Source organism: Pseudomonas sp. GW460-12-10-14-TSB1, from assembly GCF_017349775.1.
GTDB classification, from domain to species: domain Bacteria; phylum Pseudomonadota; class Gammaproteobacteria; order Pseudomonadales; family Pseudomonadaceae; genus Aquipseudomonas; species Aquipseudomonas piscium.
The window spans coordinates 1-57,671 of the sequence record NZ_JACNAC010000031.1; the positions used below are offsets into that span (position 1 = coordinate 1).

At 65.4% G+C, this 57,671-nt stretch carries 37 protein-coding genes, 1 pseudogene and 2 riboswitches (1 of these 40 running past the window's edge); of the genes and pseudogenes, 20 read left to right on the plus strand and 18 right to left on the minus strand.

Features of this window, described 5'->3' with window-relative positions:
* From J4D52_RS18225 to J4D52_RS18235, 3 genes are all read left to right on the plus strand, one after another.
* Positions 1-1,048, plus strand: a 1,048-nt coding sequence (locus tag J4D52_RS18225) for a GGDEF domain-containing protein (RefSeq protein ID WP_207272145.1), incomplete at its 5' end; no start/stop codon positions are given.
* A 90-nt stretch (positions 1,049-1,138) separates the two neighbouring features.
* On the plus strand, positions 1,139-2,113 hold the full coding sequence (locus J4D52_RS18230; protein WP_102676926.1) for a two-component system response regulator: 975 nt from the start codon (positions 1,139-1,141) through the stop codon (positions 2,111-2,113).
* 20 nt (positions 2,114-2,133) lie between these two features.
* Positions 2,134-3,051: a LysR family transcriptional regulator gene (locus J4D52_RS18235; protein ID WP_063431784.1), complete on the plus strand. Its 918-nt coding sequence runs from the start codon at positions 2,134-2,136 to the stop codon at positions 3,049-3,051.
* On the opposite strand, the gene J4D52_RS18240 is transcribed toward J4D52_RS18235, so the two are convergent.
* From J4D52_RS18240 to rpiB, 10 genes are all read right to left on the minus strand, one after another.
* A complete protein-coding gene (locus J4D52_RS18240) occupies positions 3,048-6,617 on the minus strand; it encodes a PAS domain-containing protein (protein WP_102676928.1) in 3,570 nt (1,189 codons plus the stop codon). The two genes, J4D52_RS18235 and J4D52_RS18240, sit on opposite strands and share 4 nt — an antisense overlap.
* Before the next feature lie 112 nt (positions 6,618-6,729).
* Entirely contained in the window at positions 6,730-8,187 is a 1,458-nt protein-coding gene (locus J4D52_RS18245; protein WP_081251666.1) for a TolC family outer membrane protein, read from the minus strand.
* 81 nt (positions 8,188-8,268) lie between these two features.
* Positions 8,269-14,436: a TcdA/TcdB pore-forming domain-containing protein gene (locus tag J4D52_RS30555; RefSeq protein ID WP_256581525.1), complete on the minus strand. Its 6,168-nt coding sequence runs from the start codon at positions 14,434-14,436 to the stop codon at positions 8,269-8,271.
* The gene (locus J4D52_RS30560) at positions 14,409-17,258 is read right to left on the minus strand and encodes a hypothetical protein (protein ID WP_256581524.1); all 2,850 of its coding nucleotides are present in this window, start codon (positions 17,256-17,258) and stop codon (positions 14,409-14,411) included. The genes J4D52_RS30555 and J4D52_RS30560 overlap by 28 nt, the downstream gene beginning before the upstream one ends.
* Positions 17,259-17,387: 129 nt before the next feature.
* Complete coding sequence (locus tag J4D52_RS18255) at positions 17,388-19,529, minus strand: type I secretion system permease/ATPase (RefSeq protein ID WP_102676925.1); 2,142 nt, start codon at positions 19,527-19,529, stop codon at positions 17,388-17,390.
* A 2-nt stretch (positions 19,530-19,531) separates the two neighbouring features.
* Positions 19,532-20,920, minus strand: a complete 1,389-nt coding sequence (locus tag J4D52_RS18260; protein WP_102676924.1) for an HlyD family type I secretion periplasmic adaptor subunit — start codon at positions 20,918-20,920, stop codon at positions 19,532-19,534.
* Complete coding sequence (locus J4D52_RS18265) at positions 20,917-23,028, minus strand: type I secretion system permease/ATPase (protein WP_102676923.1); 2,112 nt, start codon at positions 23,026-23,028, stop codon at positions 20,917-20,919. Before J4D52_RS18265 ends, J4D52_RS18260 begins: the two co-directional genes overlap by 4 nt.
* Before the next feature lie 263 nt (positions 23,029-23,291).
* Positions 23,292-24,854: a TerC family protein gene (locus J4D52_RS18270; protein ID WP_102676922.1), complete on the minus strand. Its 1,563-nt coding sequence runs from the start codon at positions 24,852-24,854 to the stop codon at positions 23,292-23,294.
* Between the two features lie 432 nt (positions 24,855-25,286).
* The gene (locus J4D52_RS18275; RefSeq protein ID WP_016705332.1) at positions 25,287-26,267 is read right to left on the minus strand and encodes a sugar-binding transcriptional regulator; all 981 of its coding nucleotides are present in this window, start codon (positions 26,265-26,267) and stop codon (positions 25,287-25,289) included.
* Positions 26,268-26,340: 73 nt separating this feature from the next.
* A complete protein-coding gene (rpiB, locus tag J4D52_RS18280; protein WP_016705333.1) occupies positions 26,341-26,802 on the minus strand; it encodes a ribose 5-phosphate isomerase B in 462 nt (153 codons plus the stop codon).
* A gap of 284 nt (positions 26,803-27,086) precedes the next feature.
* Between rpiB and J4D52_RS18285 the strand changes: the two genes are divergently transcribed.
* From J4D52_RS18285 to dhaL, 7 genes are all read left to right on the plus strand, one after another.
* Complete coding sequence (locus tag J4D52_RS18285; protein WP_102676921.1) at positions 27,087-28,574, plus strand: sugar ABC transporter ATP-binding protein; 1,488 nt, start codon at positions 27,087-27,089, stop codon at positions 28,572-28,574.
* On the plus strand, positions 28,571-29,572 hold the full coding sequence (locus J4D52_RS18290; RefSeq protein WP_102676920.1) for an ABC transporter permease: 1,002 nt from the start codon (positions 28,571-28,573) through the stop codon (positions 29,570-29,572). Before J4D52_RS18285 ends, J4D52_RS18290 begins: the two co-directional genes overlap by 4 nt.
* Before the next feature lie 48 nt (positions 29,573-29,620).
* The gene (locus J4D52_RS18295; RefSeq protein WP_102676919.1) at positions 29,621-30,643 is read left to right on the plus strand and encodes a substrate-binding domain-containing protein; all 1,023 of its coding nucleotides are present in this window, start codon (positions 29,621-29,623) and stop codon (positions 30,641-30,643) included.
* A gap of 39 nt (positions 30,644-30,682) precedes the next feature.
* Entirely contained in the window at positions 30,683-31,441 is a 759-nt protein-coding gene (locus J4D52_RS18300) for an SDR family oxidoreductase (RefSeq protein WP_102676918.1), read from the plus strand.
* Positions 31,442-31,480: 39 nt separating this feature from the next.
* Positions 31,481-32,587, plus strand: a complete 1,107-nt coding sequence (locus J4D52_RS18305; protein ID WP_102676917.1) for an alcohol dehydrogenase catalytic domain-containing protein — start codon at positions 31,481-31,483, stop codon at positions 32,585-32,587.
* Between the two features lie 132 nt (positions 32,588-32,719).
* Positions 32,720-33,721 carry a dihydroxyacetone kinase subunit DhaK gene (locus J4D52_RS18310; protein WP_102676916.1) on the plus strand — a complete coding sequence of 334 codons (1,002 nt, stop codon included), beginning with the start codon at positions 32,720-32,722 and terminating at the stop codon, positions 33,719-33,721.
* 3 nt (positions 33,722-33,724) lie between these two features.
* On the plus strand, positions 33,725-34,369 hold the full coding sequence (gene dhaL, locus J4D52_RS18315; RefSeq protein WP_102676915.1) for a dihydroxyacetone kinase subunit DhaL: 645 nt from the start codon (positions 33,725-33,727) through the stop codon (positions 34,367-34,369).
* Between the two features lie 76 nt (positions 34,370-34,445).
* Here dhaL and J4D52_RS18320 read toward each other — a convergent pair whose 3' ends face one another.
* A complete protein-coding gene (locus J4D52_RS18320) occupies positions 34,446-35,321 on the minus strand; it encodes a LysR family transcriptional regulator (protein ID WP_102676914.1) in 876 nt (291 codons plus the stop codon).
* 103 nt (positions 35,322-35,424) lie between these two features.
* Between J4D52_RS18320 and J4D52_RS18325 the strand changes: the two genes are divergently transcribed.
* From J4D52_RS18325 to J4D52_RS18335, 3 genes are all read left to right on the plus strand, one after another.
* A complete protein-coding gene (locus tag J4D52_RS18325; RefSeq protein WP_102676913.1) occupies positions 35,425-35,922 on the plus strand; it encodes a heme-binding protein in 498 nt (165 codons plus the stop codon).
* Positions 35,919-37,457, plus strand: coding sequence for an MFS transporter (locus tag J4D52_RS18330; protein WP_102676912.1), 1,539 nt, complete (start codon positions 35,919-35,921; stop codon positions 37,455-37,457). The genes J4D52_RS18325 and J4D52_RS18330 overlap by 4 nt, the downstream gene beginning before the upstream one ends.
* Before the next feature lie 616 nt (positions 37,458-38,073).
* On the plus strand, positions 38,074-39,405 hold the full coding sequence (locus J4D52_RS18335; protein WP_230589631.1) for a Wzz/FepE/Etk N-terminal domain-containing protein: 1,332 nt from the start codon (positions 38,074-38,076) through the stop codon (positions 39,403-39,405).
* An 87-nt stretch (positions 39,406-39,492) separates the two neighbouring features.
* Here the strand turns inward: J4D52_RS18335 and J4D52_RS18340 are convergent, their stop codons facing one another.
* Positions 39,493-39,906 carry a MerR family transcriptional regulator gene (locus J4D52_RS18340; protein ID WP_025804469.1) on the minus strand — a complete coding sequence of 138 codons (414 nt, stop codon included), beginning with the start codon at positions 39,904-39,906 and terminating at the stop codon, positions 39,493-39,495.
* A gap of 78 nt (positions 39,907-39,984) precedes the next feature.
* Here J4D52_RS18340 and J4D52_RS18345 point away from each other — a divergent pair, with 78 nt between their 5' ends.
* Both J4D52_RS18345 and J4D52_RS18350 read left to right on the plus strand, forming a co-directional pair.
* A complete protein-coding gene (locus tag J4D52_RS18345; protein WP_102676911.1) occupies positions 39,985-41,208 on the plus strand; it encodes an NADH:flavin oxidoreductase/NADH oxidase family protein in 1,224 nt (407 codons plus the stop codon).
* A gap of 193 nt (positions 41,209-41,401) precedes the next feature.
* A complete protein-coding gene (locus tag J4D52_RS18350; RefSeq protein ID WP_009044456.1) occupies positions 41,402-41,725 on the plus strand; it encodes a hypothetical protein in 324 nt (107 codons plus the stop codon).
* A gap of 59 nt (positions 41,726-41,784) precedes the next feature.
* Here the strand turns inward: J4D52_RS18350 and J4D52_RS18355 are convergent, their stop codons facing one another.
* The 4 genes from J4D52_RS18355 to cobW form a co-directional block, all read right to left on the minus strand.
* Positions 41,785-42,384 (minus strand): VWA domain-containing protein, encoded by a 600-nt coding sequence (locus J4D52_RS18355; protein WP_173678544.1) that lies wholly within the window; start codon positions 42,382-42,384, stop codon positions 41,785-41,787.
* A 53-nt stretch (positions 42,385-42,437) separates the two neighbouring features.
* The gene (locus J4D52_RS18360) at positions 42,438-43,445 is read right to left on the minus strand and encodes an ATP-binding protein (RefSeq protein ID WP_102676910.1); all 1,008 of its coding nucleotides are present in this window, start codon (positions 43,443-43,445) and stop codon (positions 42,438-42,440) included.
* A 102-nt stretch (positions 43,446-43,547) separates the two neighbouring features.
* The gene (gene cobN, locus J4D52_RS18365) at positions 43,548-47,321 is read right to left on the minus strand and encodes a cobaltochelatase subunit CobN (RefSeq protein WP_102676909.1); all 3,774 of its coding nucleotides are present in this window, start codon (positions 47,319-47,321) and stop codon (positions 43,548-43,550) included.
* Positions 47,322-47,324: 3 nt separating this feature from the next.
* On the minus strand, positions 47,325-48,392 hold the full coding sequence (cobW, locus tag J4D52_RS18370; protein WP_063431818.1) for a cobalamin biosynthesis protein CobW: 1,068 nt from the start codon (positions 48,390-48,392) through the stop codon (positions 47,325-47,327).
* 95 nt (positions 48,393-48,487) lie between these two features.
* Positions 48,488-48,687: riboswitch (cobalamin riboswitch) on the minus strand.
* 105 nt (positions 48,688-48,792) lie between these two features.
* A riboswitch (cobalamin riboswitch) is annotated at positions 48,793-49,015 on the plus strand.
* 97 nt (positions 49,016-49,112) lie between these two features.
* Here cobW and J4D52_RS18375 point away from each other — a divergent pair.
* From J4D52_RS18375 to cobM, 4 genes and pseudogenes are all read left to right on the plus strand, one after another.
* Complete coding sequence (locus tag J4D52_RS18375; RefSeq protein ID WP_063431820.1) at positions 49,113-49,301, plus strand: CbtB-domain containing protein; 189 nt, start codon at positions 49,113-49,115, stop codon at positions 49,299-49,301.
* Positions 49,302-49,312: 11 nt separating this feature from the next.
* Complete coding sequence (locus J4D52_RS18380) at positions 49,313-50,020, plus strand: CbtA family protein (protein WP_102676908.1); 708 nt, start codon at positions 49,313-49,315, stop codon at positions 50,018-50,020.
* On the plus strand, positions 50,017-50,430 hold the full coding sequence (locus J4D52_RS18385) for a cobalamin biosynthesis protein (protein WP_102676907.1): 414 nt from the start codon (positions 50,017-50,019) through the stop codon (positions 50,428-50,430). The genes J4D52_RS18380 and J4D52_RS18385 overlap by 4 nt, the downstream gene beginning before the upstream one ends.
* 81 nt (positions 50,431-50,511) lie before the next feature.
* Positions 50,512-51,255: pseudogene (gene cobM / locus J4D52_RS18390) on the plus strand (precorrin-4 C(11)-methyltransferase); the annotation flags it as partial.
* A gap of 150 nt (positions 51,256-51,405) precedes the next feature.
* Here cobM and nfuA read toward each other — a convergent pair.
* Positions 51,406-51,990: a Fe-S biogenesis protein NfuA gene (nfuA, locus tag J4D52_RS18395; protein WP_007921862.1), complete on the minus strand. Its 585-nt coding sequence runs from the start codon at positions 51,988-51,990 to the stop codon at positions 51,406-51,408.
* 204 nt (positions 51,991-52,194) lie between these two features.
* On the minus strand, positions 52,195-54,486 hold the full coding sequence (locus tag J4D52_RS18400) for a fatty acid cis/trans isomerase (protein ID WP_102676905.1): 2,292 nt from the start codon (positions 54,484-54,486) through the stop codon (positions 52,195-52,197).
* A gap of 156 nt (positions 54,487-54,642) precedes the next feature.
* Between J4D52_RS18400 and metH the strand changes: the two genes are divergently transcribed.
* Positions 54,643-57,671 carry the 5' portion of a methionine synthase gene (metH, locus tag J4D52_RS18405; protein ID WP_102676904.1) on the plus strand. It continues 682 nt past the right edge of the window, so 3,029 of the gene's 3,711 nt are visible here — the first part of the coding sequence; the start codon lies at positions 54,643-54,645; the stop codon falls past the right edge of the window.

Sequence of the window (57,671 nt, forward strand, 5' to 3'; positions counted from 1 at the left end):
GAAACAGACCACGCCGCCGGCCCTCAAGGCCGAGTTCGCCCAGTACGACTTCGAACGGCTGCACGGTTTCTGCCTGCTGATCTACGTCGCCAGCATCAGCATCTGGCTGCTGTTCGATCTGATCGTCAGCTTCCCGGGCAAGCAGGGCTTCACCCTGTATTCGATGCTGTTCCTGGCCGCCCTGGCGATCAACGTGATCATGCTGGCCTTCACTAGGAAGGCCAGGCACTTCCAGTGGCTCAATCTGGTCTTCGTGCTGATCATCAGCGTGGACATCCGCCTGATGATCGAAGGCCTGCCGATGGAGCTGCGCCCCAACTGGCTGATCATTGGCGCCTCGAGCATTCTCTACAGCGCCTCGGTGCTGCCCCTGCGGCGCTGGTCGTTCTTCGCCACCGTCGTGCTGACCTGGGTGGTGCTCGACCCGTTCATCATGACCCAGACCTCGGTGCTGGAACTCAAGGACGCCATGCTCCTGATCTACGCGCTGTTCCTCACCGCCCTGACCTTCTACAGTTTCATCAAGCTGCGCCAGGCCAAGCTGCACACCTACATCATGTCCAAGCTGCTGCTGGAGCAGGCCTACAACGACACCCTGACCGGCATCCCCAACCGTCGCTCGTTCATGGCCCGCGCCGGCGAACAACTGGCGGCGCAACCCCGGGAGCATGACCACTACCTGGCGATAATCGACGTCGACAACTTCAAGAAAGTCAACGACCTGTACGGCCACGACATCGGCGACGAGGTGCTCAAACGGGTGGCCACGGACATCAGCACGGTCATGGCCGGTTTCGACTACGCGCGCCTGGGCGGCGAGGAGTTCGCCATCTACCTGTGCGGGGTGCGGCGTGATGACATGGAGCAGTTGGCCGAGCGCCTGTGCCAGGTAGTGCGCCAAGCCCCGGCCAGCCACCCGGTGACCATCAGTATCGGCCTGACCCGGGTCGAGGACAGCGACAGCCTGAACCAGGCACTGGTCAAGGCTGACAAGGCGCTGTACCAGTCCAAGCATACGGGCAAGGATCGCTATACCTTTCACCCCTGACGACGCGGCACGGCCTGCGGCAATGCACCAGCGCGACCCGCCGGTCAAATAAGATAAACTGCCACCCTATCTTGTTCAGGCGCCCCCGTCATGCCCGCAGAGCACGCCCCCAAGCCCTATACCCTCCTGGCGATCGATGACGACCCGCAGTCGTTGATCGTGCTCTCGAAAACCCTGACGACCGAATATGAAGTGCTGCTGGCGAAGAACAGCGAGCGCGGCCTGGCCCTGGCCCGCAGTGCCAGCCCGGACCTGATCATCCTCGACATCCTGATGCCCGAGATGGACGGCTTCCAGGTGCTCAGCGAACTCAAGAGCCACCCGGCGACCGCCGCCATCCCGGTGATTTTCCTGACCTCGCGCAGCAGCGTCGAAGACGAACGCCTGGGCCTGCTGCTCGGCGCCGCCGACTACATCGCCAAGCCGATTTCGCCACCAGTAGTGCTGGCCCGGGTGGCGACGCAACTGGGTTACCGCGACAAGCCCCTGCACAGCCCGCAACCGGCGGCCGAACCCTCGGCCGGCAGCGACATGCGCGACGGCTTCATCGGTGCCCTGGCCTTGCAGCTGGCCGGCAACCCGCAGATCCGCCTCGAGGCGCTGCTCGATACCTTGTCGATCCTGCTCGACAGCGGCGTGACCCAGAGCGACCCCGCGGCGTTTCGCGGCGCCGCCTGCCTGGCCCTGATGGGCCTCAACCAGCCCGGCAGCAGCATCGGCCTGGCCCTGGCCCAGAGCCGGGTGCTGATCGAGGAAATTCTCGCCCACGCCGACCCGGAAGACCGCATCCTCAACCTCGCCTGGAAAATCACCCATGCCGAGGCGCTGCTCCAGGGCGACCGCAGCCCGGCAAGCCTCGATCTCCCGCTCTCGGCCCGCCTGTTCGCCCTGGCGCTGAACTACCACCTGAGCCTGCTGCAACCCGGCGGCGACCTGCCCGGCCGGCATGCCCAGGCCATGGCGCGGATGTATCAACAGCCGGGGTTCGAGCAATGCATCGCCTGCGGCCCGGAGTCGCTCTCGGCGGCCTTGCTGAGTTCGTCACAGAGCTTTTTCGGCCTGTGAACGGACAGTGAGCCTTGCCCATGCCTAACCTCGCCGACCTGGAACTGTTCGTGCTGATTGCCGAGTTGCAGGGCCTGTCGCCTGCTGCGCGGATCATGTCGATCACCCCGGCCGCCGCCAGCCTGGCACTCAAGCGCCTGGAGAACCGTCTCGGCGTGCGTCTGTTCACCCGCTCCACCCGCACCATGAAACTCACCCCCGAGGGCGTGCGTTACCTGGAAAGCGCGCAGCACGCCTTGAAGATCCTGGCCAACGGCAAGCGCTCATTGACCCACGACGACGGCATGCTGGAGCTCACGGTGTCTTCCGACCTGGGCCGGAACCTGCTGCTGGACCTGCTCGCCCGGCTCAAGCAGCAACGGCCGCGCCTGTATATCAAGCTGGCCCTGAGCGACAAGGAAGAGGACCTGCTCAAGGGCCGCTTCGACGCGGCGCTTCGCTATGGCAAAAGCCTGGCGCTGGACCTGGTGGAACTGCCGGTGCTCAAGCAGCACCACTTCATCGCCTGCGCCGCGCCCGGCTACCTGGCCGAACACGGCGAGCCCGAATCGCCGGAACAGCTGAGCGAGCACGAGTGCATCATCTGCCACAGCATTGGCCGGCCAGAGAGCCGCTGGCGTTTCCACGCGCCGGGCCAGATCGAGGACGTGCGGGTGCAGGGGCACTTCTGCTGCGACGATGGCGATGCCGCGCGGCGCTGGGCGGTGGCCGGCCACGGCGTGGTCTATCTGCCGCTGTTGAACGTGGTCGAGGACCTGCTCGCCGGGCGCCTGCTGCCCCTGCTCCCCGGCTGGCAGGCCGACGCCGCGCCGCTGAGCCTGGTGGTGTCGCACCGCTCGCAAATCACCGAATCGCTGCGGGCCTTGCATCAATGCCTGGTGGAGCACTGCACGGACCGGATGGCGCGCTACCTCGAGCTGACCCGGACCACACGCTAACCCTGGGCCGCGCGCAAATCGACCAGCAGCTCATCGGCCTGCTGGAACTCCAGCCGGTAGATCCGCTCCTGAATGGCCCGCAAGGCGCCGCAAGGGTTCTGTTCGCACAGCTCATCGATCAGCGCCAGGGCCTGCGCATTGTGATTGCGCAGCAGCTTGGCCAGTCGCTCCAGTTTCAGCACCTGCTCACTGTCCAGCGCTTCGTTCTCCCGGACCAAAGGCCCGGCACCCGCCGTTGGCAAGCACATCAGGCCGGCCAGCAGCGGCTCCAGGCACTGCGCCAACTGGCGGATCAAGGGCGCCAGGTCGGCCTGCCCGGCACACTGCTCCTCCAGTTGCCTGGCCGCCTGCCGGACCGCCGTGGCGCCGATGTTGCCGGCCGCCCCCTGCAGGCTGTGGGCCAGAAAGCCGATGACCTGCAAGTCCTCGGCGGCATGGGCCCGCCACAGGCGTTCGATGATCCCTTGCTGGTCATCGCGAAAATCCGCCAGCAGTTTCTGGTGCAGCGCCAGGTCCTGGTTCACTACCGCCAGCCCGAGCGCCGAGTCGATGCCCGCGTAGCCCGGGGTCGAGACGCCGCCGGGCGGGCTTGCCGCAATCGCCCCCGCGGGCAATTCGAGGTGCTTGATCCAGCGCACCAGGGTTCGATAGAAGGCCGTGACCTCCAGGGGCTTGCTCACCAGGTCGCTCATGCCGGCGGCCAGCACCCGGCCCTGGACATCGGCCTGGCTGCTGGCGGTCACCGCGATGATCGGCAGCGAGTGCAGGTGCGGGTAACCGCGGATCTTGCGCGTGGTGCCGTAGCCGTCCATGACCGGCATCTGGCAATCCATCAGCACCCCGTCGAAGCGACCGTCCCCGAGCAACCGCTGCAAGGCCTCGGCACCATTGTCGGCCAGCACCACCTGGACGCCGGCGCGCTGCAACAGGCCCTGCAACACATCCTGGTTCAGCCGGTTGTCCTCGACCACCAGCACCCGCGTCCCCGCCAGCAACCGCGCATAGTCGTTGACCGTGCACAGCCCCGCCGCACCGGCCACCGATGGGGTTGCCGGCGTGCTGCAACTCGGCGCGGGCGACGCCTGCGGCCGCTGTCGCGGCAGGCTCAACTGCACGGTGAACTTGAACACCGCGCCCTGCCCCGGCTTGCTGTGCACCCAGATGTCGCCCTGCATCATCTGCACGATTTTCTTCGAGATGGTCAGCCCCAGGCCGCTACCGCCGTAACGCCGGCTGATGGACAGGTCGGCCTGGACAAAGGCATTGAACAGCCGCGCCTGCTGTTCCTCGCTGATGCCCACCCCGGTGTCGGTGACGCTGAAGCACAGCAGCGCCTTGTCGTTCCACTGGCGCACCAGGCACACGCCGATGCAGACATGGCCGGCCTCGGTGAACTTGATCGAGTTGTCCACCAGGTTGGTCAGCACCTGGGCCAGGCGCAGCGGGTCGCCGACATAGCTGCGTGGCAACATCGCGGGAATGTCCAGGCGCAGCTGCAGCGCCTGTTCTTCCGCGCGCTGGCGCACCAGCAGCAACACATCGTCCACCAGCTCCCGCAGGTCGAAGCAGACCTGCTCCATGCTCAGCTTGCCGGCTTCGATCTTCGACAGGTCGAGCACGCCATTGATGGTGCCCACCAGGTTCCTCGCCGCACGGTCGATCTTCTCGATGTAGTCGCGCTGCACCCGCTCCAGGGGCATGTCCTGCACCAGGTGGGCCATGCCGATGATCGCGTTCAACGGCGTGCGGATCTCATGGGACATGCTGTCGAGAAACTCCGACTTGGCCTGGGTCGCCAACTCGGCGTCGCGCCGCGATTGCTGGATCTGCGCTTCCACCGCCTTGCGCTCGCTGATGTCGAAAATCACCCCGTCCAGGTACTGCGGCACCCCATCCACGACAATGGTCTGGCCCTTGTCGTAGACCCAGCGCACCTCCTCGCTGGCGGTGATGATGCGGTATTCGAGCATGTAGCTGGCGCTGTTCAGGCCGCCTTGGAAAATCTCCAGGTCGTCGGGGTGGACCCGGTCGCGATAGCTGTTCCCGGCGAGGAAATGCGCCGCCGGAAAACCGCTCAGGCCCTCGATGGCATCGCTGACGAAGACCATGGTGCGCGCGCCGTCCGGCAGGCTGCGAAACACCACCCCGGGAATGTTGGCGATCATCGACTGCAGCTTGGTCTGGCTGTCGACGATCGACTGCTGAACCTCGACCGCTTGCGTGATGTCCTGCAGCACGCCGGTGACCCGCGTCGGCGCGCCATCGGCATCGCGCTGCATGACCCGGCCGATGTCCAACACCCACAACCAGCGCCCGCTTTTGCTGCGCATGCGGTACTCGGCGCGGTACTCCTCGACTTCGTTGTCCAGGTGCGCCCTGAGCCTGGCCATGACCGGCTCATGGTCCTGGGGATGGACCAGGCAGGCCCAGCGGTCCAGGCCATTGCCAAAGGTCTGGTCCAGTTCCTCCTTGCTGTAGCCGAGGATCCGCAGCCAGACATCGTTGTTGATGACGATCCCCAGGCTGACGTTCCAGTCCCACAGCCCCAGCGCCCCGCTTTGCAGGGCCATGTCCAGGCGCCGCTCGCTTTGCTCGATCCGCGCCACGTCGGCCTTGTGCCGCCGGGCATCGGCCAGGCGCCGCAGGCCGCCCCACAGCAACAGCAGGAACAGCACAGCGCTCAAGCCCTTGATCAGCAGCACCTGCTCGGCCGGCAGCACCGCATCCAGGTCGCCCAGAGTGATCAGGGTCCAGGGACCGCTGGGGTCGTTCCAGTCGACGTCGGCCCGGGACAGGCTGTAGCGCCGGCCATCCAGCTTGACCTGCGGCTGATGGGCATCGAATGGCAAGCGTTCGGGCACCCCATGGGCGAACGGGTGGTCGCCGAACTGGCGGCGGATCTCGCCGCTGAACTCGCGCAGCGACCAGGCACGGTCGGCCTTGAGCAGAAAATCCGGGGTGCTGGCGGCCAGCACCACGCCGCTGGGCGACAGGATCATTTTCAGGTCGTCGCCATACTGCTTGCTCAGGCTGGTGTCGAGCATCTTGCCGTCGAAACGCGCCACCAGCACCCCGATCACCTTGTCCTGACGCGTGCGCGATTCGTAGACCGGGACCGCCATGTAGAACATGCGGGTGCAAGTGGTGGCGCTGATCGCGCCATAGACGCTGCTGCCGCCGTTGAGCGCCACCTTGAAGTAAGGCCGGAAGGCCACGTTCAGCCCCAGCGGCGCCTGGCCCTGGTGGTCATAAGCCGCCACCACCACCCCGTCGCGGTTGAGGGCAAAGGCATGGTTGGCGCCCACCACCATGGACAGCGTCTTCAACGGGATCGCCGCCTGCTCCATCAATTCCGCGGAGGGTTCGCGCTCCAGGATCACCCGTTTCAGCGAGGGGTTGTGGCGCCCCAGGATCGACAGCGCGCCAATGGCAAAACCGTCGGACTTCCACTGCTGCAGATCCGCCGCGTAGTCCTGGGTCTGCATCTCGATACTGGCCTGGTAGACGTCCTCGACCTGCAGGCGGTAGTAGTTGCCCAGCGCCACCGCGGCACCGACCGCGATCACCACGCCCAGGGCGTAGCAACACCCTCTGTGGCTGTCGAAGAAGTGGGTTAACCTGTGCAACACCTCGCCCCTTTACCGGATGAATCCGTACCCGTCGCCCTGACAAACAGCCTCAACGCGCCGCCAGCCGGCGTGGAAACTCCGGCGGCAGGAAATCGCGATCGGGATCGTAGTCGGCCTTGAGGTAATCACCAAGCGCCTTGAGGTCCTGGGGCGACAAGGTTCCCACCGACTGTTTGAGCCGCAGGGTGTCGAGAATGTAGTCATAACGGCTGTCGTTGTACTGGCGCACCGCGTTGTACAGCTGGCGCTGGGCTTCCAGCACATCGACGATATTACGGGTGCCGACCTGGAAACCCAGCTGCGAAGCCAGCACCGCGCCCTGGTTGGAAATGATCGACTGGCGCCGCGCCTTGACCTGATCGACCCCACTGTTGAGGCCACGATGCAGGTTGCGGGTCTGCTCCACCACCTGGCGCCGCAGGTTGTCGTTGAGGTACTCGCGCTGATTCATCCGCTGGTGGGCCTCGCGCACCTGGGAAGAGGTCTGGCCGCCGCTGAACAGCGGAATGTTCAACTGCAGGCCAACGGAGCGCTGCTCGACATTGCCGCCGTAGCCACTGCCGCGGATATCGCTGTTGCCGTACCCCAGGTTGTCGTTGTCGCCGGTCTGGTAGCGCAGCACCGCGTCCAGGGTCGGCGCGTGCCCGGCCTTGCGCGCGCTCAGGGTCTGTTGCGTCGCGTCCAGGGCGTGCTGGCTGGCCAGCAGGGTCAGGTTCTGGCGCACCGCGGTGTCGACCCAGCGCCGGGCATCGTTGGGCTCCGGCAACAATACCGGCATGTCATGCCGCACCCCCTGGATCGCTGCATATTGCTGGTGCGTCAGGGTGTCCAGGGCCTCGAAGGCATCGTCGGTGCGCTTCTGCGCGACGATCCGGTTGGCCCGCGCGGTGTCATGCCCGGCCTCGGCCTGGAGCACATCGGTACGGTCCGACAGGCCCAGCTGCAAGCCCTTCTCGGCCAGTTCCAGCTGGCGCTTGAGCGCTGCTTCTTCAGCCTTGGCCGCCGCCAGGGCGTCCTGGGCCTTGAGCAGGCCGAAATAGGCCTGGGCGCTGTCGAGCATCAGCTTCTGTTCGGCCGCCGCCAGTTCCAGCTGGGCCTGCTGGTCCTCGGCTTCGGCGGCCTTGAGGCTGAACCAGCGATCGGCGCGAAAGATCGGCTGGTTCAGCACCGCCTGGTAGCTGGTGCCACTGCGCCGGGTGTCCTGCTTTGGCTGTTGCAAGGAGGTGCTGGTGCCATTGAGCTCGGCGCTGGCCGACAGCGTGGGCAGCAGCCCGGCGCGGGCCTGGGGCACCGCCTCGGCGCGGGCGGCCTGGTCGGCACGGGCCGCCGCCAGTTCGCTGTTGTTCTGCCGGGCATCCAGGTACACCCGCCAGAGGTCGCTGGGCATGGCCTGGCGCGGGTATTCGGCCGCCTGCGCCAGGGAGGCGGCCGGCAATGCGGCAAGCAACAGAGGGACAAGCAACCAGCCGGCAAGGGCTCGCTGCCGCGAAAGCATGGGTTTGATCATGGTTTGCTGTTCTACATAAAGAAGTGATTCGGCCGGAGACAGGAGAGGCTTTGCGCCCCTCCCGTGGTTGCTCCTGCGTGGTCAGGTCAGTGAAGGCACCAGCACCGCCTGGGCGGCCTGACGGTTTTGCGGCACCTGTTCACGAGCGCCGCCGGTGTCGGCGAAGGCCGCCATCGCCCCGCTCAGTTTGGCCAGGCTAGGTCCCTCGGCCTCCGTCACCGAGGCAATGTCGTTCGCCGTCGGCAGGGTCTGGCGCTCGCGCGAGGACAGCTCGAACAAAGCGTCCTTGGCCGAGCCCGCCTGGGCAAAGCCCTTCACCAGATGATCGACACTGATCACCGATGAGTCGCCTTGCAGCTCGATCTGCAAATGCCGATGCGCCGCGGCCTGGTTGCCCAACACCTGGCGCAGCACCAGGGCCGTGCCGGTGCCGGCGTCGGTCAGCAGCACGTTCTCGCCCTGACGGCTGACGAGGATGTTCTTGCCGTCGGCCACCGGCAGGATCAGGCGGTCCAGGGCCTGGCCCGGGTCATCGTTGTCGATCACCACTGTGCGGTAGTGCGCCCACATCGCCGGGCTGAAGCGGTAGGTGTCGCTGGCACCGCCGCCATGCAGCACCACGCTGTCGACCCCGGCGATCAACGGCGGCGCCAGTTCATCCTGACGACCGCCGACGCCCCCGCCCTGCAGCAGCAACGAGGAACCGATACGCTCGACATCGCCGTAGTGCCCGAGCTTCTGCGCAGCCCCCTGCTTGACCTTGTACAGCGCCTGCTCCGTCGGGCTGTAGACGTAGGCCGAGCGCTGCGATTCGGCGGCCACGCCGATAAAACGCAGGTCGCTCGCGGCGGGAATGCCGGTGCTGGCGAACATCTGCCCGCTGGCGACATCGAACCAGCCCTGGCTGTCGGCGCCTTGCAAGGTCAACACACCTTTGGCTCCCCACTGAGCCGTCACTTGGGCCAGCGCCTGGGGCAGATTACCCAGGTGTTGCTGCTGCCAGCCCTTGTCGACCGCCACCAGCTGCACATCGCCGCTGTTGGTGCGCAGCAGGACTTCGCCCTGCACCGTCGTCAGCCGCAACCCGGCATCCACCTGGACCGCCGAGCGCAGTTGCACCTCGGGCATCGGCAGCGTGGCGGCGGGCAACTGCGCCGAGGCCTCAAGCACCTCGTCGCCACCGAATGCAGCCGCCAGCGCCTCGGGCGTCATCGGTGCCTGGAGGTAGAGCTTGCCGCTCTCGGGCTCGAACAGCCGCGCGCTGGAGCTGGCGCTGTCGAAGCCGAGAAACTGCAGCGGCTTGCCTTGCAGCGAGGACGCCGCCACGATCACTTGGCCGTTGTGGTACCACACCGGCAGCGCACTTTTGCCATCGGCGGCCTTGGCCCCGAATACCGCCAGGGTGGCGTTGCTGCCGTTGACACTGGCCAGGTCCTTCCACCAGGTGCTGCGACCCTTGAGCCAATGCTCGTTGACCGCTTCATAGCTCAGGCGCCCTGTCGCCTCGATCCGCGCGACACGCCCGTCCTCGGTCACGGCCACCAGATGGCCGTTGAGTTCGAGCACATTGGCCAGGGTCGGCGTGGCCAGGCGCAAGGCGCTCGGCTGGCTACCGTCGAGGACCTGCTGCCCCGGCCCTTCCTGGCGGAACAGCACCTTCTCCTTCTGGCTGTAGAAGAAAAACACTTCCTGGCCAGCGGGCTGCGGCATGCTGCCGGCGAACACCAGGTCCGCCGGGATCGGCCAGGCGCTCTGGGGTTTGCCCTGGGCATCCACCGGCGGCTGCTGACCTGCCGGAGGCGCAAGGTTCGGCTTGATCACCGTGCCGTCGCTGGTGCGCACCCAGTAGCGGTGCGCCACTTTGGCGTTATCCAGACCAAACACCGTCACCAGCGCCGCGGCGCTCGGCTCCATCATCGGCGCGCCCAGGCTGTACACCGGGGTGGCGCGCTGCGTGGCCTGGCTCTCGTAGCCCTGGAGCATGGCCTTGAGCGCATCGCCATGCTGGCCGGTGCGTGCCGACAGTTGCAGCAATGCGTCATCGCCGACCACCCCGACCAGTTCCATCCGGTCACCGATGATGCGGAAGTTCAGCTCGGCCTCCCGCTCCTTGAGCTGATAACGACGGGCCAGGTAGACCGCGTCGCCCTCTTGCCAGAACCGGCTGATCCGGCCCGCGCTCTGGTTGAACGACGGGGCGAACTGCGCATCGACCTTGCCGGTGGCGATCTCGACCCGCCACGCCGCGGAATTCTCGGCGTCGACGAAGTAGGCATGCTCGCCGATGACCGCCCCCAACTGGGCATTCCTGGCCTGTTCCACCTGGGTGTCGGTGAACAGCATGCGGTCCTTGGCGACGTCGTAGAACGCCCGGCCGACATTGCGTCCTTCGTGGCTGTAGTTATCGACGACCACGTACTGACCGTGCAGCTGATGGGCCTTGGCCAGTTCGCTCAGGTGCTGTTCGATACGCTGGCCAGGCAGCTGCCATTTGCTCGCGTCTTCCTCCACCACCCGAGCGCTCATGCCGGCGAAATCGACTTCGCGCACCTCGCCCTTGGCGTTGACCACCAGCACCTGGCCGTTGCTCTCCGGGTCGAGCTTGACCACCACGCCGCCTACCACCAGCTGGCCCTTCGACACGCTGATGCTCTCGCTCGCCAGCTGGCTGCTGTCGATGATCCAGCGCGACGGCGTGCCTGCCTCGCTGGACAGATCGACCCGGGTGCCTTCATTGAGGCCGACCAGATAGCGCCCGCCCGCGCCCTTGATCTGGTAGTTCAGATAGCCGTACAGCTCCTTGGGCAGCTCTGGTATCACCAGTTGCCGGTCGCGCGAATCGAGCAGCACCTCGATCGGGGTGTCGACGTACTCCTGGCGAATCCGCCGGATCGTCTCCTCGCTCGGGAAGATGTAGAAGTCGTAGTCGAAGCGCCGGTCCTCCTCGAGCCTGCGGATCACGTCGAAACCGGTGTCATGCCGGGTGGTGGACCCAGGCAGGATCATGTACTCGTAGCTGATGTAGGACTTGGGCGTGCCCGGCAGGATCACCGCCGTGCTGTCGCCATGCTCCAGCGTGCGCGTGGCGTCCTTGTAGCCGATGCCGCTGCGCACCTCGATCGCCTGGCCACGGTCGTGGATCATCCGTGGGAAATCCCCGGCCCAGAAGAAGTAGTTGATCGCCCCGGAACCGGTGGAGCCGTGGTGGGTACGGTAAATGTACTGGCTGTCGAAACCGATCTGGTTGTTGCGCAGGTCCAGGCGCTTGACCACCGCGCCGGCCAGCGGCACCAGCACCTTCTTCTCCGCGTCATAACGGTAGCCGTTGCCTTTGTAGGCCTTGTCGACCGTATCGAAGTAGCGTCCGACCGCCTTGGCGTCTTCGGCCACCGCGCCGAAGGCCTGGGCCAGCGCGGTGAAGCCCACCGCCAGGCCGCCGAGGATCACCCCCGCGCCACCGAGCACCGCGGCCGCCGTCGAGGCACCGAGCAGCCCGGCGCCGACTCCGGCCGCACCGGTGACGAAGCTGGCCGAGTCGAACGCCAGCTGGGTGCCGAACACCGCCTTCTGCACATCGTTCTCGGCATGGGCCAGTTCATAGGCATCCAGGCCGACCATGGCCCCGCCAAACAGCACGCCCGCGCCTTCGTTGACGGTGTGGCCCAGGGTCGAGGCAAAGTCCTTGAGCGAGGTTTCCGCAGCCATGGCTTCACCGCGCAACGCGGTCTGCACCAGTTCGGTGACCTTGACCACGTCCTGCAAGGTGCCATGGCCGATCTGCGCCAGGCCCAGGTAGCTGTGGATCTTCAGCGCGGTGGCCAGGTCCGGCGAGACCGTGCCCTGGGCCGTGTCCTTGCGGTTCTTGTCGGCAAACCACTGGATCAGCGTCTGTACCGCGAAGCCGGCGTTCAGGCCGTCCACCGGCGATGCTTCGCTAACGCCGGCACGGGGCCGTATCTGGCCATGCTCCAGGGTGAAGTGCTCGTTGAACACCCGCATGTGCTCATCGACGAAACGCCGGAACTCAACGAAGGTGCCGTCCCGGGTGTCCAGCCAGCGCGGCTGCAGCTCCGGTTGGTCACGGTTGATGAACTGGACCCGGTAGCCACCGTCCTTCAGCTCCTCGGTGTTGGCAATAATCGGTATCCATTGGCTGCCCAACTGATGTTCCTGGGCCAGCCGGGTGCTGGCGACTTCGAAGCGCGCGCCCCACTGCTCGGCGTCGAAGGTGGTCAAGGCCGCCCCCAGGCGCAGGTCTTCGCTGACCCGCTGCTGGGCGTCCACCGCCTGCTCCACCTGGCGGCGCTGGCCGATGACCCCGGCCAGCTCCTCGGGCCGCGACAGATCGGCCACATTCAGCCCGTTGCCCACCGGCACCTCGGCCATCTTGCCGGTGTCGATCTCGATCAGGTTGAAGGCCGGCTGCGACTGGCTGCCGAACGAGCCATAGTGCGCGGCCAGCTTGCGCTCCACCAGGTGCTGCTGCATGGCCTTGGTCAGGGCCTTGGTGGAGTCGAAGGCGAAGATCCCCACGTTCGGGTCGTAGAAGTAGTAGCGACGGCCTTCGGCGGTCTGCGTGCTGCCCACCATCATCGAGTGGTTCTGGGTGTTGAGGGCGAACATCGAGGTGCCGCTGCCGGCGGCCAGCCGCGAGACCACCTCGGCCAGCTTGAACTGTCCCAGCTCCTTCGACGCCTGGACCGCTTCGACATTGGAATGCAGGCGGATCAGGCTGTTCTTGAGCAAGGTTGAGCTGCCTGCCTGAGGGTCGGCGGAGGCCAGGAACAGCTTCTGCACCAGGCTGTTGACGCCCGCCTCGCCGCCACTGGCCAGGGCCACGGCCATCGCCCGGACCAGGGGGTAGCAACGGCCGCCGGAGCGGTCGCCCACCAGCGACAGGTAAAAGTCCTGCGGCGCCAGCTGGCCGAAGACACTGCCGGCCTTGTGGAAGTCTTCACTGAACACCGCGGTCTGGCGCAGCACCTTGTCGAGGTACTCGGCCTGGGCGGTTTCCGTGATGCGCCCGCTCAGGGCACCACGCTCACGAGGGCTGAGCGTACCCTCGAGAAACAGCCGCTTCATCTCCAGGGCCGACATCCTGTCGTCCACCCCGGGGATCTTGATCTCGCGGAAATCGCGCAAGCCGTCGCTGAACGCCGTGCCGCGCGCGCCCCGCTGATAGGCCTCGGCAATCGCATAACGCTCGCCGACGCTGCTGGCGCGCTCCTCGCCTGCGCCCTGGATCGCCGTATCGTCGGTGCGCACCACCGCGGCGCTACCCTCCTTGGCCTTGATCTGCTGCCAGAGCCAGGTCTTTTCCACCGAGCCGGCTTCGCGCAACACCGGGTCGTACTGCGCGCGGTAGTAGTCCTGGGTGAGGTTGAGCTGCTTGATCTGCTGGTCGATCAGGCCCTTGTCGCTGGCCCCGCGCCGGTCTTGCTGGAGTTGGTAGCGCTTGTCGGCCAGCTGTTGGATATCGGCGTTGACCTTGGCCTGGACCGCTTCGCGCAGCTGGTTCCAACTGGCGATCGCCGGATGCTCGGGAGAAAAGGCGCCCTCGCTGTAGACACCGTCGGCCACCCCGTCGACCGATACGCCGAACTGGGTCGCGACTTTCTTCAGGTTCTGGTGCACCTGCTCGCGGTAGGCGGCGAACTCGACCCGGTTGCGCTCCACCACTTGGCTGTCGGCGGTCTGGATCGCCAGGGGCTGCGCGCCGTCGCGCAGCTTCGGCCAGACCATCTGCCCTTCGCGCTGGTACTCCTGGCGCTGGAACACCAGTTGCCACTGGCCATCGACGTACTGCATGTAGGCCGCGGCCAGGCCCTCGGCGGTGCCGGCCACCTGATAGTCCTTGTAGTCCACCGCCATCACCACGTTGTCGTACAGCAGCGAGCTGTTGACCCGGCCGTCGTGGTAGACCCGGAAGGTGTTGGCGTCCAGGCTGGTCACCACCAGCGAGCAGCCCGACAAGGTGCCGGTGAAGAGGAAGCTGCCGGCGGCCGCGTGCTTGGGAATGTCCACATAGGCCGGCGCGGCATTGGCCTGGTTCGGGCCGTTGTAGCCGAGGAAATACGCCGGCACGCTGTCGACGCCGCTGCCGGCAATGTCATTGGCGCTGTGCTCGGTGTATTCGAGCTCGTACAGGTTCGGCGCGACCTTGACCAACTGCACGTTGCCCTGGGCCGGCAAGCGTCCCGACTTGACCAGGGCCTCGGCACTCAGGGTATGGGTCTTGGCGAACTGCACAGGGTCGGCGGCGAACTGCTGGATGTCGCGCTGCCCTGGCGCGGCTCGAACCCGGCCCCGAGCGACGCCAGCCCGGTCTTGAGCTGCAGATCCTTCGCTGCTTGCCCCAGCAGCGCGGGCAGCGGGCCAACGCTGGTGAAGCGTGGCGGATGGAACTCCTCGGCCGCCGGCAAGCCTTGGTTGACGATGGGCAGCACGCGAGCCATCACCCCGTCGTACAGCTCGCCGTGCAGCGCCTCCTTGCTGCCTTCGGCACGGTAGCGGTCGAACATCTGCAGCAGGTCCTGGCCGATACTGCCCGGCCCCTGGGGCTCATAACGGGCGGCGACATACAGGGTCTCGAAGAACGAGTGATAGCCGTTGCGGATCATGAAGGCCGCGTTGGCCATCTGGAACTGCCAGTACTGCTTGACGCTCAGGGCGCCACCGAACAACTCCGGCAAGGCATTGCTGACGGTCTGGGTGGTCCCGGAAATACCGCCCACGAATGGGGTGTCCAGGTCGTTCATGTAGCGGGTGGCGGCATTGCCCGGGTCGGGACGGAACTGGCTGTAGCTGCGGTACTTGTCGTCCGCGATCAGGAACGAGGTATCGGCCTGGGCCTGCTCCGGGTGGGTATTGAGGATCAGGTAGGGGTCGGGCTGATTCAGCCGGTTGTTGATCATGACCTTGTCGGCGCCACTCTGCGGCGCCAGCGCGGCATGGGCATTGACCGGCACCGCGGCCTTGGAAAAGCTGTCGGCCACCGGGCGCAGGGCATGGAACAGCGCCTGCTTGCGCAGGCTGCGGCCCTGGTCGCTCGACAGCAGTGCCTCGACGGTCGGGCGCAGTTTGCCATCGGCCTGCTCCAGCCCTTCGGGGCCACGCAACAACAGGGTCAGCAGCTTGCTGTCCAGGGAACGCTCGACCGCCACCTGGTCGAACACATGCACTTTCGGATTATCCGGATGCTGCGCCGCGTTGGCCGCCGCGACCCGTTGGGTTTCCGCGTCGATCGCCCGGGCCCGCCATGGCTCGTACAGCGGCGCCAGCAGCAGCTTGGCCTGGGTAATGTCGCTCTGCACATAACCGCCTTGCAGGACCTTGGCCAGCGCCTGGTTGTTCACCAGTTTGTCGGCCAGGCCGAACAGCAGCGCGTCGTTGTCGCGGCTCTGCCAGACCGACGCGGCGAAGGCCTGTTCCCAGAGCACTTTGTTCAGGTTGTTGCCCTTGATATCGCGCAGGCTGGCGCGGCTGTGTTCCGGCATCAGCACCCCGGCCGGGGTGATGTGGTTGCGCTCGAGCAAGCGGGTCAGCTGCTGCACGAAGGTCGTGCGCTCGCGGCTGCCTTCGAACAGCCGGCTGGCCTTGATGCCACCGTCGCGCAGTTGTTCCAGCTTGTCGAAAAACGCCGCGTTGTATTGATACAGGGCGTCGGTCTGCGCCTTGCTCAGGTGGCTGCTGCTGACCTTGTCGCCGTCGACGGTCATCAGCGCAAACGGCGTCGCAGCACGGTAATCGCCGCCCTGAGGCATTTCCAGCAGGTATTGGCGCTCGGCAAAACCCACCGAGCGTTCGAGCTCGTGGATATTGACGAAGATCCCATCACGGTCGGGGTGGTAGCTGTTCTGGCGAAAACCTTCGAGGCCGATGGTCTGGAAGCTGGCGATGTCCGCGTTCTGATTGATCAGATCGCTCAAGGCGCCGGCCAGGGGCACTTCGCGGGTGACGGTGGTGCTGGGCGACTGGCCGGAGACCTGGATGCCGACCTGGTTCGGCACCTTGCGATCGACACTGGTCAACAGCAGTTTGTGGCCGTTGCCCAGCACCTGGGCCTTGAAGCCTTCGCGCAAGGAGCTTTCCGACACCAGGTGGTTGGCGAAGTACTGCTCGACGAAGGAAGTCTTGACCAGCACCGAGCGGATCGGCGCGTAGGTCGGCGAGCGGAAGGACGGCGGCTCGTTCTTCAGCCGGTACTGTTGCTGCCAGGCCAGGGAGCGGGCCGCGGTGCCGAAGGAGAAGTTCAGCACCCCGTCGGTGGGCACCACCAGCCTGCCGTTCTCCAGGAAGAAGTCCTTGAAGCGCCCATCGGTGCTGGCATTGACCAGCGCCACGTTCATGCGGACGTAGCCGGGGCGCTCTTCCATCATCAGCAGGGAAATGTTCACCGGCAGATCGTCGGAGGCCCGGGGCGCCTTGGCCAGCGCGCCGAGGCTCGCGGCTTGCTGCTCGGGCGCGGCCTTGAGCAAGCTGTTGTAGCGGGCGCTGACTTCCTTGTAGGCCTGCAACTCGGAGAACAGCTTCACGTATTTCTGGCTGAAGGTGGAGTCGGCCACCTGAATGGTCAACTGCTGCTCCAGGCGCTCGATCCGCCCCTTGAGCTTGCCCTGCTTGGCCAGGGCATCGGCCTTCAGGCCCTTCACTTCCAGCTGCTTGGCGCCACCGGGGCTGAGCATGCCCAGGGCCGTGTTCCAGGTGCTGTCATAGTGGCTGATCGCCGTCTGCTGGCGGCTGTACAACAGGATGTCGCGGTCCAGTTGCAGTTTGTAGGCGCTGGTCGCCGGGGTGTCGGGGATGGCGTTCATCTCCTGGCGGCGTTGCTGCAGCGTCTTCAGCTGGTCGCCGACAGAGACCGGGTTGTCTTGCATCTGATAGTGCTGGGCGGCCAGCACGCTCAGGGTGCTCTGCTGCATTTCCAGGAGGCGCTCGCCGACCTGGGCGATGTACGCGGCGCGCTCGTCGGCGCTCATGTTGAACCATTCAGTTTGCCGGCCTGCCGCCTTGACCTGTTGATCGATCAGGGTATTGAGCAGGCGCGTGAAGTCCTTGGACATGGAAGCCATTGCAGTGATCCTTTGTCTGTTTTGAGCCAAGCCCTTCGCGCCGCGAAAGGCTGCCTATTCGGTATGGGTATCCGGGGTGGGGAGAGATGCCTGGTTCGTGCGTTCTCCTGCCGTCAGTGGGTCAGCGGTTCAATCCTTCATCTGCAAGGCCCACTGCCGGGCATACAGCCCGTCCAGGGCGAGCAGCTGTTCGTGGGTGCCCTGTTCGAGCACCCGGCCCTGGTCGATGACCAGGATCCGGTCGGCGTGGCGCAGGGTATTGAGGCGATGGGCCACGCTGATCACCGTGCGGCCCTGGGCGATGCCCTGCAGGTTGGCCATCACCGCAGCTTCCGACTCGTAGTCCAGGGCGCTGGTGGCTTCGTCCAGAAGCAGGATCCCGGGGTTGCTCAACAGGGCACGGGCCAGGGCGATGCGCTGGCGCTGGCCACCGGAAAGCTGGCCGCCGCGCTCGCCGACCTGGGTCTCGTAGCCCTGGGCCAGGGCTTCGATAAAGACCGCCGCCCCCGCCAGGCTGGCGGCGTGCTGCACCTCGGCATCGCTGGCCTGGGGCCGGCACAGGCGGATGTTCTCGGCCACGCTGCCGGCGAACAGCACGCTTTCCTGCAGCACCACGCTCATGTTGCGGCGCAGGGCCACCGGGTCGGCGATGGCCAGGTCGATGCCGTCCACCAGCACCCGGCCGTGCTGGGGCACATAGAGGCGCTGCAACAGGCGCGTCAGGGTCGACTTGCCGGAGCCGGAAGGCCCGGTGATGCCGACGAATTCCCCCGGCTGGATCTCCAGGTCGAGGCTGCGCAGGATCTCCTGGCCGTCCTCCTCATAGCGAAAGCGCACGCCCTGGAAACTCACCCCGCCCTGCAGCGCCGGCACCGAGGCCAGGCCGCCGCTGCCGCTTTCGCACTCGGTGTCGAGAATGTCGCCCAGGCGCCGCAGGGAAATCAGGGTGTGCTGGAAGTCCTGCCAGACCTGGGCCAGGCGCAGGATCGGCTCCACCACATGGCCGGCCAGCATGTTGAAGGCCACCAGTTGGCCGGGGCTCAACTGGCCGTCCAGCACCAGCATCACCCCCCACCACAGCAACAGCGCCGCGGTGAGCTTCTGGATCACGCCAATGCCCTGCCCGGCCCAGATGCCGACGATGCGGGTGTGGAACGCCGCGCGCACATAGGCCGCCAGCTGCCGTTGCCACTGCTGCTGGAAGCCGCCTTCGATGGCCCCGGTCTTGATGGTCTCGATGCCGGTCACCGCTTCGGTGAGAAAGGCGGTGTTGGCCGCGTTCAACTCGTATTCGCGCAAGGCCCGGCTGCGCAGCAAGGGCCCCACGCACAGCCAGAACAGGAAGTACAAGGCCAGGGAGCCGACCACCACCCAGGTCAGCAGCGGTGCGTAGGCATACATCACGGCGATGAACAGCCCGCAGAAGGCCAGGTCCAGCACCAGGGTCAGGGCCGAGCCGGTGAGAAACTGGCGAATCTGCTGCATCTCGCCGACCCGGGCGATGATCTCGCCGGTCTGCCGGCCCTGGAAATAGCCCAGCGGCAGCTGGATCAGATGCTGGTACAGGCGCGCGGACAACTCGGCGTTGATCCTGCTCGCCACGTTGCTGAACAGCCAGGAACGCAGCAGGCCGAACAGGGGTTCGAACAGCGCCAGGGCCAGCATGGCGATGCCCAGCACCTGCAGGCTGGACAGGCCGCGACTGACCAGGACCCGGTCAATGATGTTCTCGAACAGCAGCGGCGTGACCAGCGCCACCAGTTGCAGCATCAGCGACACCAGCAGCACGCTGCGAAACTGCCGCCCGTGCTTGAGGATCGACGGCAGGAACCAGCCGATGCCAAAACCGCGCGCCTTGGGCTCGACATGCCGCTCGGCGAGCAGCAGCACCTGGCCCTGCCACAGCGCTGCCAGCTCCTCGCGAGACAAGCTCTGGCACTGCCCCTGCAACGGCCAGAACAGCCTCACCTGGTCGCCATCCACCGCGTCCAGCACCGCCCAGCCCTGGCTGGTTTCCAGCAGCGCCGGCAACGGCAGGTGCTGCAAGCGCTGCACCTGGCTTTGCACCGCCCGCGCCCGCAGGCCGATCCAGCCGGCGCAGCGCCGCAGGTCGAGGCTGTCGGCCAGGCCCTCGACCCGCCCCAGGCGGTGGTTCAACTGCGCCGCGCTGATGCTCAGGTCGAAACGCCGGGCGGCCCAGGCCAGGGCGTGCAGGCCGGTATCGAGGACAGTCGGCGACTGTTCGGCCGCGGGATTGAAAGCAGTGGTCATGCTCAACGCTCCCGCAACGCTTCGGACTGATACTCGCGAATCGGGCTCAGCAGGTAATTGATCACCCGCCGCTCGCCCGTGCGGATCTCGCCGGTCACGCTCATCCCGGCCTGCAAGGGCATCCACCCCTGCCCCGCGGCGATCGCGGCGCGCTCCAGGCGGATCCGCGTCGGGAATACCAGGCCCAGCTGTTCGTCCTTGATGGCGTCGCCGGAGACATGCTCGACCGTGCCGCGCAAGGTGCCGTAGCGGGTGTAGGGGAAGGCGTCGACCTTGATCTCCACCGGCTGGCCGGCCCTGACGAAACCGACGTCCTTGTTCAGCACCATGACCTCGGCATCCAGCTCGGCCCCCTCGGGCACTATCACCAGCAGTTGCTGCGCCGGTTGCACCGCGCCGCCCAGGGTATGCACCGCCAGTTGCTGGACCACCCCGTCCACTGGCGCCAGCAGGGTTTGCAGGCGCTGCCGGTCGCGACCACGGATCAGTTGCTGTTCGAGCACGGCGACATCCTGGTGGCTGCGGTTGAGCAGGTCGTGCTGCTCGCGCTGGGTCCTGGCCAGGAAGCTGTCGCGCTGCTCCCGGCGGTTCTGCGCCTGGGCCTTGAGCACCTGCAGCTCGGCATGTTGCTGGGCCAGGGAACGCTCGACCTCCAGCTGCTCCTTTTCCTGTTCGAGCAATTCGACCCGGGGCATCAACTGTTCGGCCGCCATCGCCCGCCGCGCATCGAGGCGTCGGCGAACGTTGCTGGCCAGCTTGCCCAGGGCGGCGATCTCGCTGTTGCGGGCCCGTTGGCTGGCCTGATTGATGGCGATCTCGGCGTTGAGGCTGTCGAGGTTGGCGCGGATCTCCTTCCAGGTGCTCGCCAACTGTTCCCGCGCCGCCGCCAGCTGTTCCGCGTCCAGGCCGTCCGGCGCCTGGTAGCTGCCCAGCGGGTCCGGGGTCAGCAGCGCGCGGGCCCGGGCCAGCTCCAGGCGCTTGAACGCCAGTTGCGCGCGCAACTCGCTCAACTCGGCGTCGATGCCGATCGGGTTCAGCGCCACCAGCACATCGCCGGCCTTGACCCGCTGCCCGTCACGCACATGGATGGCCCGCACTTCACCGGCCTCATGGGCCTGGATCACCTTGGTGTAACTGGAGACCATCAGACGCCCGGCGGCGCTGGCATGAATGTCGAGGAAGCCAAGGATCGCCCAGCCCAGGGCCAGCAGGATTGACAACACCAGCACCAGTGCCGTGCCCCGCGCCCAGGGCGCGGGCGGGCGCTCGACAATCTCCAGGTAACCGGGCTGGAACTCGTACTCGTCGCGGCTGCGCTTGAGCAGCGCCGGCGCCTCGCGCAGCTGCTGCCAGGCGCGTCGCAAGGGGGTCAGGAATGAACCGCGCATCATTCGGCCTCCTTGCGCAGCGCCTGTTGCAGCGCCCACAAGCGCGCATAACAGCCGCCGTTGGCCAGCAGTTGCTGGTGGCTGCCCGACTCGCTGATACGCCCCTGCTCCAGGGCGATGATGCGTTGGCAATGGCGGACCGCGGACAGGCGGTGGGCGATGATGATCACCGTGCGACCTTCGGCGATGCGCGCCATGTTGTCCTGGATCAGCGCCTGGGATTCGTCGTCCAGGGCGCTGGTGGCTTCGTCGAAAATCAGGATCCGCGGGTCGCCCATCAGCGCCCGGGCAATGGCGATGCGTTGCCGCTGGCCACCGGACAGCGAGCTGCCGGCCTCGGCCAGCACCGTGTCGTAGCCCAGCGGCAGACGCAGGATGAAGTCATGGGCGCCGGCCAGGCGCGCCGCGGCGATCACATTTTCCAGGGACGCCGTGGGATGGCGCAGGGCGATGTTGTGCCGCACGCTGCGGTTGAACAGGTAGTTTTCCTGCAGCACCACGCCGATCTGGCTGCGCAACCAGGCTGGCTGCAACTGCTGCAGCGGCATGCCGTCAATGAGGATGCGCCCGGCGTCCGGGGTGTAGAGTTTTTGCAGCAGGCGGGTCAGCGTGCTCTTGCCCGACCCGGACGGCCCGACGATACCCAGGGTCTGGCCAGCGGCGATATGCAGGTCCAGGCCACGCAGCACCAGTTCCAGTTCCGGGCGGTAGCGGAACCTCACCTGCTCGATGCGCACCTCGCCGCGCAGGGCCTGCGCCGGGCGTTGATCCCCCTCGGCCTGCTCCACCGGCAGGTTGAGCATGTCGCCCAGCTTGTCCACCGACACCCGCACCCGGACGAACTGCTGCCAGACCTCGATCAGCTTGGCCAGGGGCTGGCTGACGTGGGACAGCATCATGTTGAAGGCGATCAATTGGCCAATGGTCATCTGCAAGTCGATGACCATGCTCGCCCCCCAGCAGATCACCGCCACCGCCGTGACTTTCTGCAACAGCGTGACCATCTGGCTGATCGCGCTGCCCAGGGTCTGGCTGGCAAAACCGGCCTCGACCATCTCCGCCGTCTGCGCCTCCCAGCGCCGCTGCATGCGCGGTTCCACCGCCAGGCTCTTGATAGTTTCGCTGCTGCTTACGCTTTCATTGAGAAAGGCCGTGTTGCGCGCGGCGCTGTAGAACTGCCGCTCGATGCGTTTCTCCAGCGGACCGCTGCTGGCCCAGGCCAGCAGCACATAGAGCGGCAGGGTCAGCAGCACCAGCAGCGTCAGCGGCCAGGAGATCCAGGCCATGACCGCGAAAAACACCAGGGTGAAGGCCACATCCACGCACAGGGTCAGCAGGGAGCCGGTGAGGAACTCGCGGATGCTGTCCAGCTCCTGCACCCGGGTGATGATCGCGCCTACCTGGCGCTGCTTGAAGTACAGCAGCGGCAGGCCGAGCAGATGGCGGAACAGCTTGACCCCGAGGCCGATGTCGATGCGATTGGCGGTGTGCGCCGAGAGGTATTCGCGCAACCCCTTGAGCAGCACCTCGAACAGGCCGACCACCACCAGGGTCATCACCAGCACGTCGAGGGTCGACAGCGCCCGGTGCACCATGACCTTGTCCATCACCGCCTGGAAGAACAACGGGGTTGCCAGGGCCAGCACTTGCAGCAGCAGCGAGCACAGCAGCACTTCGCCGAGTATCCGGCGGTGGCGCAGCAGTTCCGGAACGAACCAGGACAGATCAAAACGCAGGCCGCCCTGGCGCAGGCGAATCACCTCGCCGCTCCACTCTTCGGCCAACTGCGTGCGATCGAGCACATCCGGGCTATGGGCTGCCGGCCGTTGCACCAGGGCCTGCGCGTCGGACAACCGCGCCAGCAGGACAAAAGCGCCGCTGCGGTCGCGCCAGACCAGGGGCAGCATCTTCGGGGTCAGCCGGGCCAGCGCCAGACGCTCCAGGCGCAGGTCGACGCCGGCGCCCCGGGCGTAGTCCTTGAGCGCCCGACGCAGGTCGCGCTCGTCTCCCGGGTCGGCGGCCTGTGGCGCGCGCTCCTGGGTCAGTTGCAGCAGCAGTTGGCAACAGGCCAGGGCCGAGTGGATGGCCGCGGTGGCGGAGAGCTCCGCCATGGCGGGGCATTCGACAGGGGCTGCCTGCGGGGGTATTGCGGGATTGACTGACATAGACCGCTCGTTTCAAGACCCTCGCGGCAAGAACAAGGGTGCATGGAGATACGAAACCAGTCTGCGGCAGCTGTCCGGGAATGATAATCAGCCGCGGGGTTGAAAGCTTTTAAGCAAAACTTAATCAATCGGAACCTGGCCTTGGGCGCGAGTCATATTCCGGGCAAAAAAAAGCCGGACTCGCGTCCGGCTTTCTGTCAGCTCATGGCTCAGGCGGCGTCCGGCCTGTGCATCAGCACCCGGGTCACCCGCCGCTCTTCCACCGTCACTACCTGCAGCGTCCAGTCCTGCCATTGCAGTCGGTCGCCAATCACCGGCAAGCGGTCCAGCAGGCTCATCACCAGCCCGGCCAGGGTCTGGTAGTCCTCGGTGGGTTCGGCGTTGAAGCCGGTGCGCTGGCGGATCTGCGTCAGGTTCAAGGCGCCACTGACCATGAAACCGCCCTGCTCTTCGACTATGTCCGGGCCTTCGATTTCGCTGGCGTCGGGCAGCTCGCCGGCGATGGATTCGAGGATGTCGGTCATGCTCAGCACGCCGACGAAATCGCCGAATTCGTTGATCACGAACGCGATGTGGGTCGAGGCCTTGCGCATCTGTTCCAGGGCGTTGAGGATCGAGAAGCTGTCCAGCAGGTTGATCGCCGTGCGCGCCAGGTGCTCCAGGTTCGGCTCGTTACCGGCCAGGTACTCCTTCAGCAGTTCCTTCTTGTGCACGAAGCCCAGCGGCTCTTCCACCGCGCCGTCGCGAATCAGCGGCAGGCGCGAGTAGGACGAATGCATCAGCTTGTTGCGGATGGCTTCGGCATCGTCCGCCAGGTCGATGTAGTCGACGTCGGCGCGCACGGTCATCAGGCTGCGGATCGGCCGCTCGGCCAGTTGCAGCACGCCACTGATCATCACCCGCTCGCGGCGGTCGAACAGCTCGGCGCTCGGCGCTTGGCCATTGTCCAGCAGGTCGACGATCTCCTCGCCCACCTCCTCCACCGCCAACTGGCGACCGCCCAGCAGGCGCATCACCGCATGGGCCGTGCGTTCACGTATCGGCCGCAGGCCCTGCATGGACTTCTTGCGGCGGGCACGGGCGATCTGGTTGAACACCTCGATCAGGATCGAGAAGCCGATGGCCGCGTACAGGTAGCCTTTGGGGATGTGGAAGCCCAGGCCTTCGGCGGTCAGGGCAAAACCGATCATCATCAAAAAGCCCAGGCACAGCATGATCACCGTCGGGTGGGCGTTGACGAAACGGGTCAGCGGCTTGCTGGCGACAATCATCAGGGCGATGGAAATGATCACCGCGATCATCATCACCGCCAGTTCGTCGACCATGCCCACGGCAGTGATCACCGCGTCCAGGGAGAACACCGCGTCCAGCACCACGATCTGCGCCACGATCGGCCAGAACAATGCGTAAGCGGCGTTGCCGGTGCGCTGGCTGACATGACCTTCCAGGCGCTCATGCAACTCCATGGTGGCCTTGAACAACAGGAACACACCACCGAACAGCATGATCAGGTCACGGCCGGAGAAGCTCTTGCCGAACACCTCGAACAACGGCGTGGTCAGGGTCACCAACCAGGAAATGCTCGCCAGCAGGCCCAGGCGCATGATCAGCGCCAGGGACAGGCCGATGATCCGCGCGCGGTCACGCTGATGAGGCGGCAACTTGTCCGCGAGGATCGCGATAAACACCAGGTTGTCGATACCCAGCACCAGCTCCAGCACGATCAGGGTCAACAGGCCAAGCCAGGCCGTGGGGTCCATTATCCATTCCATAAAGACGACTCTATCTCTCCAGTGAATTCAGACAGCCGGGCACGGCAAGGCAAGGCTACAAGGTTTTTGAACGGCGAACGCAGGCCAGCGCCCAAGGGTTGCGACAACCGGCGGCGAGCAGCGAAAAGCGGGAAGTTCGGGGTAACGGCCGCGCCCTATGACTGACAAAAGGCGTCGCGAGGCGAATCGAGCGGGGAAAGACTGAGGCGTCCAGGGATAAGGACGACTGGGAGGCTCCGAGAGGGTGTTCATGCAAGTCCTGTAAAGAAAAACGGACTTGAATCCTACAACCTCAAGGGAAATTTCCTATGGGGAAATCATTTCAAGATCTTAGCGGGGGCTGCCCGGACCCGCGCTATCGCGAACCGGCCCGCCCCTGCAAAGGCGTTTTTTTTGCAGGAGCAGGCGGGTTCATGATGCGCTCTGGCGACCTCAGCCCTTACGCGTCGCATCGTCCAGCGCAAGGATGGTGTGGGCATTGGTCACGGTGGTCGCCAGGGTGTTGATCACCCCGGAGCGCAAGGCGCCGAGGGTCGCGGCGGCCTTGGTGTTCTCACTGGCGATGGCCACCACATCGGGAATGCGCACCAGCTCCTGCACGGTCAGGCCGATCACCCGGCCCTGGATGGCGTTGACCGCCGGCTGGCCATGGATGTCGATGAAGTCGTAGCCCATCATGTCGCCCACGGTACCGGACAGCCGCGCCTGGGCGATTTCCTGGGGCGAGAACCAGCCCATGCGCACCATGTTGCTGTTCTCGCTCATGTCGCCGATGCCAATCAGCGCGATGTCGGCGCGCCGGGCACGATCCAGAGTCGAACGCACAGTGTCGTTGCTGATCAGCACGCTGCGCAGTTCCGGGTTGGCCACCAGCGCCGGGGCGTACAGGGTTTCGCTTTCCGCGCCGAAACGCAGGGCCAGGCGCCGGCAGATATGGTCGGGGTTCATGTACTCGCCGGCGCGCAACGAGCCGCCGATGGCGCAGACGAAGGTGCAGTTGCGGGTCACCGGCAGGAACACGTTGTCGGCCACCGCGCCGACATTGCGGCCCATGCCGACGGCGACGATCATGCCGTCGCTCAGGGTTTTGTTCAGGTAGTTGGCCACCAGGCTGGCCACCGCCGAGCGCTGGGTGTCGGGGTCGCTGTGGTCGACCGCGATCAGTGCCCGATCCAGCTGGAAGCGCTCCACCAGCGCCTGCTCCAGCTCGTTGTTCATTGCCGGATGCTGCAGCACCCGGACTTCGACTATGCCTTCGTCCCGCGCCCGCTTGAGCAGGCGGCTGACCTTGGCCCGGGACAGATCGAAGCGCTTGGCGATGGCCTCCTGAGTGACGTTCTCAAGGTAATAGAGCATCGCCACCTCGGTCATCAGATCGATGTCGCTGGCTCCGCGCGGGGTACTGTCACTCATGTGGACTGGCTTCCGTATGGGCATCAAAGGCGCATTCTCTCTAGTCGATGCAGGTCGCGTCTACAGCCGGCGCCTACCGGTGACCGTCGCGCTCGATGGCGTTGATCCGCTCGACCTTGGCCCCCGAGCGCGCGGACTCGAACTCCGACTCGAGGAACGACTTGACGATGCTCTTGGCCAGCTCGGCCCCCACCACCCGCGCGCCGATGGAGAGAATCTGTGCATCGTTGCTCTTGCGTGCGCGCTCGGCCGAATAGGTGTCGTGGGCCTGGGCCGCGCGGATGCCCGGCACCTTGTTGGCCGAGATGGCCATGCCGATGCCCGTGCCGCAGACCAGCACCCCCAGGCGGTGATGCCCGGCGCCGATGGCCGTGGCCACCGCCAGGGCAATGTCCGGATAGAGCACCGGCTCCAGGGAATGGGTGCCGAAATCCTCCACCGGATGGCCCAGGGTCTCGATATGGCGCTTGAGCAACTCCTTGAGCTCGAAACCCGCTTCATCACATCCGATGGCCACTGAAAAGGCTGTGTTCATGGCATTTCGCTCCGCTGTCTGGGTGAGAGCAAGACTGATCATATGATCACTAAATGAAACTTTGCTCAGTCATTTCTCAAGCATTCACCCCCTGACTGTCAAGCAGGATTTACCTGACAGCCGAGTCAAAGCCCTACACAAAGGGTTATGAAAGCATTAGCGACCGCTGATACAGATTTACCTTGAAAGAGATTGACTGATCAGAATTTCATTTGATACACATATGATCACAGCGAAACATGACTCTGCGACCTAATAAGAATTCACAGCACGAGGACACGCCGATGGCCACGCCATTACTGCTCCAGGCTGAACATGTCGCCAAGGCCTATGCCGGGATCCCTGCCCTGCGCGATGGCCGCCTCGCCCTGCGCGCCGGCAGCGTGCACGCCCTGTGCGGCGGCAACGGCGCCGGCAAATCCACCTTCCTCAGCATCCTGATGGGCATCACCCAGCGTGACGCCGGCAGCATTGCGCTCAACGGCCGCCCGGTGCAGTTCAATCGCCCCGGCGAGGCGCTGGCCGCTGGGGTGGCGATGATCACCCAGGAACTGGAACCCATTCCCTACATGAGCGTCGCCGAGAACATCTGGCTCGGCCGCGAACCGCGCCGCGCCGGCTGCATCGTCGACCGCAAGGCTCTCAACCGGCGCACCCGCGAGCTGCTGGAAAGCCTGGAGTTCGAGGTCGACCCCGACAGCCCCATGCACCGCCTGAGCGTGGCCCAGGTGCAACTGGTGGAAATCGCCAAGGCCTTCAGCCATGACTGCCAGGTGATGATCATGGACGAACCGACCTCGGCCATCGGCGAGCGCGAAGCCGAGACCCTGTTCAAGGCCATCCGCCGCCTCACCGCCCGCGGCGCCGGGATCGTCTATGTCTCGCACCGCTTGAGCGAGCTGGCGCAGATCGCCGACGACTACAGCATCTTCCGCGACGGCGCCTTCGTCGAAAGCGGGCGCATGGCCGACATCGATCGCGCCCACCTGGTGCGCGGCATCGTCGGCCAGGAACTACAACGCATCGACCACAAGGTCGGGCGCGAATGCGCGGCGCACAATTGCCTGGATGTCCAGGGCCTGAGCCGCGACGGCGAGTTCCAGGACATCAGCCTGCAACTGCGCCAGGGCGAGATTCTCGGCATCTACGGCCTGATGGGCTCGGGCCGCAGCGAATTCCTCAACTGCCTCTATGGCCTCACCGAACCCGACGCCGGCACGGTCAGCCTGCAAGGCCGGCCGCTGCCGGTCGGCGCACCGGCGGCGACCATTCGCGCCGGCCTGTCGCTGGTCACCGAAGACCGCAAGGACAGCGGCCTGGTGCTCAGCGGCAGCATCCTGTCCAACATTGCCCTGTCGGCCTATCGGCAGCTGTCGAGCTGGTCGCTGATCAACGCCCGCAAGGAACAGGCGCTGGCCCGGGACATGGTCAAGCGCCTGCAGATCAAGGTCTCCTCCCTGGACCTGCCGGTGGCCTCCATGAGTGGCGGCAACCAGCAGAAGGTGGTGCTCGCCAAGTGCCTGTCGACCCAGCCGGTGTGCCTGCTGTGCGACGAGCCGACCCGAGGCATCGACGAAGGCGCCAAGCAGGAGATCTATCACCTGCTGGACGAGTTCGTGCGGGCTGGCGGCGCGGCCATAGTGGTCTCGTCCGAAGCCCCGGAACTGCTCCACCTGAGCGATCGCATCGCGGTGTTCAAGGGCGGCCGCCTGGTCACCATCAGCACCGATACCGCTCTTTCCCAGGAAGCCCTGCTGAGTCTCGCCTCATGAATGCCAAGACCCTTGTCACCCCTGCCGCCACACCCGCCTCCACCGCCGTCGGCCCGGCACCCCGCAGCCGCCTGCGCCTGGCCCTCGACCGCTTCGGCCTGCCGCTGGTATTCATCCTGCTGTGCGTGGTCATGGCCTTCGCCAGCGAGTACTTCATGACCTGGCGCAACTGGATGGACATCCTGCGCCAGACCTCGATCAACGGCATTCTCGCGGTGGGCATGACCTACGTGATCCTGACCAAGGGCATCGACCTCTCGGTGGGTTCGATCCTCGCCTTCGCCGGCCTGTGCAGCGCCCTGGTGGCCACCCAGGGCTACGGGCTGCTGGCCGCGGTCAGCGCCGGGATGTTCGCCGGGGCGATGCTCGGGGTGGTCAACGGTTTCATGGTCGCCAACCTGTCGATCCCGCCCTTTGTCGCCACCCTCGGCATGCTCAGCATCGCCCGCGGCATGACCTTCATTCTCAACGACGGCAGCCCGGTCACCGACCTGCCGGAAAACTACCTGGCCCTGGGTATCGGCAAGATCGGCCCGGTGGGCGTGCCGGTCGTGATCTTCGCCGTGGTCGCGCTGATCTTCTGGATGGTCCTGCGCTACACCACCTACGGCCGCTACGTGTACGCGGTGGGCGGCAACGAAAAGAGCGCCCGCACCTCAGGGATCGGCGTACGCAAGGTGATGTTCTCGGTGTACGTGGTCTCGGGCCTGCTGGCGGGCCTGGCCGGCGTGGTCCTCTCGGCCCGCACCACCTCCGCCCTGCCCCAGGCCGGCACGTCCTATGAACTGGACGCCATCGCCGCGGTGGTGATCGGCGGCACCAGCCTCTCCGGCGGCACCGGCAGCATCGTCGGCACCCTGTTCGGCGCCCTGTTGATCGGCGTGATCAACAACGGCCTGAACCTGCTCGGGGTGTCTTCCTATTACCAACAAGTCGCCAAGGGCTTGATCATCGTGTTCGCGGTGCTCATCGATGTCTGGCGCAAGAAGAAACGCTGACTCCCCCGTCCTTTCCATGGCACGACTACAACAATAACGGAGTTCCCCATGAAGCTTTCCTCCACCACCTTTGGTACCTCCCTGTTCGCCCTGGCCACGGCCTCCCTGCTCGCCAGCGGCATGGCCCTGGCCGAGGGCAAGACCTACAAGATCGGCGCGGCGGTCTACGGCCTCAAGGGCCAGTTCATGCAGAACTGGGTACGCGAGCTGAAACAGCATCCGGCGGTCAAGGACGGCAGGGTGCAGATCACCGTGTTCGACGGCAACTACGACGCCCTGACCCAGAACAACCAGATCGAAACCATGGTCACCCAGCGCTACGACGCGATCATCTTCGTGCCGATCGACACCAAGGCCGGCGTCGGCGCCGTGGCCCGCGCCCAGGAAAACGACATTCCGGTGATCGCCTCCAATACCAAGGTCGCCAGCGCCAGCGTGCCCTATGTCGGCAACGACGACGTCGAGGGCGGCCGCCTGCAGGCCCAGGCCATGGTCGACAAGCTCCAGGGCAAGGGTAACGTGGTGATCATCCAGGGCCCGATCGGCCAGTCGGCACAGATCGACCGCGAGAAAGGCGAGATGGAAGTGCTGAAGAAGAACCCCGGAATCAAGGTCATCGAAATGAAGACCGCCAACTGGTCCCGCGCCGAGGCGCTGTCGCTGACCGAGGACTGGCTCAATGCCCACCCCAACGGCGGCATCTCCGGGATCATCGCGCAGAACGACGACATGGCCCTCGGCGCCCTGCAGGCCGTGAAGTCTCGCGGCCTGTCGCCGAGCGACGTGCCGGTGACCTCCATCGACGGCATGCCGGACGCGATCCAGGCGGCGAAAAAAGGCGACATCACCACCTTCCTGCAGGACGCCCAGGCCCAGTCCCAGGGCGCCCTGGACGTGGCCCTGCGCACCCTGGCCGGCAAGGACTACAAGCCGCAGTCGGTGATCTGGGAGCGTTATGCCCAGGACGTGAAATGGGGTGACGGCACCGACAAGCTGTACATCCTGCCGTGGGTGCCGGTGACCAGCGCCAACGCCGACAGCCTGTACCAGCAGGTCGCCGGCAGTAAATAACGCCCCCTGCCATTCATTCGCCATACAGGAGTTAACATCATGTCCGGATTCTGGGATCGGGCCTTCGACCTCAGCGGTCGCTGCGCAGTGATCACCGGCGGCGCCGCCGGGATCGGCCTGGCCTGCGCCACGCTGCTGGTGGAACGCGGCGCCAAGGTAGCGCTGCTGGATCGCGACCCGGAGGTCGTCGAGATCGCCGCCCGCCTCGGCGGCGGGCACCTGGGGCTGGCCCTCGACCTGCGCCAGCTGGACCAGGTGCAGCATGCCGTGGACCGGGTCGCCGAGTACTTCGGACGCCTGGATTTCCTGGTCAACAGCGCCGGCGTCGCCCTGCTGGACAAGGCCCTGGAGGTCAGCGAAAGCGCCTGGGACACCACCCTGGACATCAACCTCAAGGCCAGCTTTTTCGTTGCCCAGGCCTGCGCCCGGCACATGCTCGAACGCGGCAGCGGACGCATCGTCAACCTCGCCTCACAGGCCGCCATCATCGGCCTGGACCGGCACGTGGCCTATTGCGCGAGCAAGGCCGCGGTGGTGGGCATGACCAAGGTCCTGGCCATGGAATGGGCCGCCCACGGCATCAACGTCAACGCCGTCTCGCCGACCATAGTCGAGACCGCCCTGGGCAAGAAGGCCTGGGCCGGAGAACTGGGCGAGCGGGCCAAATTACAGATCCCGGTCGGCCGTTTCGCCCAGCCCGAGGAAATCGCCGGGCTGGTGCTGTACCTGCTCAGCGACGCCGCACAGATGATCACCGGGGAGAACGTGGTGATCGATGGCGGCTACAGCATCCAGTAATCGAACGTTACTCCCATTCTTGCAGTGAGGCCCGCCGTCATGTCCACCTTGCCCGCCGAACACCTGTCACCCGAGATTCCCAGCACCATGCAGGCCGTGGTCTGCCACGGCCCCGAAGACTACCGCCTGGAACAGGTGCCGGTGCCGACACCCGGCCCGGACGAGATCCTGACCAAGGTCGAGCTGTGCGGCATTTGCATGGGCGACATCAAGACCTACCGTGGCGCCCCCTCCTTCTGGGGCGACGCCGAGCAGCCGCGCTACGTCAAGCCGCCGATGATTCCCGGCCATGAGTTCGTCTGCCGCGTTGTGGCCCTGGGGCCGGGCGCGGAAAAACGCGGGGTGCAAGTCGGCGACCGGGTGATCTCCGAACAGATAGTGCCGTGCTGGGGCTGCCGCTTCTGCAACCACGGCCAGTACTGGATGTGTCAGAAGCACGACCTGTACGGCTTCCAGAATAATGTCCAGGGCGCCATGGCGCAGTACATGATCTTCACCAAGGAAGGCATCGTGCACAAAGTGCCGGACGAGATTCCGCCGGACGAAGCCATCCTCATCGAACCCCTGGCCTGCTCGCTGCACGCCGCCGAGCGCGCCGATGTCGGTTTCGACGACATAGTGGTGGTGGCCGGCGCCGGCACCCTGGGGCTGGGCATCATCGGCGCGGTGCGGATGCGCAACCCCAAGCGCCTGATCGTCCTCGACATGAAGCCCGAGCGCGCCGAGCTGGCCCTGCGCCTGGGCGCCGATGAAGTCTGGAACCCCGCCCAGGAGAACGTGCTGGAAAAAATTCGCGCAATCACCGACGGCTACGGTTGCGACATCTATATCGAAGCCACCGGTCATCACAAGGCGGTCAACCAGGGCCTGGCGATGCTGCGCAAGCTCGGGCGCTTCGTCGAGTTCAGCGTGTTCAACGACGAAGCCACGGTGGACTGGTCGATCATCGGCGACCGCAAGGAGCTGGACGTGCTCGGCTCGCACCTGGGGCCCTACATGTACCCACGGGCCATCGACTTTATCGGCAAGCGCAAGATCGACATGCGCGACGTGGTCACCCACACCTTCGCCCTGGCCGACTTCAAGCAGGCCTTCGCGGTGATGGAGCGCGGCGACCGATCATTGAAGGTAGTGCTCAAGCCCTGAGGCCCCACTGCCTTCCAACCGGTTCGCCGACAAGCCCGCACCCGCGGACTCTCCCACTCCCTCCACGGGAGGCGAGCTTGCCGGCGATTCACTGCACAGCCGTGCAGCTAACAGGAACAAGGAAACCGCGTCATGAATCGAGTGATCAACGATCCGGACCAGGTGGTCGAGGACATGCTGCAAGGCATACTCCTGGCCCACCCCGAACTGGCCCAATACGAGGCCAACCCACGGGTCATCCGCAAGCGCCGCCTCTCGCAGGCCGGCCAGGTGGGCATCGTCACCGGCGGCGGCTCCGGCCATGAGCCGGCCTTTCTCGGTTATGTCGGCCCCGGCCTGGTGGACGCCGTGGCGGTCGGCGAAATCTTCTCCTCGCCCACCGCCAAGAGCTTCTTCGACGCCTTCCGCGCCGCCGACCAGGGCGCGGGCGTGGCCTGCCTGTACGGCAACTACGCCGGCGACAACATGAACGTCAAGCTGGCGATGAAGATGGCCGCCAGCAAGGACATGCGGATTCGCACCCTGGTGGCCAACGATGACGTGGCCTCCGCGCCCCGTGAAGAAATCGGCAAACGCCGCGGCGTGGCGGGCGAGATCTTCATGTGGAAAGTCGGCGGCGCGGCGGCGGCCAAAGGTTATGACCTGGATGGGGTGATCGGCGTCGCGCAAAAAGCCGTCGACCAGTGCCGCTCCATCGGTGTCGGCCTCACGCCCTGCACCATTGCTGCGGTGGGCAAGCCGAACTTCCAGATCGCCGACGGCATGATGGAGCTGGGCATCGGCCACCATGGCGAACCCGGCATCCAGGTCGTGCCGGTCGAGTCCGCCGCCGCCATGGCCGAGCGCATGCTCGCGCCGATCCTTGCCGATCGCGACTTCAGCCGTGACGACAGCGTGGTAGTGCTGGTCTCCGGCCTCGGCGCCACACCAGTGATGGAGCTGTATATCTTCTACGCCGAAGTCGAGCGCCAGCTCAGGGCCAGGGGCCTGAAGATCCATCGCTGCTATGTCGGCAACTACTTCACCTCCCTGGAAATGATGGGCGTGACCCTGACCCTGCTGGGCCTGGATGCCGAGCTGAAAACCCTGATCGACCAACCCTGCCGCTCCATCGGCATGACCCAGTCGGAGTGAACCATGAGCCAGCATTTTTCCAGCCTCGACGGCAGCGCCATCGTCAATGACCTGGTGACGGTGATAGTCGCCAACCGTGAGTACCTCAGCGAAGTCGACGGCGCCATCGGCGACGGCGATCACGGCATCAACATGGCCAAGGGGTTCGCCCACTGCGGCCGGGCCCTCGCCGGTCGTCAGCTGGACCTGGCCGGGGCCCTCGACGAATTGACCCTGAGCCTGATGGAGGGCATCGGCGGCTCCATGGGCCCGCTCTACGGCAGCCTGTTTATCGGCATGGCCGACGAAGTTCGCGGCTGCCAGCAGATCGATGCCGCCCGCTTCGCCCGGCTATTGCGCGGCGGGCTGGGCTCATTGCAGGACATCACCGACGCCGGGGTGGGCGACAAGTGCCTGATGGATACACTGATTCCCGCGGTGCAGGCGTTCGAACAGGCCGAGGCCGGCGGCGCCTCGTTCAAGGAGAGCCTGCAGCGGATGAAAAGCGCGGCCTCCCAGGGCCGGGACTCGACCCGTGACCTGGTGGCGAAGATCGGCCGCGCCAGCCGCCTGGGCGAGCGCTCGCTGGGGGCACTGGATGCCGGCGCAGTGTCCTGCTGCCTGATCCTCACGCAGTTGGCGGACTCGGTGGAGCCGCGCCTGGCCTGAAGTACCGCGCGAGCAGGCTCGCTCCTGCAAAAGCGAGCCTGCCCGGGCTGACTCAATAGCGCCCGGGCAAAAGCCCCTACCCCCGAAATTGGCCTCTGACCTGCTCGATATACCGCGCCACCGCCGGCGCCTTCTCGAAACGGCGGTGGATCAGCGACAGCCAGGACGACGCCGTGCTGCCCTGGATCGGCCGGTACAACACATTGGGCAGCCCCACGTGCCCGACCACCGACTCCGGCACCACGGCCACGCCTTGCCCCAGGGAGACCAGGGCCAGCACCGCCACCAGGCCACCGGGCTGCGGCCCCAGTTTCGGCGCATAGCCACCCTCGGCGGCGACCTGCAGGGTGCCGCTGATCTGCTCGGGAAGGACGAAGGTTTCGTTGTGCAGATGGGCCGGGGCTATCTCCGGCAAGCGTCCCAGCCAGGACTCGGCCGGCAGCGCCAGGACAAAACCTTCGGCATCCAGGCGGACCGCCTCCACCCCTTCGGGCAGGGTCATGGGCGAGCGGATGTAGCCGATGTCGAACCGTCCCTCGGACACCAGCCCCGGCAACGCCGCCATCGGGCTTTCGCGCACGCTCAGGCTGACGTCCGGGCAGTCCTGGCTGAAGCGCTGCACCTGTTTTTGCAACAGCCCCGAATACACCGCCGAAGCCACGTAGCCCAACTCGATATGGCCGATCTCGCCGCGCCCGGCGCGCTGGGCGTTACGTTGCGCGAACTCGAACTGGCGCACCGTGGCCTCGGCCTCGCGCACCAGGGCGGCACCGGCCTCGGTCAGACTGACCTCGCGCTGCTGGCGCACGAACAGGCGGGTACCCAGGGCCTGCTCCATGTCCTGGATCTGCCGGCTCAGGGTCGGCGGCGCGATGCCTAGCTGTTCGGCGGCGCGGGTGAAATTGCGTTGCCGAGCCACCGCCAGGAAATAGCGGAAATGACGGATTTCCATAAGCGTATTAGCTCAAAGGTAATGAAGTGCTCCAGCTCGCCTAACAGAGTGGGCGAAAGCCCGGGATAAGCTGGCCAGACCTTCACAGTAGAGAGCCCAAGCCATGCACGTCAAACCTCTGTTTCTGGCCCTGATCACTTGCTGCAGCGTGCCCGCGACTTTCGCCGCCGAGAAAAACGCCGACGTTGCCCAGAAGGCAATCCTGAATTTCGCCACCGCCCAGCAACTGCTCAAGGCCGCCCAGGAAACCGCCTCGGCCAAGGGCTGGCCCTGCGCCGTGGCAATCGTCGACGATGGCGGCTGGCCGATCCTCAGCGCGCGCATGGACGGGGCGCCGGTGGTGGCCGGCATTGAACTGGCCCAGGGCAAGGCGCGGACCTCGGCACTGTTCAAGCGCCCTTCCGGCGACCTGGAAAACGCCATCAACGGCGGGCGCCAGGCGGCCATCACTTCGGGCCTGCTGATGATGAAAGGCGCGCAGCCGATCCGGGTCGACGGCCAGGTGATCGGCGCCATCGGCATCAGTGCCGACACCCCGGCCCACGACGATGAAATCGCCCAGGCCGCCCTCGCCACGCTGGGTCAACGGGTGCAGCCATGAGGCCAGCCAGCCCACGCCTGACCCTGCTCACCGCCTCCGGGGTGTGTTCGCTGATCGTGCTCGACACCAACATAGTCGCGGTGACCCTGCCGAGCATCGCCCGCGACCTGGGGGCCAACTTCGCCGATATCGAATGGGTGGTCAGCGCCTACATGCTGGCCTTCGCCGCCCTGCTGCTACCGGCCGGCAGCCTGGCCGACCGCTTCGGGCGCAAGCGCACCCTGCTCTGCGGCCTCGGGCTGTTCATCCTCGCCTCCCTCGGCTGTGGCGCCGCGCCCAACGTACTGTTTCTCGATATCGCCCGGGCGATCAAGGGCGTCGGTGCGGCGTTGCTGCTGACCTCGGCCCTGGCCACCATCGGCCACACCTTCCATGACGAGGTCGAACGGGCCAAGGCCTGGGCGTTCTGGGGAGCCTGCATGGGCGTGGCGATGACCGCCGCGCCGACCATTGGCGGCCTGATCACCGAGTTCATCGGCTGGCGCTGGATCTTCTACCTCAACCTGCCGGTGGGCGGGCTGCTGGTGCTGATGGTGTTGCGCGCGATACCGGAATCCCGCGACACCCAGGCCGCGCGCCTCGATCCCTGGGGCAGCCTGGCCTTCAGCGCCAGCCTGCTGTGCCTGATCTGGGGCCTGATCGAAGCCAATCGCATCGGCTGGAGCCACCTCCTGACCTACACCCGACTGTTGGCCGGCGTGGCCTTGCTCGGGTTGTTCGTGCTGATCGAGCGGATGCAGCACCGGCCCATGGTCGACCTGCAGCTGTTCCGTCATCCGCGTTTTATCGGTGCCCTGCTGGGGATGTTCGCCTACGCCGGTTGCGCCCAGGTGATGATGACCCTGCTGCCCTTCTACCTGCAGAACGGCCTGGGTTTCTCGGCCATCGCCTCGGGGCTGGGCATGCTGCCGTTTGCCCTGACCATGCTGATCTGCCCGCGCATCGGCGTGCGCCTGGCGACGCGTTATGCCCCGGCGACCCTGATGGCCGCCGGCCTGACCCTGGTCGGGTGCGGCAACCTGCTCGCGGCCTGGGCCGTGCAGGCTGGCGGCTACCTGAACTTCGCCCTGGCCATCGCGGTGACCGGCGCCGGCGCCGGCCTGCTCAACGGCGACACGCAGAAGAACATCATGGCCTGCGTGCCCCGCGACCGCGCCGGCATGGCCTCGGGCCTGAGCACCACCATGCGCTTCAGCGCCATCATGCTGGCCATCGGTGTGTTCGGCGCCCTGCTTGGCAGCCATACCCAGCAAAGCCTGCACGCCAGCCTGAGCGAGAGCGCCACGCCATGGCTCGACCAGGCCCAGGCCATCGCCTCACGGGTGGTGGCCGGTGACATGCCCGCGGCCCTGGCGCTGCTGCCCGACTCCGCGAAAGGACTGGTCGAACCGCTGGCCCGCCAGGCCTTCGTCGACGGCTTCGGCGTGGTGCTCTGGGTGGCCGGCCTCCTGGCGCTGCTGGCGGCTGTGACGGTGGGTACGCTGATGCGTAATCCCATCCCGCAGCCGCGGCCGTTAACGCTGAGCGTGGAGTAAAAACTCATGGGGTTCGCCGCACCTTCTAAGGTCCAAGGTGCGGCAACTCTGTATCAGGCCGATCATGATCCGCCCAGCACCAATAAACCCTCAGGATGTTCTATAACCCCATTCTTTTGAGGGCAACTGCCTGGCTATTAGATAAATACTCACAACTTGTGAGCCTACCCGCCCTCTTATGGGGCACCGATAAACTTTCATATGGAAAACAGGCCGCTTTGCTCTCCGAACAGCAATAGATGAAGGCGAATTATGAAGGTACGGTTAAATTCATATATTTATCCTCCCGAGCATTGCTGTAATATTCGCCCACTTAACGTCTTCACCATCGTCAATGGCAAAGTGCCTTCAGGATTCAAGAGTTACGTTAATTCGGCGCTAGGCATCAAAACAGCCATTTCCAAGCACCACCTCGGAAAGTGGCCTGCCAACTATCTCCCGCAAGAAAACAGCCTCCTGTTTCATGGTTTTTTCTGGCAACGAGTGGCGCCCATCGGCAAGGAGCCTCATCACGGGGGCAGCCCTGCATGCATACACCGGCAGGGTACGGCATGACAGGGTTAGGATTCACATAATTAGAGGGTGTGCTGATTTGAACATTATTCCCCGGCCTCAGATGAATACTGAAGCGGATGAAATTGACCTGTTTGCGTTGTTCCAATCCGTCTGGCAGCAAAAGAAGCTGGTAATTGGCTGTACTCTGGCCGTGACACTGGCAGGCCTGGCTTATGTGCTGTTGGCTCCCCGCGTATATGAGGTCAGTAGCGTATTACGCCCAGCCGCACTGAATGAACTCGATGCCCTCAATCGCTCGGAAGTCTACAAACTGCCACCTGCAGATGCCTTGTCCAAGGTCGGCGCAGCGCTTGAGTCCTATGAAACACGACTGGAGTTCTTCCGTTCTCATCAGGATCTGTTCCAGGCCTTCAAACGCCCAGGACAAACACTCGAACAAAGCTTCGAGGACTTTAACCGCGATTCGATCAAGCTGGTTCAGCCAGATCCGAAAAAAGACAACGCCCTGAGCAGTTACATCAGGCTGGAAATGCAATACCCCAAGGATATCGACGGGGTGGCGATCCTCAACGGTTTTGTCGAATACGCCATCGATGCTGAGCGTGAGCGCATCGGCGCCGACCTCAAGGTTATCGTCAATAACCGGCTCAATGAACTCAAAGGCAAGATTGCCGCGGCGCGCTCCAATTACGAAACCGATAAAGAATCGAAAATTGCGACCTTGCTCGAAAGCGACAACATCCGCCGTGCGCAACTCGAGGACGAACTCAAGGCCTTGCGCGGACAGTTGAAAGAACAGCGCAAGGACCGTCTGGCCGAACTGGCCGAAGCGATCGCCATCGCCAAATCGATGGGCATCCGCACCCCGACCACACCATCCTCGATGTCTGACGCCGCCCACGCCGGCTCGGCCCAAGTGATGCGCACCGAGGTCAATACCCAGAACATCCCGCTGTACTTCATGGGTTACGAAACCCTCGAGGCGGAACGCGCGGCCTTACAGAAACGCACCACTGACGATTTCACTGAGAAACGTATCGCCGAAATCGGTAAGGAGCTGCAGATGCTGCAGGTCAACCGCCAGGTGCAGGAACTGAACAAGCGCTCCAACGAAGATATTTTCCTGAAGGACGTCTTTCCACTCAGGGCTGAAGTCACCCGCCTGCGCAACCTGAACATCGATATGGACCGGCTGAAACTGGTCACCATCGATCGCAAGGCCCTGCAACCGGTGAGCCCGATCAAGCCGAAGCCCGTCTTGGTCATCATCCTATCGCTGGTACTGGGCCTGATGCTCGGTGTGGCCATCGCCTTGATTCGTCACTTCGTCCACTCGTACCGCGCCTCGCACCACGACGACCTGCTAACAACCCCAGTACTGCTGGACCAGTCCGGCAAGGCTCGAGGCAAAGGCGACGACACGCCGCAGTAAGCCGTTCGACCTGCCAATCTGAACCACCCTTTGGGCGACCGCAACGGTCGCCCAAATTGTTTTCGGCGCCCGCAAAGGCAGACCGGCTCAGGGCCTCCCGCCCTTGATCGACGCCATGACCCGCTCGGCGTTCTCGGAACAGTCCATGCCTTCCGGGCGGTCGCGGATGCTGTCGATGATCTCCAGCAGTTGCGCCTTGCTCTGGGCCAGGTGCTGCTGCATTTCTTCGATCTGCCCGACCTTGCGCTCGAGGCTTTGCAGCAGGGCCTCGTGGTCTACGTCACTCGACTCGCAGCCCGGCAGCAGTTGCTTGAGCTCGTCCAGGCTGAAGCCGGCCTGCTGGGCACACTGGATGATCTTCAGGGTCTGCAGGATCTGTGGTGGGTAACGGCGGTAGCCGTTGGCCTGGCGCTGAACCTGGGGCAGCAGGCCCTGGGCTTCGTAAAAACGGATGCGCGATGCCGCCAGCCCGCTGAGTTGTGCCAATTCGCCAATGTTCATTTTCAGCCTCGATAACCTGCTTGACATTAAAGTTAACTTTAAGCTTAGCCTCAGGCCTCCACTGATGAGGAGTCAAGCATGTCACCCTTTCAAGCCTTGAATTTGCCCAACGGCCAGACGATCGGCAATCGCATTGCCAAGGCGGCGATGGAGGAGAACCTCGCCGACCGCCAGCAGGCGCCCTCCGCGGCGTTGATCCGGCTCTACCAGACCTGGGCCGAGGGTGAAGCTGGGCTGATCCTCACCGGCAACGTGATGATCGACCGTCGCGCGATGACCGGCCCCGGCGGCGTGGCCCTGGAGGACCAGCAGCACCTGGAGCAGTTCCGCCAGTGGGCCCGCGCCGGCCGCGCCAAGGGCGCGCAGTTCTGGATGCAACTCAATCACCCCGGGCGCCAGACCATGGCCAATCTCGGCCAGCAGGCCCTGGCGCCATCGGCAGTGGCCCTGGACATGGGGCAGTTCTCGAAAATGTTCGCTGAACCCAAGCCCATGAGCGAAGAGGACATCGCCGAGATCATCCGGCGCTTCGCCAACAGCGCCTGGTTGGCCGAACAGGCCGGCTTTACCGGGGTGCAGATCCATGCCGCCCACGGCTATCTGATCAGCCAGTTCCTCTCGCCCTTGACCAACCGCCGCACCGACCAATGGGGCGGCTCGCTGGAGAACCGCGCGCGCCTGCTGGTGGAGGTGATCAAGGCGGTACGGGAACGGGTTTCCGCGACCTTCTGCGTCTCGGTCAAGCTCAACTCCGCCGACTTCCAGCGCGGCGGCTTCGATGCCGGCGACGCGCGCCAGGTCATCGAGATGCTCAACAGCCTGCCGGTGGACCTGCTGGAGCTGTCCGGCGGTAGCTACGAGTCCCCGGCCATGCAAGGCGAGGTGCGCGACGGCCGGACCCTGGCGCGCGAAGCCTACTTCATCGAAATGGCCAGCGAACTGGCGCCCGCGGCGCAGATGCCGGTAATGGTCACCGGCGGCATCCGCCGCCTGCCAGTGGTGCAGCAGGTGCTGGACAGCGGCATCGCGATGGCCGGCATCGCCACCGCCCTGACCCTCGAACCGGCCTTGCCCAGGCTCTGGCGCAGCGGCCAGCAGAGCCACCCGCAACTGCCGCCATTACGCTGGAAACGCAAGACCTTGGCCTCCCTGGCGACCATGGCCATCGTCCGCCTGCAGATGCATCGCCTGAGCCGCGGGTGCGCGCCCAAACCTCAAGTACGCCCCTGGCTGGCGCTGCTGCTCGACCAGTTGTACAGCGCCAGGCGCACGCGCCAGTACCGACAGGAAATGGCCAGGTAATAGCCGATGCAAGAGTGCAAGCGAGGGGACGCTCTCAAGGGAAGGACGGAGCATCCGACCAAACTCATCCGTTCGTCGGCTGGCGATGCCCAATTCGCGCAGCGGATCGCAAAAAACAACCAGGGCATGCAGCAAAAAAATACGCCGCTGCTAGGATTTTTGGCGGACCTCACCCTAATAAAAGGAACAACACATGAGAGTCGTCCCCCTTGCCCTGGCTTGCGCCCTCACCCTCGGACTCGCCGGTTGCAACTCGATCGCCGGCAAGACCAATACCCTGAGCGATGAACAGATCAAATCCCAGACCAGCGGCGCCCTGGGTTACGCGCCCTCGGACGTTAGCATCGTCAGCCGTCGCACCGAAGGCACCAACACCTACGTGGCCTTGAAAACCAACGACAACAAGGAGTTCAACTGCATCATCAACGGCGGCAACCTGCTCACACTGGGCATGACCAACCCGCCTTCCTGCGCCAGGAAAGGCGAAGCCATCCGTTCCGCGCCTTTCGGCGGCTGAAACGCTGATCCGGGGGCAGTCGTCGACCGGCTCACGGCCGGGCTGCCCTCACCCCATCACTACCCATCGATATGCCGGTACTGCGCATCCAGCTGCTGCGCCAATTCGCGGGCGCGGCCGAGGCGGATTGGCCCACGTTCGATATCGATCAACAGGGTCGGGCACCCCAGGCGTGCCAGAGGCGGCAGGTTTTTCAGCCGGCCGTCGGTGAGCAGCAGCACCCGCTGATGCTCGGCCGGATAACGCTTCTGTCGGGACACCAGCCACTGTCCCGCTTCGGCCAAGGCCGCCAGCAACGGCGTGCCGCCGCCCGCTCCCAGCCCATCGAGCCAGCCACGCAGATCCTTCGAGGCCTTGAGCCCCTGCACCTGCCAGTTCGGCGCGCGGCCGCTGGCGGTCAGCAGGGCCAGGCGCGCACGCTGTCGGTAGGCATCGTCGAACAGCTGGGCCAACAGGCCCTTGGCATCGCTCAGCGCCTGATGGCGGCGAGTAGAGGCCGACGCATCGACTATCACCAGCCACAGCTCATGGGGCGAACGGCTGCGCAGGTGCCACAACAAATCGTCGCGCTGGCGAGGCCGACCGTTGAGCAAGGTGCCCGGCCAGTTGATCGAGCCCTGGACGGCGGCGCGCGCCCGGCCTTGCCTGCCCTGGTCCAACCGCCCGGCGCGGGGCTTGGCATTCGCCCCCGCGTCGGACCGGGGGCGAATGCCTAGGGCTTTTTTGGCCAGCTCGGCACTTCACGTCGGGCGCCGGTGGCCAGCGCCTGGGCCGGCAGCTCGCCCCATTGGCCCTGGCCTTCGGCGGGGCTGGATTGGGCCGGGGCTGGCGCGTGAGAGGGCTGCGGCTGATGGGTCGCGCTCGGCGGGTTGTCGCGACGACGATGGCGCAAGGCGAATTCGGCCACCGCATCGATATCCTGCTCGTCGATGGCCCGGGCACCGCGCCAGGCCGCATGAGCACAGGCGGCACGCAGCCAGACCAGGTCCGCGCGCAGGCCGTCGACGCCGGCGGCGAAACAGCGTTCGGTGATCCGCTCCAGAGCTCGATCGTCCAGGGCAATCTCCGCCAGCACCCCCCGCGCCTGCTGGCAGCGTTGGCGCAGCGCCTCCTGCTCGGCGGCCCACTGCTGGCAGAAGCCCTGGGGATCGCTGTCGAAATCCAGGCGCCGGCGAATGATCTGGCCCCGTTCAGTGGGCAGCGTCTGGCCGCTCAGGGCGACATTCAGGCCAAAGCGGTCCAGCAGTTGCGGACGCAGCTCGCCCTCTTCCGGGTTCATGGTGCCGATCAGCACGAACCGGGCCGAATGCCGGTGGGAAATACCGTCGCGCTCGATCAGGTTGGTGCCGCTGGCGGCCACGTCCAGCAGCAGGTCCACCAGATGGTCCGGCAGCAGGTTCACCTCATCGACATAGAGCACCCCGCCATCGGCCTTGGCCAGCACCCCCGGGGAAAACTGTGCCCGGCCTTCGCCCAGGGCCGCGTCCAGGTCCAGGGTGCCGACCAGGCGTTCCTCGGTCGCGCCCAGGGGCAAGGTGACGAACTGCCCGCTCGCCAGCAGGTCCGCCAGGCCGCGGGCCAGGGTCGACTTGGCCATGCCCCGCGGCCCTTCGATCAACACCCCGCCGATTTTCGGGTCGATGGCCGTCAGGCACAGCGCCAGTTTCAGGTCATCGGCGCCGACCACGGCGGACAGCGGGAAATGTGGGGTATCGCTCATGTCGGTTCTCGGTTGGGTCGAGTCGGGTATTGGCTGGCAGGCCCTCATCGCGGGCAAGCCTCGCTCCTACAGAAGGGCGGTGCTAAGCAGTCCTCGGGCGCGTCAGCCATCTTCTTCTATATCCAGCAACAGGTTTTCCAGGGCCTCGCGGTACTCGCCGGGCTCCTGCCACATACCGCGCTGCTGGGCCTCGAGCAGGCGCTCAGTCATATCGCGCAACGCATGGGGGTTGTGTTGCCGGATGAATTCGCGGGTCGCCGGGTCCAGCAGATAGGCGTCGGCCAGCAAAGCGTACTGGTGATCGTCGATCAGCTGGGTGGTGGCGTCGAAGGCGAACAGATTATCCAGGGTGGCGGCCATTTCAAAGGCGCCCTTGTAGCCATGGCGTTTCACCCCTTCGATCCACTTCGGGTTGGCCGCGCGGGAGCGGATCACCCGGTTCAGCTCTTCCTTGAGGCTGCGGATTTTCGGCAGGTCCGGCTGGCTGTGGTCACCATGGTAACTCGCGGCCTTGGCGCCACTGAGGCTTTCCACGGCAGCGAGCATGCCGCCCTGGAACTGGTAGTAGTCGTTGGAATCCAGCAGGTCGTGTTCGCGGTTGTCCTGGTTCTGCAGCACCGCCTGCACCTGGCTCAGGCGCTGGGCGAACTGGCCGCGGGCCGCGGTGCCTTCGTCGGAGCCACCATAGGCGTAACCGCCCCAGTTCAGGTAGACCTCGGCCAGGTCCTCGCGGCTCTGCCACAGGCGACCGTCGATAGCCCCCTGCACACCCGCGCCATAGGCACCGGGCTTGGCGCCGAAGATCCGCCAGCCGGCCTGGCGCCGCGCGGCCTCGGCATCCAGGCCGGACTGCAGCAGCGCTTCGCGCTCGGCGCGAACCTTGGCCGCCAGCGGGTTGAGGTCGTCCGGCTCGTCCAGCGCGGCCACCGCCTGCACGGCAGCGTCGAACAGACGGATCAGGTTGGCGAAGGCATCGCGGAAGAAACCGGACACCCGCAGGGTCACGTCCACCCGCGGGCGGTCCAGCAGGCTCAGAGGCAGGATCTCGAAATCGTCGACCCGCTGGCTGCCGGTGGCCCACACCGGGCGCACGCCCATCAGCGCCATGGCCTGGGCGATATCGTCGCCGCCGGTGCGCATGGTCGCCGTGCCCCACACCGACAGGCCGAGCTGGCGCAGGTGGTCGCCATGGTCCTGCAAGTGCCGTTCGAGGATCAGGTTGGCCGACTGGAAACCGATGCGCCAGGCGGTGGTGGTCGGCAGGTTGCGCACGTCCACCGAGTAGAAGTTGCGCCCGGTGGGCAGCACGTCCAGGCGCCCGCGGCTCGGTGCGCCGCTGGGCCCGGCCGGTACGAAACGTCCGCCCAGGGCATCCAGCAAGCCGCCCATCTCCGCCGGGCCGCAGGCATCCAGGCGCGGCGCCACCACCTCGCGCAGGTTGTCGATGATCGCCTTGACCTCGCTCCAGGCGGGCTCGTTCAGTTGCTCGACTTCGCCCGACAACGCGGCTTCGATCAACTGCCCGGCGAACAGCTCCAGGCGTTCGCGGGTATCGCCGGCGGTGCGCCACAGCTGCCCGCTGATGTCCTGCAAGAGCTGTGGCCGGCGCCCACTCCAGGGTTCGGCCAGGGCGCAATCCAGCGGATCGAACCCCAGCTCGAAGGCCTTGGCCAGGGCCCGCAACAGACTCGACTGCGCGCCCCGGCCATCGCCACGAGGAATGCGCAGCAAGGCCAGCAAGGTGTCGATGCGCAGACGCCCCACGGGCGACTCGCCGAACACATGCAGGCCGTCGCGGATCTGCGACTCCTTCAGGTCGCACAGGTAGGTATCCAGCCGTGGCAGCCAGAGCGCGGCGTCAGCCTCGCTATCGAGCTGCCCGTCCAGTTGCAGTTCGCGGTCGATCCGGGTCACCCGCACCAGCTTGAGAATGTCCTTCTGCAGCTCGCGGGCGCGACGCGGATCAAGCAGTTGCGCTTCGTAGTACTCGTCGGCCAGCAGCTCCAGGTCGCGCAGCGGGCCGTAGGTTTCGGCGCGGGTCAGTGGCGGCATCAGGTGGTCGATGATCACCGCCTGGGTCCGGCGCTTGGCCTGGGCGCCCTCGCCCGGGTCGTTGACGATAAACGGATAGATATTCGGCAACGGCCCCAGCAGCAGATCCGGCCAGCAGCTTTCGGACAGGCCGACGCCCTTGCCCGGCAGCCATTCCAGGTTGCCGTGCTTGCCGACATGGATCAGCCCGTGGGCGCCGTAGGTCTGGCGCAGCCAGAAGTAGAACGCCAGGTACGCGTGGGGCGGCACCAGGTCCGGGTCGTGATAGACCGCGCTCGGGTCGACCTGATAACCGCGCGCCGGCTGGATGCCAACGAAGGTCAGGCCAAAACGCAGGCCGGCGATCATCAGTCGCCCGCCACGGAACATCAGGTCGTTTTCCGGCCCGCCCCAGCGTTCGAGCACCGCCCGGCGGTTGGCTTCGGGCAGCGCGTCGAACATGGCCTGGTACTCGTCCAGCGCCAGGCTTTGCTGGCACGGGCGCAGGTCGAGGCTGTCCAGGTCGTTGCTGACCCCGCCGAGCAGTTGCTGGATCAGCGCCGTCCCGCTGTCCGGCAGCTCGACCGGCAGCGGATAACCCTGGGCCTGCAAGGCTCGCAGGATATTCAGCGCCGCCGCCGGCGTATCCAGGCCCACGCCGTTGCCGATGCGACCGTCGCGGGTCGGATAGTTGGCAAGAATCAGCGCGATGCGTTTTTCGCCATTGGGCAGCCGGGCCAGATCGACCCAACGCCGCGCCAGTTCGGCGACAAAATCCATGCGCTCGGGGGCGGAGCGGTAGCAGACCACATCCGACTGGCTGCGCTCGCTGCGCCAGGCCAGGTCCTTGAAGCTGATGGGCCGGCTGATGATGCGCCCGTCCAGTTCCGGCAAGGCAATGTGCATCGCCAGGTCCCGCGGGCCCAGGCCCTGCTCGCTGGCGCGCCAGCCGGGTTCGTTGTCCTGGGCGCAGATGGCCTGGATCACCGGAATATCGCGGCGGAACGGCCGCAGGTGCGGCGCCTCCGGGCTGGATTGGGCAAAACCGGTGGTGTTGAGGATCACCCCCGCCTGCACCTCATCCAGCAGCTCCTCGACCACCCTCAGGCAACCGGGTTCTTTCAGGCTGGCCAGGGCAATCGGCAGCGGGTTCAGGCCCGCCGCCTGCAAGCGCCGGCAGAACTCATCGATAAAGGCGGTGTTGGCCGCCTGCAAATGCGAGCGGTAGAACAGCAGCGCTGCCACCGGCTGGCCGGCCCGCCAGTCGGCTTGCCAATCGCTGAGGGCAGCGCTGCTGTTGTGCGGGTGGTAGATCGCCGTGCGCGGCAGGGTCTGCGGCTCGGACCAAGGGTAATCGCGCCCCAGCCAGCCGCTGGCGAGGCAGCGGTACAGGTTCAGCGCATTACCCATGCCGCCCTGGCGCAGGAAGTGCCAGAGGCGCTCGCGGTCGACGGCGGGTACCGTGCTCAGGTCGCTCAGCTCCGGGTCCGGGCGATCGTCGCCCGGCACCAGGATCAGCTGCACGCCACGTTGCGCCAGCTGCACCAGTTGCTCGATGCCATAACGCCAATAGGCGATGCCACCGTGCAGGGAAATCAGGATCACCTTGGCGTGGCGCAGCACCTGGTCGACATACAGGTCGACCGAGGCGTGGTTCTGCACCTGCATCGGGTTGGCCAGGCGAAAGCTCGGGTAGTCTTCCGGCAGTTGCTGCGCCGCTTCGGCCAGCAGCGCCAGGCTGGAGTCGCCGCTGCACAGGATCACCAGCTCGGCGGGGGTTTGTCCCAGGTCGGCAATGTTGTCATCCGACACGAAACCGCCGGGCTGGGTCCTGAGCAGGTGCATGGCTTACACGCTGAGGGCGGCGCGCAATTGCGCTTCGAGCAGGGTCGCGTCCAGTTCCTGGCCGATCAGCACCAGGCGCGTGGTACGGGCTTCGTCGGTGCCCCACTGGCGGTCGAAGTGCTTGTCGAAGCGGGTGCCCACGCCCTGGATCAACAGGCGCATCGGCTTGTTGGGGATCGCCGCGAAACCCTTGACCCGCAGGATGCCGTGCTGCACCACCAGTTGGGTCAGGGCGTCCAGCAGCAGGCTTTCGTCGGCCTGTGGCAGTTCGATGGAGATGGAATCGAAGGCGTCGTGATCGTGGTCATCATGGTCGTCGCCGTCGTGGTGATGGTCGTGGTGGCTGTGGCGGCCGTCGATGTGCTCTTCAGAACCCTTGCCCAGGCCCAGCAGCACGTCCAGCGGCAGGCGACCGCTGCTGGCTTCGATGACTTTCACCGCCGGCGGCAGTTCCTCGGCGACTTCCAGGCGCACCTTGGCCAGGTCTTCCGGGCTGATCAGGTCGGCCTTGTTGAGAATCACCAGATCGGCGCTGGACAGCTGGTCGGCGAACAGCTCATGCAGCGGCGACTCATGGTCGAGGTTCGGGTCGAGCTTGCGCTGGGCGTCCACCTGATCCGGGAAGGCGGCGAAGGTGCCAGCGGCCACGGCCGGGCTGTCGACCACGGTGATCACCGCATCGACGGTGCAGGCGCTGCGGATTTCCGGCCACTGGAAGGCCTGTACCAGGGGTTTTGGCAGGGCCAGGCCGGAGGTTTCGATGAGGATATGGTCGAGGTCGTCGCGACGGGCCACCAGCTCGCGCATCACCGGGAAGAACTCTTCCTGCACGGTACAGCACAGGCAGCCGTTGGCCAGCTCGTAGACGCGGCCGCTGGCCTCCTCCTCGGTGCAACCGATGGCGCACTGCTTGAGGATCTCGCCGTCGATGCCCAGCTCGCCGAACTCGTTGACGATCACCGCGATGCGGCGGCCCTGGGCGTTGTCCAGCATATGCCGCAGCAAGGTGGTTTTGCCCGAGCCGAGGAAGCCGGTAACGATGGTGACGGGAAGTTTGGCCAGTGTTTTCATCGGATGCCCTTTGGCAAGGTGGCGGGCATACGGGACGAGAACCGCGCAGGCAGGTGCACGGGAGAGTTCGCCACCGGATCACCCCGCCCGGTTGTAGTGAGAATCTGGTCCGAGGCAGGTCTCCTGGCTGACGGTGCGCCGGTCGTTGGACTGGCGAACGATGCGCCTTCCCGCCGCCTGGCAGTGGCCTTGCATCGTTCATCACCGTTTACAGTTGCGGGGGCAGCCGCGGCTTGGACCGCGTTCCCTTCTTAGCTTCGGCAGACGCCGAAGAACCTCGAGAGCGCAAGGCTACGCAGAGCTTGGGGGGCGGTCAATCTTCATGCGGCGCGAAGCCCGGCGAATCGTGCTCGAAAACGAGAACCCTTGGCAATTGACGCCCCTCCCTCGCCCATGCTCTCCTACACACCTTGTTACGGGTGCCCTTCACAGGGTGAAACGGGAAACCGGTGCGTCACAGGCCAAAAGCCTTGATCAGTCCGGTGCTGCCCCCGCAACGGTAAGCGAGCGAAGAATCAGATCCACTGTGCCAGCAGTCCGGCATGGGAAGGCGATTCTTGCAGGCGTGGCGCAAGCCCAGCCCCTCGCGAGCCCGGAGACCGGCCCGCTACACAGTCATAACAAACCCGCGGTGGGCGGGCGCTGTTAATTCCCCGCGAGCCCGTCTCGCGGGGTTTTGCTGCGCTCGATTCACCCGCTGACACACCAGAGGGAAGCGCCATGTCGATCATCAGCAGCACCAGCCATTCCAGCAGCACCACCGCCACCCTGAGCCAACGCCTGGTCGCCGCCATCGGCGCCTCGATCCTCGGTGCGTGCCTTGTGTATTTCGCCGGTTTCTCCCATATCGAAGCGGTGCACAACGCTGCTCACGATACCCGTCACAGCGCCGCCTTCCCTTGCCACTGAGACCTGCCGAGATGATCAAGCGTATCGCGCAAACCGCGGGTTTCACCGGGTTGCTGGCGGCCCTGTTGCTGACCCTGCTGCAAAGCTTCTGGGTCGCGCCGCTGATCCTGGAGGCGGAAACCTACGAGAAGGCCCCGGCCGCCCAGCATGAAGAAGTGCATGAGCACGCCGCCGGCACCGCCGCCCACAGCCACGACGCGGAAGCCTGGGAGCCGGAAGACGGCTGGCAGCGCGTGCTGTCCACCACTGGCGGCAACCTGGTGGTCGCCGTGGGCTTCGCCCTGATGCTCGCCGGCCTCTACACCCTGCGTGCGCCGAACCGTACTTCCCAGGGCCTGCTCTGGGGCCTGGCCGGTTATGCCACCTTCTGCCTGGCGCCGACCCTCGGCCTGCCGCCCGAACTGCCGGGTACCGCCGCCGCGGACCTGGCGCAACGGCAGATCTGGTGGGTCGGCACCGCCGCCTCCACCGCGGTCGGCATTGCCCTGGTCGTCTTCGCGCGCCACTGGCTGCTGAAAGTGCTGGGCGTGGCCATCCTCGCCGTGCCGCACCTCATCGGCGCACCGCAGCCGGAAGTGCATTCGATGCTCGCGCCGCAAGCACTGGAAGCGCAGTTCAAGATCGCTTCGCAGCTGACCAACGCCGCGTTCTGGCTGGCCCTGGGCCTGATCAGCGCCTGGCTGTTCCGCCGCAAGAGCGACGATCAGTACTCGGCATGACGGACTCCAGCACAGCGCCGACCCTGGTGGTCGGCCTGGGCTGCCAGCGGGGCTGCCCGGTGGAGACCTTGCGTGCCCTGCTCGACCAGACCCTGAGCACGCACCGCATCGACCTCGGGCAGATCAAGGCCCTGGCCAGCATCGACCTGAAACGCGAGGAACCCGGGCTGCTGGCCCTGGCCGCGCAATTGGGCCTGCCCCTGACCTGTTTCAGCAGCCGCCAGTTGACGCCTTATGTGCTGCAACTCAGCCATCGCTCGCAGATCGCCTACGAGCACACCGGCTGCTACGGGGTCGCCGAAAGTGCCGCCCTGGCCCTGGCCGAATACCTGGCCCAAGGCTCGGCGAAACTGCTTGTCCCGCGGCAGAAATACGCCCAGGCAACCCTCGCCTTGGCCTGCTGCGGGTAAATCTTCGATAATCCCCGCCTCTGATCATGAGCAATCTTCATCTGTGAGGTTGCCTCGCCCCTTTTTTCACAGGAGAACGCCATGACCGTCTTTTTTATCGGCGCAGGTCCCGGCGACCCGGAACTGATCACCGTCAAGGGCCAGCGGCTGATCCACAGTTGCCCGGTCATCATCTATGCCGGCTCCCTGGTGCCTGAAGCCGTGCTCCAGGGCCATAGCGCCGAACAGCTGGTCAACAGTGCCGAACTGCACCTGGAACAGATCATCGAGCTGATCAAGGATGCCCATGCCAAAGGCCAGGACGTGGCCCGGGTACACTCCGGCGACCCCAGCCTGTACGGCGCCATCGGCGAGCAGATTCGCTGCCTGCGCGAGCTGGGCATCCCCTTCGAGATCATCCCCGGCGTGACGGCCACCGCGGCCTGCGCGGCCTTGCTGGGGGCCGAGCTGACCCTGCCGGACGTCGCCCAGAGCCTGATCCTGACCCGTTATGCCGACAAGACTTCGATGCCCGCCGGTGAGTCATTCGCCAGCCTGGCCGCCCACGGCACCACCATGGCGATTCACCTGGGGGTCAACCATCTGCAGAAGATTGTCGCCGAGCTGCTGCCCCACTACGGCGCCGACTGCCCGATTGCCGTGGTGCACCGGGCGACCTGGCCGGATCAGGACTGGGTGCTGGGCACCCTGGCGGACATCGCTGAAAAGGTCCAGGCCAAGGGCTTTCGGCGCACGGCGCTGATCCTGGTGGGCCGGGTGCTGGCCACGGACAGCTTCAGCAAGTCGTCGTTGTATCGCGCGGGGCATGCGCATTTGTATCGACCTGAGGCCTTATCGCGAGCAAGCTCGCTCCTACAAAAGCATGCGCATTCCTCTGTAGGAGCGAAGCTTGCTCGCGATCCAGGCGCCACGGATTCACCGGCATAAAAAAACGGCGCTCACGGGGCGCCGTTTTTCATGTCCGCAGCGAACGCCTTAGTAGTAGGCGTTTTCTTTCTGCGTATGGTCGGTGACGTCACGCACACCCTTGAGCTCGGGAATGCGCTCGAGCAGGGTGCGCTCGATGCCTTCCTTCAAGGTCACGTCGGCCTGGCCGCAGCCTTGGCAACCACCACCGAACTGCAGCACGGCGATGCCGTCCTCGACCACATCGATCAGGCTGACCTGGCCGCCGTGGCTGGCCAGCCCCGGGTTGATCTCGGTTTGCAGGTAGTAGTTGATGCGCTCGTTGACCGGGCTGTCGGCATTGACCATCGGTACCTTGGCATTGGGCGCCTTGATGGTCAGCTGGCCGCCCATGCGGTCGGTGGCGTAGTCGACGACCGCGTCATCGAGGAAACCTTCGCTGAAGGCGTCGATGTAGGCGGTGAAGCTCTTCAGCCCCAGGGCTTTGTCTTCGGGTTTTTCTTCGCCCGGCTTGCAATAGGCGATGCAGGTCTCGGCGTACTGAGTCCCTGGCTGGGTGATAAAGATGCGGATGCCAATGCCCGGGGTGTTCTGCTTGGAGAGCAGATCAGCCAGATAATCGTGGGCGGCGTCGGTAATGGTAATAGCGGTCATGGAAATTCCTCGCAGGCGTGGGCGCAGTTTACGCCAATCGGCGTGCCGGACAAAGTCCTAGTATTTTTGTCGGGATAGACCTTGGTCGATAGGCCCGCGCTGCGTGGTCGACGCAACGCCTGGGATTTTTTTGCAAGGCTCTTCCGGGATGGGCCGGGCCGGAACCTGAGGGCTCCGGCCCGGAATTTCAAGGGCTTGGCGCCTTCAGAGGTTCTCGTAGCGGTTCATGTCCAGTACGCCCGCCTCTTTCGGATCGGTTTCCAGGATGTACTGGGTCTGGTCATGGAAGTACTGCCAGAACTGCGGATGGCTGCGACGGATCCCCCAGCGCTCGACGATTTTCTCGAAACGGTGGGCGTCCTTGGCGTTTTCCATCTCGGCCACGAACGCCGGCACTTGCTCGGCGGGAATATTGAACATGAAGTTCGGGTAGCTGCTGAGCACGCCCGGGTAGATGGTCAGGGTGTCCAGGCCCGGCTGGTAGCGCAGCGATTCGCCCAGCAGGAACGCCACGTTACTGTGGGCGCGGTTGCGCAACATGCTGTAGAACACCCGCTTGCCGCTTGGCGCCTGGATGCGCAGCATGGTGGCCTCCGGCAGCAGGTCGATGACCCGCATGCCGGCCGCCGGCCGCGAAACCAGGCTGCTGAGGGCCTGCTCGGCGTTCTGCAGGTCCGGGTCGATGTTTGGCCGCGAGCAGTAGGCGCCGTCGCAGCGGTTGATCGGATCGGGCCGCGCATTGAGGTCGCCGTAACGGCTCAACAGCTGGTTGGCGAAGTCGCGTTTCGGGTCCTTTTCGTCCAGGGTCAAGGCACTGGCCTTGTCGTCGTCGATGGACTCGTAGTCCAGCCACATCTTGAACTTGCCGCTGTTCTGGTACCAATCGTCGAGGAAGTCCTCGCGGGTGCCGGCGGGCATCAGGCGCAGGAAGTTCTGCTCGGCGCCGTTGCGGATCAGGTCGAAATACAGCCGGGTCTGCGCCTGGTGCGAGACGTTGCCGAACACGTCGAAGTTGACCGCCAACTGGTAGTAGGTGCGCTCCAGCAGCGGGTAGTCGAATAGCCACATCGTCTGTGGCACCTCACCGATCAGGCCCTTGGTCACCGAGGCGCTGTCGAAGTGGCGGAAGATGCTCAGCAGCGCGTTGTCGTTGCCCGCCCACAGGGTCGACCAGCTCGGCGCCGGGGCATTGGCGTAGGAGTCGCGACGCAGGACCTCGTATTCGTTGCGCTTGTCGCGGTAGGCCAGCCACAGGCTCAGCACACTGCCGACGTCGTCGTTCTGCCCGGGCATGGCCAGCAGCGGCGTGGCCTGGCCGCGATAGGCCGGGTCGGTGATGTAGAGGTCGTGTTCCGGGGCCTGGAACAGCGCCCAGAAGTTGTCGCGGATCACGTCGGTGGCGATCTGCCCGCGACACACCGGGCCACGGATAAAGGTGCGCACGAAGTACTCGGCGTTATCCAGCATGAACTGGTAGCGGGCCTTGGCCGGAATCGCCTCGAAGGTCTCGAACGGGTTGGCGCGACGGCCCGGGCCATAACCCGGCAGCGCGGTGACCTGATAATCGCCGCTGTAGAACAGGGTCTTGACCCGCGCCATCTTCGCCGCGCTCAGCGGGTAGGTGATGTGGGTCTTGTGCACGATCACCCCCTGCACCGGCCACAAGCGGTAATACACCTGGGTGCCCGGATCGTCGTTGGGCCGGCGGGTGTTGATCAGGTCGATCGGCTGGCCGCTCGGCGTGCGCGAGCGTACCCACTGGAAGAAATGCCCCGGCTCGCCGCCCTCGAAGTAGATATGGGCGAGGAACCAGTGCTCGAACAACCAGCGGGCCACCAGGCTTTCCCGGGCGCCCGGGGCATTGAGCAGGTTTTCCCATTGCAGCACCTGCATCGCTTCCTTGGTGCTCGGCGCCAGGCCCTGTTCGTCGATCGGCGCACCGGAGGCCAGCCAACGCTGCAAGGTCTGGTACTGCTGATCGGTCAGGCCGGTCACCGCCAGCGGCATACCTTCGCGCGGATGGGCCTTGGCATAACCGTCGAATTCGGCCGGTTGCGCGCACATGTTCTCGCGGTTCAGGCCCAGGACAATGTCCTCCGGCAGCTTGGCGTTGGGTTGCAACGGCGTCTTGTGGCCCAGCTCCAGCATGCGCGCCATCAGCGCCGCCTGGCTGCCCTGGGCGTCGAGCACCGAGTAGAAGCCCATGCCCTGCCAGGCGTGCTTGCCGGAGGCGTCGTAGAACAAGCGGGTCGGCGCCTGCGCCTTGCTGCGCTCGCCGTCGTACACCGGGATCTTCGAGGCGCCGCGGGCCGCGCCCTCGCCGCTGCCCAGGTTGAGCTGGCAGGCCGAGTCGTAGCAGGCATGGCAGGCCACGCATTTCTCGGTGAAGATCGGCTGGATATCGCGGGTGTAGGAGATCGCTGGCGCGGGACCCTGGGCGCTGGCGAACGAACTTAAAAGCAGCAGCACACTGCCGATGACAACGCGGTAAGACATATCCCTGGTCCAATCCATAAGAAAATCCGGCGATTCTACCGGGCCAGCACGGCGGCCAACATGAGCGATATTCATGCAAAACCGCCGCATGCTCTAAAAGCGCACAGGTTTGCTATGATCCTCGCCCTTCGTAATGGCCCTTCCAGGTAGTCTTTCATGTCCGATCGCAGCACGCGCCTCCAAGCCCTTCAGCAAGCCCTCAAAGAGCGCATCCTGATTCTCGACGGCGGCATGGGCACCATGATCCAGAGCTACAAGCTCGAGGAGCAGGACTACCGTGGCAAACGCTTCGCCGACTGGCCAAGCGACGTCAAGGGCAACAACGACCTGCTGGTGCTGACCCGTCCGGACGTGATCGGCGGCATCGAGAAAGCCTACCTGGATGCCGGCGCCGACATCCTCGAAACCAACACCTTCAACGCCACGCAGATTTCCATGGCCGACTATGGCATGGAAGCGCTGGTCTACGAGCTCAACGTCGAAGGCGCGCGCCTGGCGCGCAAGGTGGCCGACGCCAAGACCCTGGAGACCCCGGACAAGCCACGCTTCGTCGCCGGCGTGCTGGGCCCGACCAGCCGCACCTGCTCGCTGTCGCCGGACGTCAACAACCCCGGCTACCGCAACGTCACCTTCGATGAACTGGTGGAAAACTACACCGAGGCCACCAAGGGCCTGATCGAGGGCGGCGCCGACCTGATCCTGATCGAGACCATCTTCGACACCCTCAACGCCAAGGCGGCGATCTTCGCCGTGCAGGGCGTGTTCGAAGAGCTGGGCCTCGAACTGCCGATCATGATCTCTGGCACCATCACCGACGCCTCGGGCCGCACCCTGTCCGGGCAGACCACCGAAGCCTTCTGGAACTCGGTGGCCCACGCCAAGCCGATCTCGGTGGGCCTGAACTGCGCCCTCGGCGCCAGCGAACTGCGCCCCTACCTGGAAGAGCTGTCGAACAAGGCCAGCACCCACGTCTCCGCGCACCCCAACGCCGGCCTGCCCAACGAATTCGGCGAGTACGACGAACTGCCGGCGCAAACCGCCAAGGTCATCGAAGAATTCGCCCAGAGCGGCTTCCTGAACATCGTCGGCGGCTGCTGCGGCACCACCCCGGGGCATATCGAGGCCATCGCCAAGGCCGTCGCCGGTTATGCGCCGCGGCAGATCCCGGACATCCCCAAGGCCTGCCGCCTGTCGGGCCTGGAGCCGTTCACCATCGATCGCCAGTCGTTGTTCGTCAACGTCGGCGAGCGGACCAACATCACCGGTTCCGCCAAGTTCGCCCGCCTGATCCGTGAAGAGAACTACACCGAGGCCCTGGAAGTCGCCCTGCAGCAGGTCGAGGCCGGCGCCCAGGTGATCGACATCAACATGGACGAAGGCATGCTGGACTCGAAGAAGGCCATGGTGACCTTCCTCAACCTGATCGCCGGCGAGCCGGACATCTCCCGTGTGCCGATCATGATCGACTCCTCCAAGTGGGAAGTGATCGAAGCCGGCCTCAAGTGCATCCAGGGCAAGGGCATCGTCAACTCCATCAGCATGAAGGAAGGCGTCGAGCAGTTCATTCATCACGCCAAGCTGTGCAAGCGCTACGGCGCCGCCGTGGTGGTGATGGCCTTCGACGAAGCCGGCCAGGCCGACACCGAGGCGCGCAAGAAGGAAATCTGCAAACGCTCCTACGACATCCTGGTCAACGACGTCGGCTTCCCGCCGGAAGACATCATCTTCGACCCGAACATCTTCGCCGTGGCCACCGGCATCGAGGAACACAACAACTACGCGGTGGACTTCATCCACGCCTGTGCCTACATCCGCGACGAGCTGCCCTATGCGCTGAGTTCCGGCGGGGTGTCCAACGTGTCGTTCTCGTTCCGCGGCAACAACCCGGTACGCGAGGCGATCCACTCGGTGTTCCTGCTGTATGCGATCCGCAACGGCCTGACCATGGGCATCGTCAACGCCGGCCAGCTGGAGATCTACGACCAGATCCCGCAGGAGCTGCGCGACGCCGTGGAGGACGTGATCCTCAACCGCACCCCGGAAGGCACCGATGCCCTCCTCGCCATCGCCGACAAGTACAAGGGCGATGGCAGCGTCAAGGAAGCCGAGACCGAAGAGTGGCGCAACTGGGACGTCAACAAGCGTCTGGAGCACGCCCTGGTCAAAGGCATCACCACGCACATTGTCGAAGACACCGAAGAGTCGCGGTTGTCCTTCGCCCGCCCGATCGAAGTGATCGAAGGCCCGCTGATGGCCGGCATGAACATCGTCGGCGACCTGTTCGGCGCCGGCAAAATGTTCCTGCCCCAGGTGGTGAAGTCCGCCCGGGTGATGAAGCAGGCGGTGGCCCACCTGATTCCCTTTATCGAGCTGGAAAAAGGCGACAAGCCGCAAGCCAAGGGCAAGATCCTCATGGCCACGGTCAAGGGCGACGTGCACGACATCGGCAAGAACATCGTCGGCGTGGTCCTGGGCTGTAACGGCTACGACATCGTCGACCTCGGCGTGATGGTGCCGGCGGAGAAGATCCTGCAGGTGGCCAAGGAGCAGAAGTGCGACATCATCGGCCTGTCCGGCCTGATCACCCCGTCGCTGGACGAGATGGTCCACGTCGCCCGGGAAATGCAGCGCCAGGACTTCCACCTGCCGCTGATGATCGGTGGCGCCACCACCTCCAAGGCCCACACGGCGGTGAAGATCGAGCCCAAGTACAGCAATGACGCGGTGGTCTACGTCACCGACGCCTCGCGCGCCGTGGGCGTGGCCACCCAGTTGCTGTCCAAGGAACTCAAGGCCGGTTTCGTCGAGCGCACCCGCGAAGAGTACGTGGAAGTCCGCGAGCGCACCGCCAACCGCAGCGCCCGTACCGAGCGCCTGAGCTACCCGGCGGCCGTGGCCAAGAAACCGCAGTTCGACTGGAGCAGCTACCAGCCGACCGTGCCGACCTTCGCCGGGGCCAAGGTGCTGGACAATATCGATCTGCGGGTCCTGGCCGAATACATCGACTGGACGCCGTTCTTCATCTCCTGGGACCTGGCCGGCAAGTTCCCGCGCATCCTCCAGGACGAAGTGGTGGGCGAAGCCGCCACCGCGCTGTACAAGGACGCCCGGGAAATGCTCGACAAGCTGATCGACGAGAAGCTGATCAGCGCCCGCGCGGTGTTCGGCTTCTGGCCGGCCAACCA

Coding starts and splice junctions, on each gene's coding strand:
- J4D52_RS18230 (WP_102676926.1), top strand. CDS start 1,139: ATGCCCGCAGAGCACGCCCCCAAGCCCTATACCCTCCTGGCGATCGAT.
- J4D52_RS18235 (WP_063431784.1), top strand. CDS start 2,134: ATGCCTAACCTCGCCGACCTGGAACTGTTCGTGCTGATTGCCGAGTTG.
- J4D52_RS18245 (WP_081251666.1), bottom strand. CDS start 8,187: ATGATCAAACCCATGCTTTCGCGGCAGCGAGCCCTTGCCGGCTGGTTG.
- J4D52_RS30560 (WP_256581524.1), bottom strand. CDS start 17,258: ATGGCTTCCATGTCCAAGGACTTCACGCGCCTGCTCAATACCCTGATC.
- J4D52_RS18255 (WP_102676925.1), bottom strand. CDS start 19,529: ATGACCACTGCTTTCAATCCCGCGGCCGAACAGTCGCCGACTGTCCTC.
- J4D52_RS18260 (WP_102676924.1), bottom strand. CDS start 20,920: ATGATGCGCGGTTCATTCCTGACCCCCTTGCGACGCGCCTGGCAGCAG.
- J4D52_RS18265 (WP_102676923.1), bottom strand. CDS start 23,028: ATGGCGGAGCTCTCCGCCACCGCGGCCATCCACTCGGCCCTGGCCTGT.
- J4D52_RS18270 (WP_102676922.1), bottom strand. CDS start 24,854: ATGGAATGGATAATGGACCCCACGGCCTGGCTTGGCCTGTTGACCCTG.
- J4D52_RS18275 (WP_016705332.1), bottom strand. CDS start 26,267: ATGAGTGACAGTACCCCGCGCGGAGCCAGCGACATCGATCTGATGACC.
- rpiB (WP_016705333.1), bottom strand. CDS start 26,802: ATGAACACAGCCTTTTCAGTGGCCATCGGATGTGATGAAGCGGGTTTC.
- J4D52_RS18285 (WP_102676921.1), top strand. CDS start 27,087: ATGGCCACGCCATTACTGCTCCAGGCTGAACATGTCGCCAAGGCCTAT.
- J4D52_RS18290 (WP_102676920.1), top strand. CDS start 28,571: ATGAATGCCAAGACCCTTGTCACCCCTGCCGCCACACCCGCCTCCACC.
- J4D52_RS18295 (WP_102676919.1), top strand. CDS start 29,621: ATGAAGCTTTCCTCCACCACCTTTGGTACCTCCCTGTTCGCCCTGGCC.
- J4D52_RS18300 (WP_102676918.1), top strand. CDS start 30,683: ATGTCCGGATTCTGGGATCGGGCCTTCGACCTCAGCGGTCGCTGCGCA.
- J4D52_RS18305 (WP_102676917.1), top strand. CDS start 31,481: ATGTCCACCTTGCCCGCCGAACACCTGTCACCCGAGATTCCCAGCACC.
- J4D52_RS18310 (WP_102676916.1), top strand. CDS start 32,720: ATGAATCGAGTGATCAACGATCCGGACCAGGTGGTCGAGGACATGCTG.
- dhaL (WP_102676915.1), top strand. CDS start 33,725: ATGAGCCAGCATTTTTCCAGCCTCGACGGCAGCGCCATCGTCAATGAC.
- J4D52_RS18320 (WP_102676914.1), bottom strand. CDS start 35,321: ATGGAAATCCGTCATTTCCGCTATTTCCTGGCGGTGGCTCGGCAACGC.
- J4D52_RS18325 (WP_102676913.1), top strand. CDS start 35,425: ATGCACGTCAAACCTCTGTTTCTGGCCCTGATCACTTGCTGCAGCGTG.
- J4D52_RS18330 (WP_102676912.1), top strand. CDS start 35,919: ATGAGGCCAGCCAGCCCACGCCTGACCCTGCTCACCGCCTCCGGGGTG.
- J4D52_RS18335 (WP_230589631.1), top strand. CDS start 38,074: ATGAATACTGAAGCGGATGAAATTGACCTGTTTGCGTTGTTCCAATCC.
- J4D52_RS18340 (WP_025804469.1), bottom strand. CDS start 39,906: ATGAACATTGGCGAATTGGCACAACTCAGCGGGCTGGCGGCATCGCGC.
- J4D52_RS18345 (WP_102676911.1), top strand. CDS start 39,985: ATGTCACCCTTTCAAGCCTTGAATTTGCCCAACGGCCAGACGATCGGC.
- J4D52_RS18350 (WP_009044456.1), top strand. CDS start 41,402: ATGAGAGTCGTCCCCCTTGCCCTGGCTTGCGCCCTCACCCTCGGACTC.
- J4D52_RS18360 (WP_102676910.1), bottom strand. CDS start 43,445: ATGAGCGATACCCCACATTTCCCGCTGTCCGCCGTGGTCGGCGCCGAT.
- cobN (WP_102676909.1), bottom strand. CDS start 47,321: ATGCACCTGCTCAGGACCCAGCCCGGCGGTTTCGTGTCGGATGACAAC.
- cobW (WP_063431818.1), bottom strand. CDS start 48,392: ATGAAAACACTGGCCAAACTTCCCGTCACCATCGTTACCGGCTTCCTC.
- J4D52_RS18375 (WP_063431820.1), top strand. CDS start 49,113: ATGTCGATCATCAGCAGCACCAGCCATTCCAGCAGCACCACCGCCACC.
- J4D52_RS18380 (WP_102676908.1), top strand. CDS start 49,313: ATGATCAAGCGTATCGCGCAAACCGCGGGTTTCACCGGGTTGCTGGCG.
- J4D52_RS18385 (WP_102676907.1), top strand. CDS start 50,017: ATGACGGACTCCAGCACAGCGCCGACCCTGGTGGTCGGCCTGGGCTGC.
- nfuA (WP_007921862.1), bottom strand. CDS start 51,990: ATGACCGCTATTACCATTACCGACGCCGCCCACGATTATCTGGCTGAT.
- J4D52_RS18400 (WP_102676905.1), bottom strand. CDS start 54,486: ATGTCTTACCGCGTTGTCATCGGCAGTGTGCTGCTGCTTTTAAGTTCG.